Annotated in this window: 58 protein-coding genes (1 of these 58 running past the window's edge); 29 read left to right on the top strand and 29 right to left on the bottom strand. The window is 49.1% G+C overall.

Annotated elements, in window-relative coordinates:
* Positions 1 to 2,332 carry the 3' portion of an ATP-binding protein gene (locus H8L47_RS00290; RefSeq protein ID WP_186951251.1) on the top strand. The gene continues 1,571 nt to the left of window position 1, outside the view, so only the last 2,332 of its 3,903 coding nucleotides appear in the window; its start codon lies off the left edge, out of view; it ends in the stop codon at positions 2,330 to 2,332.
* A gap of 29 nt (positions 2,333 to 2,361) precedes the next feature.
* On the opposite strand, the gene H8L47_RS00285 is transcribed toward H8L47_RS00290, so the two are convergent.
* Complete coding sequence (locus H8L47_RS00285) at positions 2,362 to 3,513, bottom strand: CaiB/BaiF CoA transferase family protein (RefSeq protein ID WP_186951250.1); 1,152 nt, start codon at positions 3,511 to 3,513, stop codon at positions 2,362 to 2,364.
* A gap of 23 nt (positions 3,514 to 3,536) precedes the next feature.
* Positions 3,537 to 4,679 carry an acyl-CoA dehydrogenase family protein gene (locus H8L47_RS00280; RefSeq protein WP_230413530.1) on the bottom strand — a complete coding sequence of 381 codons (1,143 nt, stop codon included), beginning with the start codon at positions 4,677 to 4,679 and terminating at the stop codon, positions 3,537 to 3,539.
* Between the two features lie 141 nt (positions 4,680 to 4,820).
* On the opposite strand from H8L47_RS00280, the gene H8L47_RS00275 reads away from it, so the two are divergent.
* Complete coding sequence (locus tag H8L47_RS00275; protein WP_186951249.1) at positions 4,821 to 5,477, top strand: TetR/AcrR family transcriptional regulator; 657 nt, start codon at positions 4,821 to 4,823, stop codon at positions 5,475 to 5,477.
* A 28-nt stretch (positions 5,478 to 5,505) separates the two neighbouring features.
* Here the strand turns inward: H8L47_RS00275 and H8L47_RS00270 are convergent, their stop codons facing one another.
* From H8L47_RS00270 to H8L47_RS00210, 13 genes are all read right to left on the bottom strand, one after another.
* On the bottom strand, positions 5,506 to 5,868 hold the full coding sequence (locus H8L47_RS00270) for a hypothetical protein (RefSeq protein WP_186951248.1): 363 nt from the start codon (positions 5,866 to 5,868) through the stop codon (positions 5,506 to 5,508).
* 227 nt (positions 5,869 to 6,095) lie between these two features.
* Positions 6,096 to 7,526: an aldehyde dehydrogenase family protein gene (locus H8L47_RS00265; RefSeq protein WP_186951247.1), complete on the bottom strand. Its 1,431-nt coding sequence runs from the start codon at positions 7,524 to 7,526 to the stop codon at positions 6,096 to 6,098.
* Positions 7,527 to 7,551: 25 nt separating this feature from the next.
* Positions 7,552 to 8,844 carry an NAD(P)/FAD-dependent oxidoreductase gene (locus H8L47_RS00260; RefSeq protein WP_186951246.1) on the bottom strand — a complete coding sequence of 431 codons (1,293 nt, stop codon included), beginning with the start codon at positions 8,842 to 8,844 and terminating at the stop codon, positions 7,552 to 7,554.
* 2 nt (positions 8,845 to 8,846) lie between these two features.
* The gene (locus H8L47_RS00255; RefSeq protein WP_186951245.1) at positions 8,847 to 9,131 is read right to left on the bottom strand and encodes a 2Fe-2S iron-sulfur cluster-binding protein; all 285 of its coding nucleotides are present in this window, start codon (positions 9,129 to 9,131) and stop codon (positions 8,847 to 8,849) included.
* On the bottom strand, positions 9,124 to 10,251 hold the full coding sequence (locus H8L47_RS00250) for an NAD(P)/FAD-dependent oxidoreductase (protein ID WP_186951244.1): 1,128 nt from the start codon (positions 10,249 to 10,251) through the stop codon (positions 9,124 to 9,126). Before H8L47_RS00250 ends, H8L47_RS00255 begins: the two co-directional genes overlap by 8 nt.
* Positions 10,252 to 10,292: 41 nt before the next feature.
* Positions 10,293 to 11,189 (bottom strand): dihydrodipicolinate synthase family protein, encoded by an 897-nt coding sequence (locus H8L47_RS00245; RefSeq protein ID WP_186951243.1) that lies wholly within the window; start codon positions 11,187 to 11,189, stop codon positions 10,293 to 10,295.
* A gap of 305 nt (positions 11,190 to 11,494) precedes the next feature.
* Positions 11,495 to 12,097 carry a HupE/UreJ family protein gene (locus H8L47_RS00240; protein WP_186951242.1) on the bottom strand — a complete coding sequence of 201 codons (603 nt, stop codon included), beginning with the start codon at positions 12,095 to 12,097 and terminating at the stop codon, positions 11,495 to 11,497.
* A gap of 26 nt (positions 12,098 to 12,123) precedes the next feature.
* Positions 12,124 to 12,768 carry an urease accessory protein UreG gene (ureG, locus tag H8L47_RS00235; RefSeq protein ID WP_186951241.1) on the bottom strand — a complete coding sequence of 215 codons (645 nt, stop codon included), beginning with the start codon at positions 12,766 to 12,768 and terminating at the stop codon, positions 12,124 to 12,126.
* 35 nt (positions 12,769 to 12,803) lie between these two features.
* Entirely contained in the window at positions 12,804 to 13,484 is a 681-nt protein-coding gene (locus H8L47_RS00230) for an urease accessory protein UreF (protein ID WP_186951240.1), read from the bottom strand.
* A gap of 2 nt (positions 13,485 to 13,486) precedes the next feature.
* Entirely contained in the window at positions 13,487 to 14,005 is a 519-nt protein-coding gene (gene ureE / locus H8L47_RS00225; RefSeq protein ID WP_186951239.1) for an urease accessory protein UreE, read from the bottom strand.
* A gap of 3 nt (positions 14,006 to 14,008) precedes the next feature.
* On the bottom strand, positions 14,009 to 15,706 hold the full coding sequence (gene ureC, locus H8L47_RS00220) for an urease subunit alpha (protein WP_186951238.1): 1,698 nt from the start codon (positions 15,704 to 15,706) through the stop codon (positions 14,009 to 14,011).
* Entirely contained in the window at positions 15,703 to 16,008 is a 306-nt protein-coding gene (locus H8L47_RS00215; RefSeq protein ID WP_186951237.1) for an urease subunit beta, read from the bottom strand. The genes ureC and H8L47_RS00215 overlap by 4 nt, the downstream gene beginning before the upstream one ends.
* Positions 16,009 to 16,017: 9 nt before the next feature.
* Complete coding sequence (locus H8L47_RS00210; protein WP_110253278.1) at positions 16,018 to 16,320, bottom strand: urease subunit gamma; 303 nt, start codon at positions 16,318 to 16,320, stop codon at positions 16,018 to 16,020.
* Between the two features lie 289 nt (positions 16,321 to 16,609).
* On the opposite strand from H8L47_RS00210, the gene H8L47_RS00205 reads away from it, so the two are divergent.
* The 8 genes from H8L47_RS00205 (at position 16,610) to H8L47_RS00170 (ending at position 22,360) form a co-directional block, all read left to right on the top strand.
* Positions 16,610 to 17,224 (top strand): RNA polymerase sigma factor, encoded by a 615-nt coding sequence (locus H8L47_RS00205; RefSeq protein ID WP_329605345.1) that lies wholly within the window; start codon positions 16,610 to 16,612, stop codon positions 17,222 to 17,224.
* An 8-nt stretch (positions 17,225 to 17,232) separates the two neighbouring features.
* Positions 17,233 to 17,727, top strand: coding sequence for a hypothetical protein (locus H8L47_RS00200; protein WP_186951236.1), 495 nt, complete (start codon positions 17,233 to 17,235; stop codon positions 17,725 to 17,727).
* 67 nt (positions 17,728 to 17,794) lie between these two features.
* The gene (locus tag H8L47_RS00195; RefSeq protein ID WP_186951235.1) at positions 17,795 to 18,994 is read left to right on the top strand and encodes a hypothetical protein; all 1,200 of its coding nucleotides are present in this window, start codon (positions 17,795 to 17,797) and stop codon (positions 18,992 to 18,994) included.
* 162 nt (positions 18,995 to 19,156) lie between these two features.
* Positions 19,157 to 19,606 (top strand): hypothetical protein, encoded by a 450-nt coding sequence (locus H8L47_RS00190; protein ID WP_186951234.1) that lies wholly within the window; start codon positions 19,157 to 19,159, stop codon positions 19,604 to 19,606.
* A complete protein-coding gene (locus tag H8L47_RS00185; RefSeq protein WP_186951233.1) occupies positions 19,603 to 19,839 on the top strand; it encodes a hypothetical protein in 237 nt (78 codons plus the stop codon). The genes H8L47_RS00190 and H8L47_RS00185 overlap by 4 nt, the downstream gene beginning before the upstream one ends.
* Before the next feature lie 4 nt (positions 19,840 to 19,843).
* Positions 19,844 to 20,056, top strand: coding sequence for a hypothetical protein (locus tag H8L47_RS00180; RefSeq protein WP_186951232.1), 213 nt, complete (start codon positions 19,844 to 19,846; stop codon positions 20,054 to 20,056).
* A 129-nt stretch (positions 20,057 to 20,185) separates the two neighbouring features.
* The gene (locus tag H8L47_RS00175; RefSeq protein WP_186951231.1) at positions 20,186 to 21,259 is read left to right on the top strand and encodes a threonine ammonia-lyase; all 1,074 of its coding nucleotides are present in this window, start codon (positions 20,186 to 20,188) and stop codon (positions 21,257 to 21,259) included.
* 156 nt (positions 21,260 to 21,415) lie between these two features.
* Positions 21,416 to 22,360 carry a VTT domain-containing protein gene (locus tag H8L47_RS00170; protein WP_186951230.1) on the top strand — a complete coding sequence of 315 codons (945 nt, stop codon included), beginning with the start codon at positions 21,416 to 21,418 and terminating at the stop codon, positions 22,358 to 22,360.
* A gap of 5 nt (positions 22,361 to 22,365) precedes the next feature.
* Here H8L47_RS00170 and H8L47_RS00165 read toward each other — a convergent pair whose 3' ends face one another.
* Positions 22,366 to 23,262: a LysR family transcriptional regulator gene (locus H8L47_RS00165; protein ID WP_186951229.1), complete on the bottom strand. Its 897-nt coding sequence runs from the start codon at positions 23,260 to 23,262 to the stop codon at positions 22,366 to 22,368.
* Between the two features lie 98 nt (positions 23,263 to 23,360).
* Here H8L47_RS00165 and H8L47_RS00160 point away from each other — a divergent pair, with 98 nt between their 5' ends.
* Entirely contained in the window at positions 23,361 to 24,428 is a 1,068-nt protein-coding gene (locus H8L47_RS00160) for an NAD(P)H-binding protein (RefSeq protein WP_186951228.1), read from the top strand.
* On the opposite strand, the gene H8L47_RS00155 is transcribed toward H8L47_RS00160, so the two are convergent.
* From H8L47_RS00155 to urtA, 6 genes are all read right to left on the bottom strand, one after another.
* Positions 24,372 to 25,250: an urease accessory protein UreD gene (locus tag H8L47_RS00155; RefSeq protein ID WP_186951227.1), complete on the bottom strand. Its 879-nt coding sequence runs from the start codon at positions 25,248 to 25,250 to the stop codon at positions 24,372 to 24,374. The genes H8L47_RS00160 and H8L47_RS00155 overlap by 57 nt on opposite strands.
* 28 nt (positions 25,251 to 25,278) lie before the next feature.
* Positions 25,279 to 25,977 carry an urea ABC transporter ATP-binding subunit UrtE gene (gene urtE, locus H8L47_RS00150; RefSeq protein WP_186951226.1) on the bottom strand — a complete coding sequence of 233 codons (699 nt, stop codon included), beginning with the start codon at positions 25,975 to 25,977 and terminating at the stop codon, positions 25,279 to 25,281.
* A gap of 22 nt (positions 25,978 to 25,999) precedes the next feature.
* Positions 26,000 to 26,842, bottom strand: a complete 843-nt coding sequence (gene urtD / locus H8L47_RS00145) for an urea ABC transporter ATP-binding protein UrtD (protein ID WP_222616388.1) — start codon at positions 26,840 to 26,842, stop codon at positions 26,000 to 26,002.
* A gap of 11 nt (positions 26,843 to 26,853) precedes the next feature.
* Complete coding sequence (gene urtC, locus H8L47_RS00140; RefSeq protein ID WP_186951225.1) at positions 26,854 to 27,945, bottom strand: urea ABC transporter permease subunit UrtC; 1,092 nt, start codon at positions 27,943 to 27,945, stop codon at positions 26,854 to 26,856.
* Positions 27,946 to 27,953: 8 nt separating this feature from the next.
* Positions 27,954 to 29,552, bottom strand: a complete 1,599-nt coding sequence (gene urtB, locus H8L47_RS00135; RefSeq protein WP_186951224.1) for an urea ABC transporter permease subunit UrtB — start codon at positions 29,550 to 29,552, stop codon at positions 27,954 to 27,956.
* Positions 29,553 to 29,651: 99 nt separating this feature from the next.
* The gene (gene urtA / locus H8L47_RS00130; RefSeq protein WP_186951223.1) at positions 29,652 to 30,905 is read right to left on the bottom strand and encodes an urea ABC transporter substrate-binding protein; all 1,254 of its coding nucleotides are present in this window, start codon (positions 30,903 to 30,905) and stop codon (positions 29,652 to 29,654) included.
* A gap of 238 nt (positions 30,906 to 31,143) precedes the next feature.
* Here urtA and H8L47_RS00125 point away from each other — a divergent pair, with 238 nt between their 5' ends.
* From H8L47_RS00125 to H8L47_RS00100, 6 genes are all read left to right on the top strand, one after another.
* A complete protein-coding gene (locus tag H8L47_RS00125; protein ID WP_186951222.1) occupies positions 31,144 to 31,338 on the top strand; it encodes a hypothetical protein in 195 nt (64 codons plus the stop codon).
* Positions 31,339 to 31,536: 198 nt separating this feature from the next.
* Positions 31,537 to 32,859: an ATP-binding protein gene (locus tag H8L47_RS00120; RefSeq protein WP_186951221.1), complete on the top strand. Its 1,323-nt coding sequence runs from the start codon at positions 31,537 to 31,539 to the stop codon at positions 32,857 to 32,859.
* 80 nt (positions 32,860 to 32,939) lie between these two features.
* Positions 32,940 to 34,565 carry an EAL domain-containing protein gene (locus H8L47_RS00115; RefSeq protein ID WP_186951220.1) on the top strand — a complete coding sequence of 542 codons (1,626 nt, stop codon included), beginning with the start codon at positions 32,940 to 32,942 and terminating at the stop codon, positions 34,563 to 34,565.
* Positions 34,566 to 34,633: 68 nt separating this feature from the next.
* The gene (locus H8L47_RS00110) at positions 34,634 to 36,190 is read left to right on the top strand and encodes an ATP-binding protein (RefSeq protein WP_230413529.1); all 1,557 of its coding nucleotides are present in this window, start codon (positions 34,634 to 34,636) and stop codon (positions 36,188 to 36,190) included.
* The gene (locus H8L47_RS00105; RefSeq protein WP_186951219.1) at positions 36,187 to 37,500 is read left to right on the top strand and encodes an HD domain-containing phosphohydrolase; all 1,314 of its coding nucleotides are present in this window, start codon (positions 36,187 to 36,189) and stop codon (positions 37,498 to 37,500) included. The genes H8L47_RS00110 and H8L47_RS00105 overlap by 4 nt, the downstream gene beginning before the upstream one ends.
* A complete protein-coding gene (locus tag H8L47_RS00100) occupies positions 37,500 to 38,030 on the top strand; it encodes a response regulator (protein ID WP_186951218.1) in 531 nt (176 codons plus the stop codon). The genes H8L47_RS00105 and H8L47_RS00100 overlap by 1 nt, the downstream gene beginning before the upstream one ends.
* 90 nt (positions 38,031 to 38,120) lie before the next feature.
* Here the strand turns inward: H8L47_RS00100 and H8L47_RS00095 are convergent, their stop codons facing one another.
* From H8L47_RS00095 to H8L47_RS00075, 5 genes are read right to left on the bottom strand one after another with little or no spacing between them, the layout of a single operon-like run.
* On the bottom strand, positions 38,121 to 39,131 hold the full coding sequence (locus tag H8L47_RS00095; protein WP_186951217.1) for an AraC family transcriptional regulator: 1,011 nt from the start codon (positions 39,129 to 39,131) through the stop codon (positions 38,121 to 38,123).
* Positions 39,128 to 39,841: an alpha/beta fold hydrolase gene (locus tag H8L47_RS00090; protein WP_222616354.1), complete on the bottom strand. Its 714-nt coding sequence runs from the start codon at positions 39,839 to 39,841 to the stop codon at positions 39,128 to 39,130. The genes H8L47_RS00095 and H8L47_RS00090 overlap by 4 nt, the downstream gene beginning before the upstream one ends.
* A 6-nt stretch (positions 39,842 to 39,847) precedes the next feature.
* Positions 39,848 to 41,410, bottom strand: coding sequence for an FGGY-family carbohydrate kinase (locus H8L47_RS00085; protein WP_186951216.1), 1,563 nt, complete (start codon positions 41,408 to 41,410; stop codon positions 39,848 to 39,850).
* Between the two features lie 11 nt (positions 41,411 to 41,421).
* A complete protein-coding gene (locus H8L47_RS00080; protein WP_186951215.1) occupies positions 41,422 to 43,044 on the bottom strand; it encodes a glycerol-3-phosphate dehydrogenase/oxidase in 1,623 nt (540 codons plus the stop codon).
* Positions 43,041 to 44,651 (bottom strand): FAD-binding oxidoreductase, encoded by a 1,611-nt coding sequence (locus H8L47_RS00075; protein WP_186951214.1) that lies wholly within the window; start codon positions 44,649 to 44,651, stop codon positions 43,041 to 43,043. Before H8L47_RS00075 ends, H8L47_RS00080 begins: the two co-directional genes overlap by 4 nt.
* Positions 44,652 to 44,763: 112 nt before the next feature.
* On the opposite strand from H8L47_RS00075, the gene H8L47_RS00070 reads away from it, so the two are divergent.
* Entirely contained in the window at positions 44,764 to 45,819 is a 1,056-nt protein-coding gene (locus H8L47_RS00070; RefSeq protein ID WP_186951213.1) for an AraC family transcriptional regulator, read from the top strand.
* Positions 45,820 to 46,033: 214 nt separating this feature from the next.
* Here the strand turns inward: H8L47_RS00070 and H8L47_RS00065 are convergent, their stop codons facing one another.
* Complete coding sequence (locus H8L47_RS00065) at positions 46,034 to 46,306, bottom strand: helix-turn-helix domain-containing protein (RefSeq protein ID WP_186951212.1); 273 nt, start codon at positions 46,304 to 46,306, stop codon at positions 46,034 to 46,036.
* 221 nt (positions 46,307 to 46,527) lie between these two features.
* On the opposite strand from H8L47_RS00065, the gene H8L47_RS00060 reads away from it, so the two are divergent.
* Together H8L47_RS00060 and H8L47_RS00055 are read left to right on the top strand one after the other, a co-directional pair.
* The gene (locus tag H8L47_RS00060) at positions 46,528 to 46,824 is read left to right on the top strand and encodes a hypothetical protein (protein ID WP_186951211.1); all 297 of its coding nucleotides are present in this window, start codon (positions 46,528 to 46,530) and stop codon (positions 46,822 to 46,824) included.
* A gap of 278 nt (positions 46,825 to 47,102) precedes the next feature.
* On the top strand, positions 47,103 to 47,336 hold the full coding sequence (locus H8L47_RS00055; protein ID WP_230413528.1) for a hypothetical protein: 234 nt from the start codon (positions 47,103 to 47,105) through the stop codon (positions 47,334 to 47,336).
* A gap of 130 nt (positions 47,337 to 47,466) precedes the next feature.
* Here H8L47_RS00055 and H8L47_RS00050 read toward each other — a convergent pair whose 3' ends face one another.
* Complete coding sequence (locus tag H8L47_RS00050) at positions 47,467 to 49,212, bottom strand: patatin-like phospholipase family protein (RefSeq protein WP_186951210.1); 1,746 nt, start codon at positions 49,210 to 49,212, stop codon at positions 47,467 to 47,469.
* A 295-nt stretch (positions 49,213 to 49,507) separates the two neighbouring features.
* Between H8L47_RS00050 and H8L47_RS00045 the strand changes: the two genes are divergently transcribed.
* The 9 genes from H8L47_RS00045 (at position 49,508) to H8L47_RS00005 (ending at position 57,473) form a co-directional block, all read left to right on the top strand.
* Positions 49,508 to 50,494 (top strand): lipase family protein, encoded by a 987-nt coding sequence (locus H8L47_RS00045; protein WP_186951209.1) that lies wholly within the window; start codon positions 49,508 to 49,510, stop codon positions 50,492 to 50,494.
* 77 nt (positions 50,495 to 50,571) lie between these two features.
* The gene (locus tag H8L47_RS00040) at positions 50,572 to 51,048 is read left to right on the top strand and encodes a phage tail protein (protein ID WP_186951208.1); all 477 of its coding nucleotides are present in this window, start codon (positions 50,572 to 50,574) and stop codon (positions 51,046 to 51,048) included.
* A gap of 9 nt (positions 51,049 to 51,057) precedes the next feature.
* Positions 51,058 to 51,516, top strand: coding sequence for a phage virion morphogenesis protein (locus tag H8L47_RS00035; protein ID WP_186951207.1), 459 nt, complete (start codon positions 51,058 to 51,060; stop codon positions 51,514 to 51,516).
* Between the two features lie 217 nt (positions 51,517 to 51,733).
* Positions 51,734 to 52,633, top strand: a complete 900-nt coding sequence (locus tag H8L47_RS00030; protein WP_186951206.1) for an SIR2 family protein — start codon at positions 51,734 to 51,736, stop codon at positions 52,631 to 52,633.
* Complete coding sequence (locus H8L47_RS00025; RefSeq protein WP_186951205.1) at positions 52,606 to 54,177, top strand: nSTAND3 domain-containing NTPase; 1,572 nt, start codon at positions 52,606 to 52,608, stop codon at positions 54,175 to 54,177. The genes H8L47_RS00030 and H8L47_RS00025 overlap by 28 nt, the downstream gene beginning before the upstream one ends.
* 332 nt (positions 54,178 to 54,509) lie before the next feature.
* Positions 54,510 to 54,818 carry a hypothetical protein gene (locus H8L47_RS00020; RefSeq protein WP_186951204.1) on the top strand — a complete coding sequence of 103 codons (309 nt, stop codon included), beginning with the start codon at positions 54,510 to 54,512 and terminating at the stop codon, positions 54,816 to 54,818.
* Positions 54,819 to 54,927: 109 nt separating this feature from the next.
* Positions 54,928 to 55,452: a hypothetical protein gene (locus H8L47_RS00015; RefSeq protein WP_186951203.1), complete on the top strand. Its 525-nt coding sequence runs from the start codon at positions 54,928 to 54,930 to the stop codon at positions 55,450 to 55,452.
* 153 nt (positions 55,453 to 55,605) lie between these two features.
* The gene (locus H8L47_RS00010) at positions 55,606 to 56,010 is read left to right on the top strand and encodes a phage baseplate assembly protein V (protein ID WP_186951202.1); all 405 of its coding nucleotides are present in this window, start codon (positions 55,606 to 55,608) and stop codon (positions 56,008 to 56,010) included.
* Positions 56,011 to 57,146: 1,136 nt separating this feature from the next.
* Entirely contained in the window at positions 57,147 to 57,473 is a 327-nt protein-coding gene (locus tag H8L47_RS00005; RefSeq protein ID WP_186951201.1) for a hypothetical protein, read from the top strand.
* The last annotated feature ends 198 nt before the right edge of the window (positions 57,474 to 57,671 follow it).

Raw genomic sequence — 57,671 nt, 5'->3', positions numbered from 1 at the left:
AGGCCAGCAAATTACCTCCAACCTGGAACCTGAGGCGGTTTTTGAAGCTATTCACTTTCATCTCAAAGATTTATTGGATGCGACGACTTTCATCATCTACTTGCTGTCACCAGATGGACAAATGCTGACTCAGGCATTTGGTATAGAAGAAAACCTGCCACACCCCTATCACGAAGTGGCGCTGACAGATGAACGTGCCTCCAGTGCACGCTGTGTACGAGAAAGGAGGGAAATCAAGCTGGAATTGCGGCCAGATAATGATTTCCCTGTCGTACCAGATACGCTGGAAACACTAAGTCTGCTATTTGCCCCCCTCAGCATAGGTGAGCGCATCCTTGGCGTAATGAGCATACAGACGCCGCGTGAATATGCCTATGGCGAAAGGGAATGCCTGATCTTTCGCACGCTGTGCTCTTATGGCGCGATTGCACTCGACAATGCCAATGCGTATCGCGAACTGCGCTTGACCCAGCAGCAGCTGGAATCTGCCAGCATGACCGAGAGACAGGCGCGCAAGAAAGCAGAAGATGCGACAAGGCTTAAGAGTGAATTCCTGGCAAATATGAGCCATGAAATCCGCACCCCCATGAATGCCGTCATAGGCCTGGCTCATCTTGCCCTGCAAACCAGGCTGACACCCAAACAGTATGACTATGTCAGCAAGATCCATCATGCTGGCGAATCGCTGTTGGGCATCATCAATGACATACTGGATTTTTCCAAGATAGAAGCGGGCATGCTGGATGTGGAGAAAATTTCATTTTCCATCAAGGACGTGCTCAATAGCGTATCCACCCTGACCAGCCAGAAAGCCATAGAAAAACAAATAATCTATATCGTACAAATTGCTGAGGAAGTGCCAGCACGTTTGCGTGGCGACCCGCTACGGCTTGGGCAGGTATTAACCAACTTGGTCAACAATGCCGTCAAATTTACCCCTGGCGGTGGTGAAATAGAACTCAGTGTCAGCAGGCCTCCTACCACATCCGCAACGACTGACCTGACATTCTCGGTGCGGGATACTGGCATAGGCATGTCTGCCAAGCAGCAACAAAACCTGTTCCAGCCTTTTACACAGGCAGATGGTTCAACTACCCGCAAGTATGGGGGTACAGGTCTGGGCTTATCCATCTCGCGTCGCCTGGTGGAATTGATGGGTGGTCAAATTGAAGTCAGCAGTCAAGAAAATCAGGGTTCGACATTTTCATTTACCCTGCCACTTGAAATAGATTTCACTTTACACGGTGAATCAGAAGCGCTCCTGGAATCACGCAATGCACACAGACACAGAGCCAGTATCTCGGCACAAAACCATGCTGGCCGCCGTGTCTTGCTGGCAGAAGACAATCCCGTCAATCAGCAAATCGCCATCGAGTTGCTGAGCATGATAGGCATTACCGCTGATGTTGCCGACAATGGTGAAGAAGCCGTACGCCTGATCATGGCAAACGAGCCTGGCTATTACGCCATGATATTCATGGACTTACAAATGCCTATCATGGATGGCCATGAAGCCGCAGCAAAAATCAGGCAGGATGCTCGTCTGGATGACACACCCATCATCGCCCTGACTGCGCATGCCGTTGGCGATATCCGTGAGCGTTGCATGCGCGAAGGCATGCAGGACTATCTGACCAAACCCATACAACCAGACGCCTTATTCACCATAGTCTCGCACTGGATGGATACGGAACATGAATTGCCGGTACCCGGCAGCCTGATCACCAGTACTGTGTTTGATGACGAGGATGCTGGATTTCCGCAATTCAATGAGCTTGATACCAGCTTGGGCTTGCATTACATGGGCGGGCGTCACGAGTTTTATATTAATATGCTGCACAGGTTTGAGCAAAGTCAGGCAGATACCCTGCATGAATTAAACAGGCTCATACAAGTTGGAGAATACGGTAATGCAGAACGACTAAGCCACACCCTCAAGGGTTTGGCCGGTAGCATAGGTGCCTCGAAACTGCAAAAAATAGCTGCCGAACTGGAATACAAGCTCAGCAAGGAAGAAGCCAGGGAATTCATCCTGGAAACCCTGGGGCCACTTACGCTATCACTCAACGCAGTGCTGGATGAATTAAAAACAGTATTGCCAGGGATTTTACCCCAGCATGAAGAAGTTATTGTCGATGAAGCCGAGGCAAAAAACATTGTGGCTGAATTGCGCATCTTGCTGGCTGCCTCAGACGCAGATGCACAGAGCTTGTTTGAAGAAAATGAAACCGCAATTGCCACTCAGTTCAACTCGGATGCCATGATACAACTCAGACATTTCATGCATCAATTTGAATTTGAAGCTGCGGCAAAATTAATAGAACAGCAATAGCCATCAGCAATTCGCCAGCACGCGCGATTTCAAATCACCTGATTTTCTTTTAAATGGGTGATACGCTCTTCGCTCATTCCCCAGTCATGCAAAATTTCTGCACTATGCTGGCCTGACACTGCCGGCGGTCGGCTGATTTCTGCCGCTGTTCTGCTGAATCTCGGTGCAGGTGCTGGCTGCAATATGCCTTCAATATCAGTAAAATTGGCTCTGGCCTGATTATGCGGATGCTCAGGCGCTTCTGCCATATCCAGTACCGGGGCGAAACAGATATCTGTTCCTTCCATCAAGTCACACCATTGCTGGCGGGTTTTAGTCTTGAACAGCGCCGTACATTTTATCTTCAGTTCTGGCCATTTCCGGCTATCCATTTGCGCATTGAATGCAGGATCACTGATACCAGCAATTTTCAGCAGCAAAGCATAAAACTGTGGCTCTATCGCCCCTATGGAAATGAATTTCCCGTCAGCACAGGCGTAGGTGTCATAAAAATGCGCGCCGCCATCCAGCATATTTGCTCCACGCTGGTCTGACCATGCACCAAAGGCACGAAAGCCATAAATCATCGCCCCCAATAAAGCGGAGCCATCGACCATGGCAGCGTCCACCACCTGACCCTTGCCAGAACTGCGCGCCTCCAGTGCAGCACAAACCACACCAAAAGCCAGCATCATGGCACCGCCACCAAAATCACCGACCAGATTCAAGGGCGGAGCCGGTGGCGTATCTGCACGTCCCATGGCATGCAACATGCCGCTGAGTGCAATGTAATTCAGGTCATGCCCTGCTGCCTGGGCAAGCGGGCCATCCTGGCCCCAGCCAGTTATCCGCCCATACACCAGACGTGGATTGCGTTGCTGGCAAATTTCAGGCCCCAGGCCTAGCCTTTCCATGACACCGGGGCGGAAACCTTCCAGCAAGATATCGGCACTTGCTACCAGATCCAGCAACACCGCTTTGGCTTCTTCATGTTTCAGGTCCAGCGCCAGCGAGCGGCGCCCTCTGGCCATGACATCATATTTGGTGCCAAGTATGGGAAAAGGGTTATTCGCGCCTGGAGCCAGCTTGCGGTCTATGCGTATCACTTCCGCCCCCATGTCAGCCAGCATCATGGCCGCAAAGGGACAAGGCCCCAGTCCTACCATTTCTATGACACGTATGCCCTGTAAAGGTCCAGCCATGTTCTATTCCCGTCTTTTTTTGTTTATAGATTACGTGAAATGATTTCTTTCATGATTTCATTGGCACCACCATAGATGCGCTGTACCCGCGCATCGACATACATTTGCGCTATCGGGTATTCCAGCATGTAGCCGTAACCGCCAAATAATTGCAGGCACTGGTCGATGACCTTGCACTGCAAATCAGATATCCAGTATTTGGCCATTGATGCCAGCTCGGTATCCATGCGCCCTTCCATCATGTCAACGATACAGCGGTCAATGAAGGTACGGGCTATGGTTGCCTCGGTCTTGATCTCTGCCAATACAAAACGAGTATTCTGCATTTCTATCAGGGCCTGACCAAAGGCTTTGCGCTCACGGGTATGGGTGATCGTCAGATCCAGTGCGCGCTCTATGGCGGCAACGCCAGACACGCCCAGTATCGTGCGTTCATAAGGCAATTCTGTCATCAGTTGGGTAAAACCCTTGCCTTCAACGCCACCGAGTACCCTGTCCAGCGGCACGCGCACATCATCAAAGAAAAGTTCGCAAGTATCCTGGCCTTTTTGACCTATCTTTTCCAGTATACGCCCTACCCGATAGCCTGGGCAGTCTTTGGTTTCTACCATGATCAGCGATGTACCTTTAGCTCCAGCTTCAGGGTCAGTCTTGGTCACGACCACCACCAGATCGGCCATATAGCCGTTCGATATAAAAGTCTTGGAACCATTGATGACATAACTGTCACCCTCACGTCTCGCGGTCGTTCGTATGCCTTTGAGGTCAGACCCTGCACCGGGTTCAGACATGGCGATAGCGGCGATCATTTCGCCTGAGGCCAGCTTGGGCAAATACTTTTTCTTTTGCTCCTCCGTACCCTGGTTCAAAATATAATGGGCAACTATCGCATGCACATGTATGCCAAAGGCCATGTCACCGGCATAAGTCAGCTCTTCAAAAACGACGGATTGATGGGCAAAGCTGCCACCAGAGCCGCCGTATTCTTCAGGTATGTCAGCCAACAAGAGACCCATGGCACCACCCTTGTCCCAGATATCGCGGTCTACATGTTGTTGTTTTTTCCAGCGCTCCTGGTGTGGAGTGACTTCGGCATCGACAAAACGGCGTACTGCGTCTCGAAAAGTTTCCAGCTCTGGCGTCATCCAGCTTGGTTTGATTTTCATACTGTGTCTCCATTGTTATGGTCTCAGGCATTTGTGCCTGATTTTTTCTCGCTTGATTGATAGCGGCTATATTTAAGGTTACCATCAAGATCAATCAGAAAAGCACCCAACACATTTTTTAGAAGACTATCCCCAATAGCAATGCCTAAAGAAATTATCACAGACACGACAGGCCAAGCATTGCCAGGCGCAGAAACCACAAAAAAACGCGGTCGCCCGGTGCTGGATGACTCTGAGAGCATACGCCAGGATTTGATCAGAAAATCAGCACAACTATTCAGGAAAAAGGGATACGACAACACCACCGTGCGCGATATCGCTGCCGCCGTGGGGATACAGTCTGGCAGCTGGTTTTATCACTTCAAGACCAAGCAAGACATCCTGGTCGCCGTGATGGAGCAAGGCATGCAAAAATCATTGGAAGAAATAGAGAAACTGACCTTGGCAGATTTGCCGCCACGCCTTGCTTTTCAACATCTGGTCAAAGTGCATCTGAATACCTTGCTGGCGCCCGAACATGATTTTATTGCTGTCTTGCTGTATGAATGGCGTGCGTTGGACAAACCGGCCCGCGCACGCATCATTGCACTCAAGGACAGGTATGAAGCAGCATGGGAGCAAGTCATCATTGCCCTGCATGCTTCAGGAGACTGGGCCATGCCAACCCGTATCGACAAATTGCTGATGTTTGGTACGCTGAACTGGACTGCGCAATGGTATAGGCGCGGTTCCGGGATCAGTATTGATGAACTTGCGGAGCAAGCCATACAATTTATTTTACGTACCAAACCTCAATAGCTAGTCAGGTAGCTATACAAGCGATTACTCAAGTAGTTTTGCGAGAAAACAAGGCTACCAGACCGACCACCAGCAAGATGGGGAGGAACAAAGGCAGCAATGCCAGTGCCAGAGAACCTACTACCACAGCAAAAATCACACATAACAATACCGCCACACTGGCCAGCACCATGCCTGTCAGGCTAAGGGCAAAAACCACTGCCACAACTGCGATCCCGCAACCAAGCACGATGCCAAAGAAGCCGCCTATACCATCCATATCTTCATTATCGATCTGCACGTCCATGCCATGGAAGGATGACATGACTATCATGACAAAGACAAGGATGGATAAGAGAATGATGGCCATGCGCTTATTTGATGTGATGTTTGTTGTGGTTTCGGATTTCATGATGGGCTCCCTGTAGCTCAATTGTGAATTTGATGATTTCTTGTGTTCTGTGATTCGATGTAAGCATCTTATAAAAGAACGCCAGAGGCTTCCACAGGCCTGCGACAGAATGCACAAATCAGGGCCTGAACAGTGATATCAACGGAGGAATGGGTCAAAAACAGGCACAAAAAAACAAAAAAGCAGCCATCAGCTGCTTTTTTGCTTGCTAGAGAGCGAATAAAAGATCAGCAACCGGTATAACTGGTCTTCATCGTAGTAAAGAATTCCACAGCAGCACTACCCTGTTCGCGGGCACCATAACTGGACGACTTGCTGCCGCCAAATGGAACATGATAGTCAACTCCCGCCGTAGGCAGGTTGACCATGACCATGCCTGCACGGGCATGTCGCTTGAAGTGAGTCGCATATTTCAATGACGTTGTACAAATCCCTGCTGTCAGGCCAAATTCAGTATCATTTGCCAGTTGCAGCGCATGCTCATAGTTTTTGGCGGGGATTACGGACGCTACCGGGCCAAAGATCTCCTCCCGGGTATGTTGCATGGCAGGATCGCAATCAACGAACAGGGCCGGATTGAGGAAATAACCATCGGTATCACGCGACAGGCGTTCGCCACCAAAGGCCAGCTTGGCACCTTCATCTTTGGCGATCTGAATGTAACGCAAATCCTGATCGAGTTGAGACTTGTCGACAACCGGGCCTATATCTATACCAGCCTGCAAGGCATGTCCTACTTTCAGGCTCTTCAGTTTATCTATCATCGCGGCCACAAATGCCGGGTAAATTTTCTCTTCAACGATAAGACGGGAAGAAGCCGTGCAGCGCTGGCCAGTAGAAAAAAAAGAACCCTGAATTGCTGCATTGACTGCCACATCGAGGTCAGCATCTGCCAATATCACAAGCGGGTTTTTGCCACCCATTTCCAGTTGCACCTTGGCGCGACGTGCAGCGCAAGCTGCCAGGACCCGGCTACCGGTGCTTACGGAACCTGTAAAGCTGATAGCATCCACCCTGTTGTCCTTACTCAAGGCTTCACCGACAATACGGCCAGGGCCTGACAAGAGATTGAAGACGCCTGCAGGCAAACCAGAACGGCTGATAATCTCTGCCATAGCCCAGGAACAACCTGGCACCAGTTCTGCAGGTTTCAAAATCACGGTATTGCCATAAGCCAGCGCAGGTGCAGCTTTCCAGGCTGGAATGGCAATAGGGAAATTCCAGGGGGCGATAATGCCGACCACGCCTACCGGTTCGCGAGTAACATCAACGTCTACACTCGGACGTACCGAGGCCAGTTTGTCACCGCGTATGCGCAAGGCTTCCTGGGCAAAGAATTTGAAAATGGCAGCAGCTCGGCCTACTTCACCTATGGCCTCTGGCAGGGTCTTGCCTTCTTCTCGTGCCAGCAAACTGCCAAGTTCGGTTTTGCGTTCATTGATTTCTGTGCCTATCTTGTCAAGCGCATCTGCCCTTTGCTGCACACCAGAATTGCGCCAGCCTTCTGCCGCATCGCGCGCAGCAGCAATCGCCAGTTCTACCTGTTCAATACCTGCACTGGCGTACTCGCCTACTACCTCACCCAGGTCAGAAGGGCTGTGAGTGACAGTTAGGTTTGCGCCATCATGCCAGCTACCATTGATATACAGTTGTTTCATCTTTATTCTTCCTTATTGTTCAGTCTTATTTTTCAGCATCACACGCAACACCATTCAGAGCAGCGAGCGTTGATGTTTTCGTCGGGAAAACCGGTTGTCTCAAGCCTGGTGCATCCCAGCCAAACATGAATTGGCAGGCAGCGCCACAAATACGCCCCTGACAGGCGCCCATACCTGCCCTGGTCATCAGCTTTGCTGTACGCCAGTCACTATGTTCGCGCAATTGTCTGGCGCTGACATCCTCGCAGCGGCACACCAATGTGTCTGACTTGCATAACTTGCGTAAGCTGTCATCTGTGGCAAAGCTCTTCTTGAGTAAATCCGCGAAATGCCTAGCACTGGTGCGACGCGCAATATCATCCTGTTCAGCTACCTGTCCAATCGCAGCCAAACCGGCAATGTGCCCTTCTGCCAAAGCCTTGTCAACACCGCCTATGCCACAAGCCTCTCCTGCCACCCAGACATCGGCGCGGGTACTGGCCTGATTGGCATCGACAACGATGCTGCCATCCTTGATTTCACATCCCAACAGAGTGCCGATTTCCAAATTGGGTAACAGACCATAGCCGCAAGCAAGCAAATCACAGCTCAAGTCAATTTTCTTATCCCCATGTTGTACGCTGATGCCAAGAAGGCGCTGCTCACCATGTGCCTTTACCACTCTGGCATCATGACGGTAATGTACAAACTTAAGCTGCCAGAACAGTTTGAGCGCCTGCAACAACTTGCCGCGGTGTGACTTGAGCAAGGCCCAGAAAAATTGACGTAGATTTTTGCTGCTTTTTGTTTCTATGATACTGACGACCTGGCCACCAGCACGTATGACTGTCTCTGCCACTGCCAGCAGCAAAGGCCCGCTACCGGCAACCGCGACACGCTTACCCTCTACTGGCAAACCGCCCTTGATCAAGGCCTGCAAGCCACCAGCACCAGTAACGCCGGGTAAAGTCCAGCCTGGGAAAGGCAAGAGCAACTCGCGGGCACCGCTACAGATAATCAACTTATTCCAGCTTAATTTTTGTGCGCCATCTGCTGTCTCCAGCAAAAACTCCTTGTCAGAAATAGCAGCAACAATGCGTACACCATAAACCGTGCGCACATTCAGGCAATTTGCCAGTGTTTGCCAAAGTTCATGTGCCCGCCGGTCGCGCCATGTTCCTGGACCACCACGCCAGATTTGCCCGCCAGGCGCGGGATTTTCATCGATCACAGTGACGGTGGATGACAATTCAGCTGCGGCCAGTGCCGCTGCCAGGCCCGCAGGACCGGCACCTATGATAAGAATTTCCGTCGAAAACGGTGAAATCGCCGACACCATCGTCACACTCCCAGACCAGTGGTTTCGGTATTGATCACCATGCCTGAGCGACAGTATTCCTGGCAAGCCAGTTTATGCGGGTGACCATTAATGCGCACCCTACATTCCTGGCATACGCCCATGCCACAAACGGCAAAACGCGGCTGGCCAGAAACCGACTGGCGTGTCTGCATATTGTTATACCGCATCAGTGCCGCAGCCACACTCATCTCTGTTGTTGCCTCAAACGGAGAGCCGTTAATCCAGATTTTTGCGATTATTTCTTTGCCCGGGTAGTGTTCACGCATATTTCAACTCCTGCACAGGAAAAAAACGTTCAGGCGAATAATGCTGATAATCTATTTTTCCTGCCCGCCCGGCAATATGGTCAGCCAGCATTTTTGCTGTCGCCATGGCTGTCGTCACACCCAGCCCTTCATGCCCCGCTGCCAGCCACACACCAGCCAACCCCGGATGAGGCCCAATAATAGGACGACCGTCGGGCGATGCCGGACGCATGCCCGCCCAGGCGCGTATGATTTGCATATCGGCCAGGCAAGGTAATAACTTCATGGCGGACTGCAAGACTGCACCCAGCGCCTTGGGGTCCATGTTGTTATCTGTTTGTTGATCCTGCCTGCAAGAACCGATCAGCCACTGCCCATTAATGCGTGGTTGCACATTGGCAGCCACTGCCAGTGCATCGGCAGAGACAGCGGCCTGACCATAATCCATGCTGACGATTTGATGGGAAAGACGACCAGGATAGCGGTCAGTAATCGCCAAATGGCCTTTGCGACCAAACACGGCAATTTCAGGTAAGAGCTTGGTTACTTCGAGACCAGCAGCGACGATGATGATATCGGCATTTAGCTTGCTACCATCAGCAAAAACCAAGCGCTGGTCACCAAGCTGCGCAACACGTTTACCCAGGATCAGATTACCACCGCGTTTGACCAAGAGCTGGGTCATGAAATGCGCGAGTTTGGGGGGATACACCACACTGTCGCCAAATACCCTGACACCACCAGCAAGGCCGGGGCGCAAAGCAGGCTCCAGTTTTTGCACTTGCTCGCCAGTCAAGGCTTCGGCACGCCATAGCCGGGCATTCAGGCCTTGTGCCCTGTGGTGCGCCTCCACCAACTGATCTTCGTTCTCTGCCACCCACAAGGTGCCGCATTGACTGACTTCACCTATGCCTGGAAATTCAGTAAAAAAGTCTTTCCACATGCGCAAAGAAAGTAGACACAAGTCCAGCTCCTGCTCGCTTTCATCCAGAGCAACCAGATGCCCCATACCTACAGCGGTAACCCCACAGCCGGGGGAAGCCGCATCAATCAAATTGACCTGATAACCCTCTTCCTGCATTTTCAAGGCGCAGGTGGTGCCGACTATGCCAGCACCAATGACACACACTGTCGTCTTCATAGGCATGCTTCCTGCGCCATCACATTCACTAAAACAAACGATCAGTTAAACGTTGGCAAAACCGGGCGATTGGCGAGAGAGGCGCTGACCACTTGCTCTACACGGCTACGCAGTTCGCCTTCCAGTGGCAGACGCGGTGCACGCACACGGTCATTGGAATCGATGGCCAGTGTTTCTACCAGTTTGATGTTTTGCACCAGATAAGTGGAGACATCCAGGTCCAGCAAAGGGCGGAACCAACGATAGATATCCAGCGCCTCGTTATAACGGCCAGCCTTGATGAGGCGGTAAATAGCCACAGTCTCATGCGGGAAAGCCACCACCAAGCCAGCTACCCAGCCAGTTGCACCAGCAGTCAGTGCTTCAAAAGCCAGGTTATCTACGCCAGTGAACAAGTCATAACGGCTACCCAGGCGATTGATAATTTCTGTAGTGCGACGGATGTCATCAGAGGATTCTTTTACCGCTACAAAACGTGGGTCATCAGCCAGTTCTTCCAACATGTCCGTTGTCACATCAACGCGATAAGCCAGACGGTTGGAATAAATCATGACAGGCAAATCACCCGCAGCGGCGATGCTGCGCAGGGTTGCTACTGTTTCACGATGATTGCTGTGATAGATAGTGCTAGGCACAACCATCAAGCCGTCAGCGCCAGCTTTGGCAGCTTTTTCTGCCAAAGCACAGGCGTCCCGTGTTGCTGCCTCGGCGACAGTCAGGATGGCAGGCTTGTTGCCAGTTACTTCTTTCGTCAATTTCAGCACATCGATACGCTCGGCATGCGATAGCAAAGGGCCTTCGCCCAAGGAGCCGCAAGCGATCAGACCATCACAACCGGCATCCATCAAATAACGGAAGCAGCGGTCCATTTCCTTGAAGTCCAGCGTATCGTCCTGGTTGAATTTTGTCGTAACTGCGGGAATGACGCCTTGCCACATGATATTTACCTTGTCTCCGGAGCGAACCGGTCAATTTTTGAAAATCAATCAAAGAACCTGATGCTGACAAATCGCGAAGAAATCGATCACAGTAAATATAAGCCTTTTGCAAACTTATTTCACGCGCTGCCAGATTGAACATGACAAAGTGTAAGCCCGCAAAGCGGCCAAGTCTTGATGTTTGTATGCATTTTGAAAGACGAAATCGGCACAGTCGATTATTACTGTGCAACAAGGCGCAGCAGACTAGGAGAAATAGACTCTCCTAGCCTGGCTAATGAGATTTTATCAACTACGAACAGGGATCATGCGAGTGAGGAAAGGAAAAAAGCACCCACCACAGTGATCATCATTCCGGCAAAGCGCGGCAACTTGCTAGTCAGCATCTCTTGAGCAGTATTGCTGGCAAACCAGCCTGCAGCATGGATCAGGGCTGTCGCCAGTACGAAGCCGGCACCATACAATACGGCAGATTCATAGACTGGCATCTCCTGACAGTGTGCATATCCATGCGTCATCGCAAACACGGACACCAAAGCCACACCAGCACCAACAGACAACTTGACCGCAAAGCTGATCAACAGTCCAAGCACAAGCACAGATGCTGCTATGCCATGCTCCACGCCTGGCAACACGACACCCAGCAGATACAGCGCGCCACCAGCAAGCATCGCCAGTGGAAAGCTGGCCGGTATAAACCAGGCATGTGTATGCTTTTGTTGTGCCGACCAGATACCTATCGCCAGCATTGCCAGCAAATGATCCAGCCCAGTGAATGGATGAAGAAAACCATCCTGCAAGGCATTCATGGAATGCAGCACACTGTCATGCGCCAAAGCTGGCAATGAAATCAAGGCGCCGCCGAGGGCAGCGACCACACACAGGCAGCGCAGTTTATTTAGTTTCATATTGATCTCCAGATTTCAGATTGAAATTAGTTTTTGACTTCGTCCAGCATGCCTTGTTTGCGGATGAAGCTGACGACTGCCTCCAGCCCGTCGCCTGTACGCAAATTGGTAAATACAAAGGGGCGTTCGCCACGCATGCGCTTGGCGTCTTGTGCCATGATGTCGAGATTGGCACCCACGTGCGGTGCCAGGTCGGTTTTATTGATGATCAACAAATCAGAGCGTGTAATACCAGGCCCACCCTTGCGCGGGATTTTTTCGCCTCCAGCCACATCAATGACGTAGATAGTCAGGTCAGACAGTTCCGGGCTAAAGGTCGCAGCCAAGTTGTCGCCACCGGATTCCACCAGTATCAAATCAAGGTCAGGAAAATCTGCGCTCATGCGGGCTATCGCTTCCAGATTGATGGATGCATCTTCACGTATCGCGGTGTGCGGACAACCACCTGTTTCCACCCCCATCAAACGCTCGGCAGGCAAGGCATCGGCACGCAACAGGATTTCCATGTCTTCCTTGGTGTAGATGTCATTGGTGATGACTGCCATTTCGTAATGGTCACGCATGCTTTTGCACAGCATTTCGCACAGTGCGGTTTTGCCAGAACCGACCGGGCCGCCTATGCCTACACGCAAGGGATTTGGTTCTGGCGAGTTTGAATTTTGTGTGTTCATCTATTCGTTTCCTGTTCGTTTCCTGTTTTCAATTTTTATGATCTGTACAGACGGCTGTACTGCACCTCATGTTGCATGGACAGCAAAGACAGGCCTGGGGACCAGTTCGATAATTGATCATCTTCCAGTTCTTGCGCCAGCCGGGCTGCTTTTTCCAGTTCGGGACGCAGCGACAGCAATAAGCGTTGTCCAGACACCTGGCCCAGGGGGATGGATTTCACGCCTACCAGTACCTGATTCTCTGCCCATGAAAACAGCATGCCCAGCAAGACTGATTCCGGCGGCACCTGCAAGGCAACTGCAGCAGCAGCCATGGCCGTGGGCAAAGGCAATTCATGTTGTGCCAGTAAAATTGCCAATAACTGAACATCAGCAATCTTCAAGTCGTTCACCAGTTTGCCCAGCGAATAACCCATCTGTATGCTCTCTGCCCGAAATTCTGCGGTATCCCTGGCGGCGATGAACAAACTGGTCCAGTGCGATACGGCGACCAGATCCCTGCTCTCGAAAGCCTGCAACAAGCGCCATAGTACTGGTGCCTCAAAACGCGCCACCACCTCATGCAGGCAATTGACAATCCATTCCCGGGCTGTGGTTTCGTTGCGCACCAGGCCTTTTTCTATCGCCGCTTCCATCCCTTGCGAATAGCTATAGGCACCGATGGGCAAAGATGGGCTAGCCAATTGCAGGAGATGGAGTAAGGCTGCAGACTGCATGCTCAAGCCTTGCTGTCTGAAGGACGATGTATGCGCTGGCGCAAAGGTATTGGTGCCAGTGGATTATGCGGATGTCCATCATCACCGCCATGATGATGTCCACCACCATAAGCGCCTGATTCCGGCTCGAAACTGGCCTGTTCTTCAGTAACGACTGCACCCAGCCCCTGCAGCATTTCCTTCAGCACCGGGTCTTTGCGTATGCGTAGAAAACCCTCGCCGACCTGTGCCTGAGTATGCCGGTTACCCAGATGGAAGGCACAGCGCAGTAAATTAAAGGCAGTTTCGCATTCCACTTTATACGTCGGTTCAGCCGCAGCAACGACTTCAATCACACGACCATCATTACCCAGCATCAGGTCACCATGGCGCATGACAGTACCTCGCACGGTAAACACGGCCACATCTTCACCACTGGCCAGGGTGGCACGCAAGCGGCTTTTTTCACGCAATTCATACGGCAAGACCAGTTGCCCGACGATGCTGTCGGCAGTCTCGATTTTTGTTTGTAGTGTCAGCATTGTTTAAAATAAAAAATAGCGTTGGGCCATAGGCAGAATTTTTGCCGGTTCGCACACCAGCAATTCACCATTGGCACGGACTTCATAGGTTTCGGAATCAACTTCCATTTTTGGCGTGAGGCCATTGTGTATCATGTCCTTTTTGCGGATATGGCGCGTGTTCTTGACGGCAATCAGGGTCTTGTTTAGCTTCAGTTGATCCGCCAGACCGGCATCCAGCCCAGCCTGCGAGACAAAGGTGAAAGACTTTTTCAGCCCGCCACCAAAGGCACCAAACATCATGCGGTAATGCACAGGTTGTGGCGTTGGTATCGATGCATTCGGGTCACCCATCTGGGCAGCGGCGATCATGCCGCCCTTGATGATCATCGACGGTTTTACGCCGAAGAAAGCAGGCTTCCACAAGACGATATCGGCAATCTTACCTACTTCCAGCGAGCCGACTGCATGGGCAATGCCATGGGTCAACGCCGGGTTGATGGTGTATTTGGCGATATAGCGTTTGACACGGAAGTTGTCGTTACGCGCATTGTCTTCCGCCAGCGAACCGCGCTGTTGCTTCATCTTGTCTGCAGTTTGCCAGGTGCGCATGATGACTTCACCCACACGACCCATGGCCTGGGAATCAGAAGACATCATCGAGATAGCACCAATGTCATGCAAAATATCTTCAGCAGCAATGGTTTCGCGCCGTATGCGTGATTCGGCAAAGGCGATGTCTTCAGCAATAGCCGGGTCAAGATGGTGACAGACCATGAGCATATCGAGATGCTCATCCAGGGTATTGACGGTGTAGGGACGGGTAGGATTGGTGGAAGACGGCAATACATTCGCCTCGCCCACCGCCGCAATAATATCCGGCGCATGGCCACCGCCCGCACCTTCGGTATGGAAGGTATGGATAGTCCTGTCCTTGAATGCCGCCAGGGTGTGCTCCAGGAAACCGCCTTCGTTGAGCGTATCGCTATGGATAGCAACTTGCACATCCATCTGGTCTGCCACGGTCAGGCAGTTGTCGATGGCTTGCGGCGTCGTACCCCAGTCTTCATGCAGCTTCAGGCCGATGGCACCAGCCCTGACCTGTTCTTCCAGTGGCAACGGCAGGCTGACATTGCCCTTGCCCATAAAGCCCAGGTTCATGGGGAATGCATCTGCCGCCATTAGCATGGAATGCAAATGCCATGGGCCAGGCGTACAAGTCGTTGCTGCCGTCCCGGTGGCCGGGCCAGTACCGCCACCCAACATGGTGGTGACGCCGCTCATCAACGCTTCTTCTATCTGCTGCGGACAGATGAAATGGATGTGTGAGTCGATGCCACCAGCGGTCACGATCTTGCCTTCACCGGCGATGATCTCGGTCGCACCACCAATTGCCATATCAACGCCCGACTGTATGTCAGGATTACCAGCCTTGCCTATACAGGCAATCAAGCCATTTTTAATCCCAATGTCGGCCTTGACGATGCCCCAGTGATCAATGATGACGGCATTGGTGATGACGGTATCCATGACTTCTGCATGTGGTCTTTGCGACTGGCCCATGCCATCGCGTATCACCTTGCCACCGCCAAACTTTACCTCTTCACCATAAATGGCAAAGTCTTTCTCGATTTCTATGAATAGATTGGTATCTGCCAGTCGGATGCGGTCACCCGTAGTCGGCCCAAACATTTCAGCATAGGCATGGCGTGAAATTTTCATAGCGCCCCCATGACTTTACCGCTAAAGCCATAGACTTTCCGGTCACCCGCCAGGGCCACCAGTTCTATGCTGCGTTGCTGCCCCGGCTCAAAACGGATGGCAGTGCCAGCAGCAATGTTGAGCCGCATACCATACGCCTGTTGGCGGTCAAATTGCAAGGACGGATTAGTTTCATAAAAATGAAAATGTGAGCCCACCTGTATCGGCCTGTCACCGCTATTGGCTACAGTAATGCTGACCACTGCACGACCGACGTTCAGTTCTAAGTCCCCATCCTCTATCAGGGTTTCGCCTGGTATCATGGTCTTCTCCTAAGGAATGGGGTGATGAACGGTTACCAGCTTGCTGCCATCCGGGAATGTCGCTTCGACCTGGATATCAGGAATCATTTCCGGCACGCCTTCCATCACATCGGCACGGCTGAGTATTTGCGTACCTTCCGACATCAGTTCGGCCACCGTCCTGCCATCACGCGCACCTTCCATGATGGCGGCAGTGATCAGGGCGACTGCCTCAGGGTAGTTCAGCTTCAGGCCACGCGCCTTGCGCCGCTCCGCCAGCAAGGCAGCGGTAAAAATCAGCAACTTATCTTTTTCTCTGGGTGTCAGATCCATATCTTCTTTCGCTTATTGTCTGTGCTATCACCAAACTTATTATTTATCGCCATTTCCAGAATAACAAGCAAGTCCACACAGGTGACAGGCCATCATTCTAAAAACATTATAAAAAGCAACACAGCAAGTTTTGAACCAAGGGTAAATAGGCTGGATTACCGGAATGCGCACCAAACAAATGCGCAGTCTCACCAAACTGGTGCATTTCATATGAATGCAGATAGCGCGAAAATAATTGGAACTTTCAAAGCCTCTCAAGGTAATACCTTAAAACAACCAACAAATAAACGTGGATAACCAAGAGACAGATTCCAGCTTGCTGACACAAATGCGCGACGGTGATGTCGCTGCATTTCAACGTCTGTACCAGCGCCATCAGGGGCCTATCTATCGCTATGCCCTGATGCGATGTGGCCAGAGTGCGCTGGCAGCTGATGTTGTGCAAGATGTTTTCATGGGTTTGCTGAGCAAGTCTTACCGTTATGACGCAGGCCTGGGCAGCTTGAAGAATTTTTTGTTTGGCGTAGCCAGAAATTTATTACTGAAACAGGATCAGGCAGAACGCCGTCATCAGCCATTGCCTGCTTTTGGTAAAGAATTTGGTGAAGAAGATGGAGAAGAAGTCTTGATGAGTGAAACAACAGAACCAGCGGACGCCATCTTCCACCAGCAGATGACTGAACATGTGCGGCAAGCAGTCGCGGTACTGCGCCCACATTATCGTGACGTAATTATTTTGTATGAATTGCAGGAACTGTCGTACGCGGAGATAGCAGTGATTTGCGACATAGATATAGGGACAGTGCGATCACGCTTGTCACGGGCGCGGGCTGCGATACTGCAATACAGCGAAAGACTGGGCTGGCGACCCGACGCAGCAGCAAAAACCAGAACACAAAGATGAAAGACCTTATGAATACCCTACAGGACGCCAGCAATACAGATGCCGTGCTGGACCAGCAGTTCAACCTCTTGCGTAAAGATTTGCAGGAACTGAATACGCCAGCTTCTACCGAGCAGGCTTTATTGCTAGCCTTCGCCAAACAACAGGTCAAGAACAAGAAACAGGCGCGCAACAAAGGTTTGCGCCCGTGGCTGGCAGGTTTGCTGACGCTGAGCGGCAGTTTTGGCCTGGTCATGCTAACGGTATTGTTTCCAGCATCGCAGCATCAACTGGCACCAGACAGCATCACAGTTTCAAACACAGAGCTGCCGCCCTTCGTCGCCCTGGTACCGCTGGAGCGTCTACATGAAGGAACACCTCACATGATGGAAACTGAAGTGCCAGCTGCCTGGTTGGCCAGCCTGGGCATGCCAGTCTCACCAGAAATAGCCGGTGACATGGTGCAGGCGCAAATGCTGGTCGCTGCCGATGGTGAGCCATTAGCCATGCGACTCCTGAAGTAAGCAATAAGCTCATCAATAACATACGCAGCATCGAACAACGAAAATGACACACAAAAAAGGACGCATCATGAAAACCAAGCTGCCACTCTTTATATTGTTAAGCTCTGCCTGGGCCATGGCACATGCCAATACAGACAGTGACACTGCAAACCCAGAAGAAGAAAAACCTTTGCGTCGTCACGTTGAAATCATACAGGTGCCTGCGATTCCACCGCTACCGCCAATTCGATTGATGCCCGCAGTGCCACCTACGCTGGCACTGGCAGACATACCCGATACAAAAAACGTCAGCAGAATAGTCTCCGACGCCATGAGCCAGGCATTTGTCAGCATGCAAGGCATGTATAGTATCCGGCCAATTAAAAATGCGCCGTACAGCGCAGAAATCGTCACAGAGAAAACCCAGACCCTGGCCGATGGCAACCAGATCAGCAACAAAACTACTAGCCTCAGTTACCGCGATGCTGCTGGCCGCACCCGCCAGGAAATGCGAGACAGCAAGGGCAATGTCCAGCACGTCGTCATCACGGACCCGGTTGAAAACCTGCGCTATATCCTCATGCCAGAAAAAAAGACAGCAACCAAAATGCACATGGGTAAAGACCTGGATGAAAAAATGACCAGTGCCAGAGAGAAGCTTGATGCCGCCAAAGAAAAACTGGACAAGCTAAAACAGGAGGGTAAAACAGTCAGCGTAGAAACCCAGCGCAACGGTGACGAAGTCATCGTCAAACGTATAGAACGCAAAACCGGTGGTGACAAAGCTGAAGGCAGCAAAGACGTGCGCGAAGAAGTCCAGGTCAGGGTCATCCGTGCTGGCAATGCCAGCGACATGCCAGTCCTGCATACCAGCCTGAGCTCAACATCAGGCAATTTCACCAGTCTCATGGCCCTTAGCCCCATGTCCATGGCATTCGTGGACAACCGCTGGACTGCAAAGGGCAACACCAAAGACCTGGGTAGCCGTGACATTGACGGCGTACGCGCAGAAGGAAAAATGCGCTCCTACCAAATCCCTGCGGGCGAAGTCGGCAATAAAAATCCGATTACTGTCATCTCAGAAAACTGGTATTCACCAGAACTGCAAATGACCGTCTACGCAAAACAAACGGACCCACGTACAGGTGAATGGAATTACAAGCTGAATAATTTGAAACGCACAGAACCAGCGGCGACTTTATTTGCGGTACCTGAGGCTTATACTGTGAAAGAAATACCTGCGACGCCAAGAATCGTTGTTGATAGACGTGAAGAGAAGAAACCTTGAATCGCAACATTGCATCTTGAAACTGATCCTTAGTTAACAAAAGAATAATCAGATAAGATCGAAACGACTCCAGTTTAGAAATCACTTTAGGAGCGATTTAATTTATCATCCAATTTTTAACAACTAATTTTACATCAACGAATGCTATCGACAGATATTCACTTGAACATTTCTCAGCGCATTCGCTCTGGCGTAAGGCCATCTGTAGTTTGGCGTAATCTCATCGCAAGTTCGGCTGAGCCTGACAAAATGCAATTTGCTCGGGATCTCGCTCAGTCCTTTTCGAACCAAAAGCGCTGGTTGTTACTTAGTTCGGTTTTTGAATGGAAAGAATATAAAAAATCGGATGTTTGGGACCATTTTTTTGATTTTCAACTTATTCTACAGTTGTTGGAACATGGAGAAACTCTTCCTTGGACGTTGGACGAGTGTAAGCAAGAGCTTGAAAATATGAAACCTTCTCGTGACATATTGATCGCGGCTGAAAAACGGGAAGCAGATGAGGCAATGACGTTTGAAGCTCTAAAGGAAAAAATTTCTGGATTCCCTGGTGAAATTTTATGTATTCAACCTTGTGGGATGGCGATTCTACTGGTTGGTTCATACGCATGATAGTAGCAATACTAAATGAATCTACGCCTGTCGAACGGTTCCTCGTAAAAGTGTCTATGGGTGGTGATATTAGACTATTTAACGGTCAAGTGCCGCCTTGGCCAGAAGCCGTGCATGCTGCTCTCGTAGGTACACAACTAGCAGAATACTTTGATGCAGAGTTTTACTTTCCTGGTCCAGACAAGACAGACGATACGTGTCCAACCTGGCTCGAAAAGAAATTAGAAATTTAAGCCAATGCTCATCATTCATCGCCATATTGTTTTCGAAGAGCGCTTGCCATACACAGCAAGATCGGTTACAGTTTTTCTCATGCACGCAATCACCCTTCCCCTGCTGAACACGAACTTATGCGCAATTAATGCCGCATCTGCTGTCGTGCGCGCGATTGCAATGCCTGCTGCTTCCATCTGCGACATTTCCATTATTCGAATTATTCCGGGTCGTTAAGCTACGGCGCATGCCGGTGCCTGGCGGCCCTTCAGCTCATCCTATTCTGATGTCCTGAGCGCTATTACTGTAACTATCACGCTCACGCCTTCTCTGATTTTTTCTGCTGATTTTTATTCTGGAGTTTTTATGTCCCATGTCGTTACAGACAGACCTTTGCACGCCCATGCCTCTTCACCATCTACTTTATTGAGCACAGATTTTCCTTATCCCTCGCTGGCAGATATCCGCAAGACAGCAGCCAGGCTGTCACAGCAGGTTTTGCATACCCCTGTCTGGCACTGGCAAACCGGGTCTGCGCTGGACAAGCTGGAACCAGATACCGAGGTCTGGCTGAAGCTGGAGCTGTTTCAAAAAACCGGTACTTTCAAATTGCGCGGGGCCTTGAACTGTATATCTGCGCTGGATGCAGATGCGCGAGAGCGTGGTGTGGTTGCCGTCAGTGCAGGCAATCATGCAATGGCGGTTGCCTATGCTGCCAAGCTGGCGGGTGTATCTTGCAAAGTGGTGCTGCCACGTCATGCCAGCCCTACCCGCATCAAAGCTTGCCGACAGGATGGCGCGGAAGTGATACTGGAAGCGGACATGCATAAGGCATTCGCACTGGGGCATCGCATCGTTGAAGAAGAGCAGCGCACCATGATCCATCCTTATGATGGCCCGTTGACTGCACTGGGTACAGCAACAGTGGGTTTGGAGTTGATGCAGCAAGTGGTGCAACTGGATGCCGTGATCGTGCCTATCGGTGGTGGTGGTTTATGTGGCGGCATTGCTTCTGCAGTCAAACAATTGGCACCACATTGTGCCGTGTATGGAGTTGAACCCTATGGTGCAGATGCCATGTACCGCAGCTTTCAGTCTGGTCAGCCAGAAAAGTTAAAGGTAGTTGATAGCATAGCCGACAGCCTGTGCGCGCCATATGCCATGGATTACAGTTTCAGGGTATGTCAGCGTTTTGTGGATGAGGTTGTCAGGGTCAGTGATGATGAAATCTGTACTGCGATGTCGGATTTATATCATGACGTCAAGCTGGTGGCTGAACCTGCTGCAGCAGTTGCCACGGCAGGTTTGTTTGGACCTTTGCGCCAAAGGCTCGCAGGCAAAAGGGTGGCTGTGATGGTCTGTGGTTCGAATGTCGACCCGGCCAGGTATGCAGAATTGCTTGCCAGGGCTGGATCATCAGCGCATGGGCTGGCCGCTTGAACTGAGCTGAAGTGTTTTCTGCTTGGTTTGCAACACGCATTACATGCAAAGTCTGGCAATGCCCTACAATAGGGTTTCATTCAGGTATAAGGATATGCGGGATTTATTTGACCGTTCACCATGCCTGCTCAAGCATGATTACTAATGGAATTGCATATGCAACAAGGTTGGCTGACAGATTTTTTTCGTCAAAACGATAGTTTGATGGTGTTTGTCAACGTCTTGCTGCAGCAACTGGGCTTGCCTGTGCCAGCAGTACCGACCATGATGTTCAACGCCAGTCAGGCTACACAGTCCGGGCAATTGCTGGTTTTGCTGATGGCAGCGGTGGGGGCCTCCCTGATTGCCGACCTGATCTGGTACCAGGCCGGCAAGAAGTTTGGCTATAGCGTGTTGAAGTTTTTATGCAAGATGTCGATCAACCCCGGGTCTTGCGTTAACCAGACGGAAGCACGCTTTCATCGCTGGGGAGTATGGTCACTGGTGGTGGGTAAATTTATCCCGGGGTTTTCTACCGTGGCTCCACCAGTAGCTGGTGCTTTAGGTATGCCGCGTACGTCTTTCATGCTGGCTTCCGCCGCTGGTGCAGCTTTATGGGCAGGACTGGCCTTGCTGGCTGGCTTTGCCTTGCAGGCGCAAATTGAAGCTGGTTTGGTCTTTTTGTCGGCGCAGGGTATACGTATCGCTGCAATCTTCATTGCTCTGGTATTGAGCTGGCTGGCCTGGAAATTCTGGCAAAAGAAACGTTTTGAAAAACTCGCGTCCATCCCACATTTCAGTGCGACTGAAATGTCAGATACGCTGAAGACCAGCGCCCTGCCCCATATCATCGATTTGCGCAGTCCGGCGCTGATTGCAGAAACCGGCACCATACCCCATGCCATGGTCAGCGAGGTCAAGCAGGTTGGTAATGCTGCCCAACATTGGCCACAGCACGAAATGATTATCACCATCTGCGCCTGCCCTGGCGATGCAGGTGCAGTACATGCTGCGCATACCCTGAGACAGTTGGGGTTTAAAGATGTCAGGCCATTTTCAGGTGGTTTTGATGCATGGCAGGAATTGTCTGCCCAACATCCACACTTGCTGGTCAAGGCCTGAGCAGTTCATGCCTTTTGCAATAATGCTTGTAATCCCTTGACCAGATGATCAAAGGTAGTCCGGTAACGCTGGCTGGAGCGCAAGTCTTCATGCATGACTACCCATACTGGAAAGTCAATTTGGAACTCATGTGCCAGCACACGTTGCAGGTGGGTATGCTGCTGCGCCAAGCCAACCTGGCAAATACCGATGCCATAGCCTTTGCGTATGGCAGAAAATTGCACCAAGTCGCTATCTGCACGTAAGGAAAAATCAGCGCGCTGCACCTGCGGATAACGTTTTTGTAAAGCCCGTATATAGGGAAATTCACGGTCATAGCCGATCACGCTATGGTTTTTTAGCGCCATCAAATCAACTGGAATACCGTGGCGCGACAGATAATCAGTATGGGCAAAGTAGCCCAGGCTGATCGTACCAGCACGACGGGCGATCAATGCATCTTGCAAGGGTTCGGTCATGCGCACGGCAATGTCCGCATCACGCTTGAGCAAATCCTGAGTATGGTTGGATATCTGCAATTCTATGCTCAGTTCTGGATGAGTCTGCCGCAAGCCTGCCAGCAAGCCTGGCAATATCTCTACCCCCATGACTTCTGATGCGGTAACACGCACCGTGCCTCTTACCTCATTTGCTTCTGACGACACACTGCGCAGCAAGGCGCTTTCAGTTGCCCGCAAGCTTTCTGCATAAGGTTTCATGGCCAGCGCGGCGATGGTGGGTGACAGGCCGGACTGGTTACGTACAAACAAACTGGTGCCCAAGGCTTGCTCAAGAGCCTCAATGTGCCGCCCGACTGTCGGCTGGGTCAAACCCAAGGCACGGGCAGCGCCTGATAGCGACCCTTCTTCCAGCACCACAAGGGCAGTACGGTAGTAGTCCCAGTGGATATTTTTGTCATCCATACAGAAATGTATATCACCTATGCAGTTTTAGAGAATTGTATATAGCTTAGCAAAGATACACAATGACTACATCAACTACCCTTTAAAGGAGAATCAACATGAATCAGCAAGCAAAAAACAATACCCAGACCAATAAAGAAGCCAATAAACAAGCCCTGATATTGGGCGCAACTGGCGGCATAGGCGGTGAAGTCGCACGTTTGCTGATGCAACGCGGCTGGCAAGTGACTACCCTGCACCGCAATCCTGATCAAGTGAAGGATAAAACGGCAGCGCATATCTGGATGAAAGGTGATGTCATGGTGCAGGATGATGTGGTGCAGGCTGCTGCCGGAAAATCTGTCATCGTCCACGCAGTCAATCCACCTGGATACCGCGACTGGGAAAAGCTGGTGCTGCCTATGATAGAAAACACGATCGCCGCAGCCCAAGCCAGTGGCGCACGCATCCTGCTGCCAGGCACTGTTTATAATTTTGGCCCGGATGCTTTCCCGCTGATTGCAGAAAACGCTACACAGTTCCCTATCACCAAAAAAGGGAAAATCCGGGTAGAGATGGAACACCGTCTGCGTCTGGCTGCCAGCAAAGGCGTCAAATCTCTCATCGTCAGGGCTGGTGATTTCTTTGGTCCCAAGGCAGCCAACAACTGGTTTTCACAAGGGCTGGTCACACCGGGCAAACCTGTGAGTGTCGTGCGCTACCCTGGCAGTGCTGGCACTGGTCATCAATGGGCATACTTGCCTGACGTGGCGGAAACCATGGTTCGTTTGCTGGAGCGTGAAAAAGAACTGGATAATTTCGCCCGCTTCCATATGGAAGGCCACTGGGATCATGACGGCAAGCAAATGGTCGCTGCAATTGGCCGCGTGACTGCCCAGCCTGCATTGAAGGCAAGCTGGTTCCCGTGGCCTGTGTTCACTCTGCTGTCACCTTTCAAGCAAACTTTGAAGGAAATGCTGGAAATGCGTTACCTGTGGCGCACTGAAGTCAAGATGTCGAACCAGGCTTTGGTAGACTTTTTGGGTGAAGAACCACGTACACCTCTGGATGTGGCTGTTCGTTCCAGCCTGGCAGGCCTGGGCTGCATCAAACGTAACGCAAGCTACGAATCAGGTGTTCCAGATGCGCGGAATTTTGGCATCACACCCAATCACGACAGGGCGTAAATGCTGCCACACCAACTGCATCCAAAGCCGGGCAACTTCACTGGAGTTGCCCAGGTAGCGCGCAACAATGACGGACTTCATTTGCGTGACGCCACATAGGGCGTCCGCCTCACGCTCAGACAACAAGGCAGATGTTTGCTCACGCAAAGCCTGCAATTGTTCGCCAGACAGCATGGCACCAGAAGCCAGCACCATCGCCGACACTGATTTGCCATTCAAACCCAGTGGGCTTTGCATGGCAGAGCTGCCACCTTGCAAACTGCCCTGTTCATGCCAGATCATCTTATCTTCACGATAGATGCTGCAATGCTGTTTGATCCGGCCACTGTTATAGGTTTCGCCAGAGGCAGTGCGGCCAAAGCAAAAAATATCAGCCGCAATCAATCTAGCATCTGCGTCAAGGTGTATGGTCTGGTGCAAATCGACACAGGCATCGTCAAAAAAAATGGTTTCTTGCGGCAGCCATTCCAGCCTGGCACCTGCATCAAGTTTCAGATTGATATGTTGTGCGGATATGTAGCCATTACTGCGATACCATTTTGCCGCACCTGGTGTGGTTACCAGCGCATGGGTATCAGCCGCCAGCTTCACATCTATTTGCAACTGGTCGCCACCGACTACCCCGCCTGGAGGATGGATGATGATGGCATGGCAAACCTCATCCCCTTCAGGATACAAAGGTTTTTGCACACGCAAGGGGCCATTGTGCTTACGTTCCGTCAGACGCGTGACATCGCCATCCTTGCTAAAGCCCAGTTGCAGTCTGGCTTGCCAGTGTGATTTTGTGATACTCGAAGGTAGTGCCGGACTGCAGACATCCATATTCAGCTAGCGAGAGGTAAAGACTGCACTATACCGCCAGATGCCGCTTGACGTCATCACCGTCCATCAATTCCTGGCCGCCATAGGCCACCACTTCACCGCGCGACAGCACGACAAAATGATCTGCCAGTTCACGGGCGAAATCGAAATACTGCTCACACAGCAAGATGCCTATGTCGCCCCGCTCACGCAGCAGGCGGATGACGCGACCTATATCCTTGATGATGGATGGCTGTATGCCTTCAGTAGGTTCATCGAGGATGATGAGTTTGGGCTCGGCCAGCAGGGCGCGGGCAATGGCGAGCTGTTGCTGCTGGCCGCCAGATAAATCACCACCTCGCCTGTGCAGCATTTCTTTCAATACGGGGAAAAGCTGATATACCTCGTCCTTGATTTTTCCTGCCTTGCGTGCAGGCAGGCTGGCCATACCCATGAGCAGATTTTCTTCGACGGAGAGGCGCGCAAAAATCTCACGGCCTTGCGGCACATAGGCTATTCCTGCCCTGGCTCTGTCATGCGGCGAGAGTTTGTTGATGTCGCGGCCTTCGAAAGTGACAGTACCTTCAGTGACAGGCAATACGCCCATCAGGCATTTCAGCAAGCTGGTTTTACCAACGCCATTACGGCCCAGCAAGGCCATGCATTCACCTTTTTTCAGTGACAGTGAAATGCCACGCAAGGTGTGGCTGGAACCGTAATGCTGGTGTAAATGTTTGACTTCAAGCATGCTCAACCCTCATTCGTATCCCTTAGCGTCCAAGATAGACTTCAATGACGCGATCATCTGCCTGCACTTGCGCCATCGTGCCTTCTGCAAGTACAGATCCTTCATGCAATACCGTGACTTTGCCCTGCTGGGCAATTTCAGTGACGAAACCCATATCATGCTCGACCACCATGATGGAATGCTTGCCACGCAATTCATTGAGCAATTCAGCAGTGCGTGCAGTCTCTGCATCCGACATGCCAGCCACAGGCTCATCGAGCAAGATCAGTTGTGGTTCCTGTATCAGCAGCATGCCAATTTCCAGCCACTGCTTTTGGCCATGTGATAGTAAACCTGCCTGCCTTTGCTCTTGCTCATCCAAGCGTATCAATTGCAGGATGGCGGCTATCTTGTCTTTTTGTTCGCTGTTCAAACGGGCAAACAGGGTGGTCTTGACGCGCTTGTCCATTTTCATGGCCAGTTCAAGATTCTCAAATACGCTGTGCTGCTCGAACACTGTTGGTCGCTGGAATTTGCGGCCAATGCCGGCATGAGCGATATCCACTTCGCTCATGCGTGTCAGGTCCATGGTCTGGCCAAAAAATGCGGTGCCGGATGTGGGTCGGGTTTTGCCGGTGATCACATCCATCATCGTGGTTTTACCTGCACCATTTGGGCCGATAATGCAGCGCAGTTCACCAACAGAGATATCCAGGTTCAGATTATTGATGGCTTTGAAACCATCAAATGAAACCACAATATCTTCCAGGTAAAGAATAGCGCCATGGGTGGTATCCACGCCTTCCGGTTTGATACGTCCGTAAGATACACCCTGGTCCCCTGTAGCGCCCTCGTACTGCTGCCCTGGCCGCAAGACGCCACTCATCATATAAGAAGTCATGCTTGCTCCCGCTGTTTTTTGAATTTGCTCACCAAACCCAAGACACCCTGTTGCATGAACAAGGTCACCAGGATGAACAGCAGGCCCAAGGCATACAGCCACAAATCCGGGAAAGCCGCAGTGAACCAACTCTTCAAACCATTGACAGTAAATGCACCGATGATAGGACCCAGCAAAGTACCGCGCCCGCCTACTGCTGCCCAGATCACCATTTCTATGGAATTGGCTGGCGACATTTCAGACGGGTTGATAATACCTACCTGAGGTACATACAAGGCACCGGCAATGCCACAAAGTATGGCGGACAGTGTCCAGACAAACAGCTTGAACCACAAGGGGTTGTAACCGATGAACATCAGCCGCGATTCTGAATCTCGCACAGCCTGGAGAACGCGCCCCAACTTGGAAGTGACTATCCAGCGACACAGGAACAAAGCCGACAGCAAAATCACCAAGGTGATCAGGTACAGCGCGGCCTTGGTACCAGGAGCAGTGATCGTAAAACCTAGAATACGCTTGAAGTCGGTAAAGCCATTATTACCACCAAAGCCCGTGTTATTGCGGAAGAACAGCAGCATGAAGGCAAACGTCATGGCCTGGGTGATGATGGAAAAATACACACCTTTGATGCGGGAACGGAAGGCAAAGAAACCAAAAATAAAAGCCAGCACCCCAGGCACCAATACAACCAACGCCATGCAATACCAGAAGCTGTCGGTCATAGACCAATACCAGGGATAGGTTTTCCAATCAAGGAAGACCATGAAGTCAGGCAGGTTGCTTTGATAGACACCATCACGGCCAATAGCACGCATCAGATACATGCCATGTGCATAGGCTCCCAGCGCAAAGAATACCCCATGACCCAAAGATAAAATGCCGGTGTACCCCCAGACCAGATCAAGTGCCAGTGCTGCCAGGGCATAGCACATGAACTTGCCAACCAGGGCAATCGTGTAGCTGGAAATGTGCAGGGCATGTCCGGCAGGAAAACTCAGGTTAAGAATTGGTAACAGTACAGCAATCACTGCGCACACCAGTATGCCTGTCCATGCATGTCTGGAAAACATATCTTTGATTGTCGTCATACTTGAACTCATTCCACACTCCTGCCTTTGAGCGCAAACAAGCCTTGCGGTCTGCGTTGTATGAAAATGATGATGAATACTAGGATGACGATCTTGGCCATGACGGCACCTGCCACCGGTTCCAGGAATTTGTTTACTTCGCCCAGGCCAAAAGCCGCAATCACGGTGCCAGCCAACTGCCCTACCCCGCCCAGCACCACTACCATGAAAGAATCAACGATATAGTTTTGCCCCAGGTCAGGGCCGACATTACCTAATTGTGACAAGGCCACGCCACCGAGACCTGCAATGCCAGAACCTAGGCCAAAAGTCAGCATGTCTATCTTGCCGGTTGCGACACCTACGCAATCGGCCATGCGGCGATTCTGTGTCACGGCACGTACGAACAAGCCCAGGCGTGTCTTGTTCAATATGAGCCAAACTGCCAGTACGACAAACAGGGCAAAGAAGATAATGATAATGCGGTTATAAGACAACACCAGCGAACCCAACACAGTGATACCGCCCGACATCCAGGAAGGATTGGCGACCTCGACATTTTGCGCACCAAAAATCGAACGCACTGCCTGCATCAGTATCAAGCTGATGCCCCAGGTACATAACAGGGTTTCCAGCGGGCGACCATATAACCAGCGGATCACCGTTCTTTCCAGTAAAATACCAACCGCGGCAGAGACCAGAAAAGCGGCAGGCAGAGCCAGCAACAAATAGGCATCCACAGCACCAGGCATGAATTTGCGGAACAGCATCTGGCAAACATAGGTGGTGTAAGCACCTATCATCAGCAATTCGCCATGCGCCATATTGATAATACCCATCAGGCCAAAGGTGATTGCCAGACCGAGTGCAGCCAGCAACAGCACACTGCCCAGCGATACTCCGTAAAACAGATTGCCGACAAATTCCATGCGCGCCAGACGCCCATCGATGGCATTCAGAGTATTGGCTGCCTCCAAACGTATGCTGGCATCAGCTTCGTTGTAACTACCATCAGGATTTTGTGCCAGCATTTTTTGCAGCACAGGTTTTAAATTGGGGTTGGGACTATCCAGCAAAGCCTTGACTGCGGCCTTGCGCACTACCGGGTCACTGGCTTGCAAATTGGCGGTGGCAATCAGCATTTGCAGACGGGATTTGATTTCGCTGTCGTTTTCTTTCAGATAGGCTCTGTTCAGCAAGGGCAATTGCTCTGGCGTTGCTTCTTTTTCGAGCGCAGTTGCTGCGATGAGACGAGTATTCTTGTCCGGTGAAAATAATCTCAGGCCTGACAGTGCACTATCCAGTGCGGCACGCAGGCGGTTATTGATGGTGATTGCTTCTGCATCGTCCGGCAGCTTTTGCATTTTTCCAGTGCTGAGGTCCCTGGCCTGCTCACCATCGACAAGATAGACAGCAACATCCTTGGCAAACAAAGTTTCATTTTTCAGTGCGGTCAATACTTCCACCGCCTCTTCATTACCCTGGGCCGCGATGGAGTTGACGGCGGTAATACGCGCATCAGGATCATCACCCGCCAAAGCCTGCAAGAGCTTGCCATCGATAGCCGCTTGCGCTGTCAGGCTGAACACGAACAAGACTATGCTCACGCAAATTTTACGAAATATCATAGGCAACCAGGTCAGGAATGGGAAATCCGGAACAGCACTCAGGACGTCGTCATAGAAGTCCTGAGTGTCTGCATCACTGCTTAAATATAACTTCTTGAATTACAGCTTCTGCTTGCCTTCATTGCCAGGGATGTAAGGGCTCCAAGGTTGCGCACGGATAGGTGTCTTGGTTTTGTAGACTACGCTAAACTGACCGTCAGCCTTGATCTCACCAATCATGACTGGCTTGTGCAAGTGGTGATTGGTTTTATCCATCGTCAATTCAAAACCGGATGGTGACTTGAAAGTCTGCCCGCCCATGGCGGCAATGACTTTGTCAGTATCTGTGGATTTGGCTTTTTCAACGGCCTGCTTCCACATATACATACCTACATAAGTCGCTTCCATTGGATCGTTAGTCACAACTGTTGCGGCATTAGGCAGTTTTTTGGCGGCTGCATAATCTTTCCATTTTTTGATGAATTCAGTATTCACCGGATTTTTTACAGACTGGAAGTAATTCCATGCAGCCAGATGGCCGACCAGCGGTTTAGTATCGACACCGCGCAATTCTTCTTCACCGACAGAGAATGCAACGACAGGCACATCCGTTGCCTTCAAGCCAGCATTGCCGAGCTCTTTATAGAACGGGACGTTGGAATCGCCATTGATAGTGGAGATGACCGCTGTTTTGCCGCCCGCGGCAAATTTCTTTATATTGGCAACGATGGTCTGGTAATCGGAGTGGCCAAATGGGGTATACACTTCATCAATGTCCGTATCCTTGACACCTTTGCTATGCAAGAAGGCGCGCAGGATTTTATTGGTGGTACGTGGATACACATAGTCAGTTCCCAGCAAGACAAAGCGCTTGGCACCGCCCCCCTCTTTCGACATCAGGTATTCAGTGGCTGGGATAGCTTGCTGGTTAGGCGCAGCGCCTGTGTAGAAAACGTTTTTCTCCAACTCTTCACCTTCATACTGTACCGGGTAGAACAGCAGGCTATTGAGTTCCTTGAAGACTGGCAATACGGATTTGCGCGATACCGATGTCCAGCAACCAAACACGACGGATACTTTGTCTTGAGATACCAGTTGGCGGGCTTTCTCTGCAAAAAGCGGCCAGTTGGAGGCCGGATCAACGATCACCGCTTCCAGTTTTTTGCCCATGACACCGCCCTTGGCATTGATTTCATCTATCGTCATCAAGGCCACATCTTTGAGCGATGTCTCCGAGATTGCCATAGTGCCAGACAGGGAATGCAGAATGCCGACCTTGATGGTATCGGCGGCCTGTGCCTGCGTAAGCCAGCCAGAAGCGGCCAAAGTCATTGCGGCGACAGCAGTTGCTTTCAAAACAGTACGACGTGACATGTTTTCTCCTGATAGTGGTGAGGTCATTGAACTGAAAAACCGAACTTCCACCAAGGCAGATAGCAGATAACGTGCCAACTGTAAAAAACAAAAAAAGAATCCTCAATTTCACTAACTAAATAGTTGCAATTTTGGTGTGGATAGATGCACGCAACATCGTCAATGACTTCAATGAGATAAATTTACCAACTATTCCAGTGCATGCAACAGACAAACACATCAGGAAAAATTGACAAAAATGATGCAAAACGATCCTATAAATGTACCAACTTCACTTTTCAGTGCATCTTCGCGCTTAAATTGTGCGAAAAAATCAAATCATCACCTGCTGCATGGCTTTGCTTGCCGTCTGAATAAAAAACAAGGTCCGATTTCAAAACATATCAAAAAGCAACAATTTATCAAAAAAATAATTTATTTGGATATCACCTAAGCCGATGTTTTATTGGGTTTAATTTATGAATCCCTAGCAAAAAATGCGCAATTTTCAGACTATTCGCCATATGCAGAGCTAAAACATATAAAGCCTTTTTGAAAAAAATAGCACTTTATATACTTGTTGCTCTAATATGTAGTCATAAGGGAATTTAAAAAAAACAATATTTCTATTGATTTTTTCCTAATGGTGGTCATGGTGAATCAATTTGATGAATTCAGTGTTGTGCCAGCAGTCACCACTACTCCTCTGCCTGCTTCAGCCATCGGCATCTCCACGGATGCCAGACTGCAATACCTGTTCGACAATACTCCCGCAATCATCTACAGCAGTGTACCCACGGGTGATTTCAAAATGACTTTCGTGAGTAACAATGCCTTGCATGTACTTGGCTACCATCCTGACGAAATGGTTGCTGACCCCAATTTCTGGTTTGAGCATATACACCCCAGTGATGTACCCGAGATTTTCTCCAGCATTGCCAAATTGTTTACCGAGGGTGAAAGAGCCTACGAATATCGCTTCATGAGCCGTAGCGGCCAGTATGTTTGGATGCATGACATGCTCAGGTTGATACGCGACAAGGATGGCAATCCTGTTGAAGTTGTGGGTTCATTGACCGACATCACCAAACGCAAGGAGATGGAAGCAGCCCTGTTCAAGAAAGGTGAAGAACAACATCTTTTAATCAAAAAGCTTCAAGAAGCCCACGAACAGTTATTGCAATCAGAAAAAATGGCTTCGGTTGGCCAACTGGCCGCTGGTATTGCGCACGAAATTAATAACCCCATAGGTTTTATCAATTCAAATATCGGCAGTTTGCAAAACTATGTAGAAAAATTATTTGAAGTCATTAATCAGTATGAAGATTTGATACAGCACCAGTCCCCACCAGCTGCGGTCAGCAAAATGGATGAGTTAAAAGAAAAGGCGGATCTGGAATTTTTAAAGGAAGACATACAGGATCTGGTGCGCGAATCCATGGATGGGCTCAAACGCGTGAAAGAGATCGTGCAGTCTTTGAAGGATTTTTCCCACGTCGGTGAAACAGACTGGCAGGAAGCCGATTTGCACCAGGGAATAGACAGCACCCTCAACATCGTCAAAAATGAAATTAAGTACAAAGCCAACGTCGTTAAAGAATATGGTCAGGTACCACTGGTGAAATGTATTATTTCCCAGGTCAATCAGGTAGTCATGAACTTGTTGGTGAATGCCTCACATGCCATCAAAGAAAACGGCATGATCAAAATCAGTACAGGGTGCGAGAAAGACATGGCATGGATCAGGGTATTAGATACTGGCTCCGGCATCCCACAAGAAAATCTGAATCGCATCTTCGAACCCTTTTTTACCACTAAACCCATAGGTAGTGGCACTGGCCTGGGTTTATCACTTTCCTACGGCATCATCAAAAAACATGGCGGACGCATAGACGTACAAAGTGTCGTAGGAAAAGGGACTTGCTTCACCGTCTGGTTACCTTTGTATCAGACAAAAGCATCGACTGAGTCATGATACTGCTCTCCATTAGTCAGTCTGCAGCATCGCATACAGCTTATTGAAGACCATATTGAAGAACAGACAGGGCTATCGCCATGAATACGGTAGAACAAGACAGTATCGATATAGAAGCTGAGCTTAATTTCGCCATTGATACCAGTGCATTGCATTTGCACTATCAACCTACGGTCGATTTGCAGACAGGGCTTGTGGTTGGAGCAGAAGCATTGCTACGCTGGCAGCATCCCATCCATGGCAGGATCCCGCCTGCAGTACTGATCCCGGTTGCCGAAAAATCTGATCTCATCGTGCGCCTGGGCGAATGGATAATCAAGCAGGTGTGTAAAGATATCGCACATTGGAATATGGCAGGACTGACTCCGCCCTGTATTGCCATTAATATCTCTCCCATACAATTGCAAAGCAATGACTTTAACAATCGACTATCTGGAATACTGGAAAGTATGACTGTCACTCCAGATAAAGTATCACTGGAAATAACGGAACAAATACTGATGTACCGTAGTGATAGCATAGACAAAGCATTCAGCGATTTCAAAAAACAAGGGTTTATTCTGGCCCTGGATGATTTTGGCACCGGCTATTCTGCCCTGAGCTATCTGAAGCATTACCCGTTTGACTATGTCAAGATCGATCAATCTTTTGTTCAGGAGTTACCGCACAATCTTGATGACGCATCCATTACCAGGGCAGTAATATCCATGGCGCACAGTCTGGGTATCAAAGTCATTGCTGAAGGAGTCGAGACTGAAGCCCAATGCAAATTCCTGAGCGATAATATGTGTGACCAGATACAAGGGCATTTCTTCGCCAAGCCCCTGAGCTCAGAGCACATGCAACTTTTCCTGCAAGAGAAACCCTTTCTGGACAAGCATCTGCTACGTTTGGGTAAACCTGACCGTACCCTGCTCCTTGTCGATGATGAACCTAATATACTGAGTGCCCTCAAGCGCCTGTTACGCAGAGATGAATACCGCATTCTAACCGCAGGCAGTGGTCATGAAGGTTTGGAAATTCTGGAAAAAAACCGGGTCGATGTCATTATTTCTGATCAAAGAATGCCCATCATGACAGGCGTTGATTTTTTACGCGGTGCCAAACAAAAATATCCCGATACTATCCGTATCATTCTTTCCGGCTATACCGAACTTCAATACATCACTGACGCTATCAACGAAGGTGCAATCTTTAAATTTCTGACCAAACCCTGGGATGACGAGCAAATACGTGCAAATATACGGGAAGCGTTTCATTACAAGGAAATGGAAGATGAAAATCGGCGGTTGACCTTACAAGTTCAAACAACCAACCAGGAATTGATCAGGACCAACAAACTACTGGCTGAAATGCTGGAACAAAAACAAAAGCAAATCAGTCGCGATGAACTCAGCTTGAGCATAGTACGCGAAGTTTTGCAATATGTACCCTTGCCCATTATTGCAGTCGATGATGAAGATATGGTGGTGTTTATCAATAGCTCGGCAGAAAAAATCATCCCGCCATCGAGGCTGGAGCTTGGATGTCAGATCGATGACATGATACCCGATGCAGGTCCGGGAATACGCGAATTTTCTGAAGGGCTATGGTTTCCCGTCAAGGTGCATGGGCAGCTCTACAATGCGCAATGGAAAAACCTGGGGGCGGCGCAAAAATCAACTGGGAAAATTGTCATGCTCATTGATGACCGTCAACGCCACTAAAATTCAGTAAAATTCAGGATATTCAATATACAAGGCTTATTACAATACTTCGGAGTCCGGGTAAAATAATGAATAAAGAGTATTCCCTGTCAGAGAAGAATGATTTGCCTGCACCTGTGGCAGTAGCCGCTGATGCTCAAATGCATGTTTCCCACACAGAGCAAAAGAAGATAGAAACTGACCCTCCTTTGCTCAACAAAATGGGAATAGAGCTCGCCCAGTTCCTGGACAGCAGCCCCGTGCCAACTTTTGTCATTGACTCTGATCATGTCATTACCCATTGGAACAAGGCTTGCGAATTTGTACTTGGTTATTCCGCAGCCAGCATGGTAGCAACCCGCAATCAATGGAAGCCTTTTTACCGCGATAGTCGTCCTGTGCTAGCGGACCTGGTTTTGTCAGGGCATGACGATATTGTAGTTCACAAGTTTTACCACAATAAATTTTCTCAATCTCAATTGATACGTGGAGCTTACGAAGCCATAGATTTTTTTCCCGACTTGCATGAACATGGCTTATGGCTGCACTTTACAGCTGCCCCGCTCTACAATAACGAAGGGGAAATTGTAGGCGCCATAGAGACCCTGGAAGACATTACCGAACGTTGTGACGCAGAAAATGCCCTGCGCCAGGCGCATAGCAATTTGGAAAACCTGGTCAAGAAACGCACCTTACAACTGGCAGAAACAAATAACAAGCTCGAAGCTGATATCAAACAAAGAGAATCAGTAGAAAACGAGCTGGTGCGCAGGAATACTGAACTCACTGAACTCAATGCCAAGTTATCCATGGCACAAGAGCAGTTACTGCAATCAGAAAAACTGGCCTCGATAGGCCAGCTTGCTGCAGGTGTGGCACATGAAATCAATAATCCCATAGGCTACATTTTTTCCAATTTTGCGACTCTTGAAAATTATATTAAAGACTTGTTTTCCATCATCCAGGTCTATGAGGCATCTGAGCAGCAAATCGGCTCTGCAACTATCAAGAATGAACTTACGGCCATCAAGGAAGAAAAGGAATTGTCTTTTCTCAAGGAAGATATTCCTGAGCTGGTTCAGCAATCGCGTGAAGGCATAGAGAGAGTACGCAAAATAGTGCAGGACCTGAAAGACTTTTCCCGGATCGATTCACAGCAGGAATGGCATTGGGCCAATCTCCATCAGGGCATAGATTCCACCCTCAATATCGTCAACAATGAAATCAAGTACAAGGCAGATGTCATCAAGGAATACGGTAAGATTCCTGATATTGAATGCTTGGCCTCGCAAATCAACCAGGTCATCATGAATCTGGTGGTCAATGCCTCTCACGCCATCATTGCCGAGCGCGGTAAAATCACAGTACGCACAAGTTGTGATGATACCCACGTGTTTATTGAAGTTGCAGATAACGGCAGTGGTATCCCAAAAGAGATTATCAACCGGATTTTCGATCCTTTCTTCACGACCAAATCAATAGGCAAAGGCACAGGCTTGGGACTTTCACTATCTTATGGCATCATACAAAAACACCACGGCAAAATCACAGTAAATAGTGAAGTTGGTAAAGGAACCAGTTTCCTCATCAGCTTACCCGTCAAGCACATAAAGCAATCCCAAGAGGATGGCGGTGACAATCAATGAGCACAGAGTCAGTACCAGAAGTGATGCCTGTATTGCTCTTCGTTGACGACGAGCCGAACATCCTTTCATCTCTGCGCAGACTCTTTAGGCAACACTCTTACAAAATACTCATCGCAAATGGTGGCCAGGAAGGCCTGGAGATACTGGAAAAAGAGACCATTGACCTGGTTATTTCCGACATGCGCATGCCAGTCATGGACGGCGCAATATTTTTGACGCATGTGAAAGCCAGATGGCCAGATACCATACGTCTGTTATTGACAGGCTATGCCGACATACAATCGACGATTGATGCCATCAACCGAGGAGAAATCTACCGCTATATTACCAAACCCTGGAACGACAATGACATTTTACTGGTTGTCAAACAGGCGCTGGAGCGAAAATCACTGGAGATAGAGAAAAAACGACTGGAAGAATTGACCCAGCGTCAGAACGAAGAACTTAAATCTCTGAATGCCAGCCTCGAAATCAAGGTGAATGAACGCACCGCAGACCTGAAAAAAGCCCATGCGTCCCTGTTACATGCCAACGATAAATTAAAAAGCAATTTCCTGACATCGATCAAGGTTTTTTCCAATGTCGTCGAAATGCGCGGGGATAAACTGGTGGGGCATTCACGGCGTGTCGCCGATTTGTCCAGGAAAATCGCAAAAAAACTTAATCTGGATACACGCGAGGCGCAAGAAATCTTTGTCGCGGCTTTGTTGGCCGACATAGGTAAAATAGGTTTCTCAGATGAATTATTAGCAACGCCAGTCAATCAAATGAATGGTGAGCAATTGGGGCATTTTCATAAACATACCCTGCGCGCAGAACAATTATTGATGCCGCTGCAAGATTTACAAGGCGCGGCAAAAATCATACGTGCGCAGCATGAACGCTTTGATGGCAGAGGCTTCCCTGATGGCCTGGTCGGTGAAAATATTCCCATAGGAGCACGCATATTGTCACTGGCAAGCGATTATGACAATCTGCAAAACGGTAGCTTGGTTCAAAAACGCGTGTACATGGAAGATGCACAGGCTTTGATCATACGTGGCGCTGGCAACCGTTATGATGAAAAGGTCGTTGCTGCTTTTAAGCAAATCATCAGTAATCAGGCCGAAGAAATTGACGATAAAGAAATTGCCATAACCCACTTGCAACCTGGCATGATACTTTCAACTGACCTTATTTCCAAAGAAGGTATGCTGCTTCTGCCTGCCGACTATGTTCTGGATCAGCACGTCATCGACAAATTGGCATTGTTCGAGAACCCCGCTGGTACTAAATTAATCATACGTGTACACAGTAACAGGAGAAAATAATGTATAAAATATTATTGCTCGACGACGAACAAAATGTTTTGCTTGCGCTGCAAAGAAGCTTGAAAAGCGTCGCAAAAGAGATGGAAATGACGATGGAATTGTTTAATTCCCCTCAGGAAGCGATAAAACGCCTCAGCAATACAGCTTTTGACTTTATCATCTCTGATTACCATATGCCGGGCATGAACGGCATACAGTTCTTGTCCATTGCCAAAGAAATGCAGCCCCATGCAATACGCCTCATGCTCAGCGCCTCTGCCGAATTCAAGACCATACTGGGTGCCATCAATGATGCAGAAGTGTTTCGCTACATAGCAAAACCCTGGAATCAGGACGAATTACTGGAAACCATACAACTGGCAGCAACACGTCGCCAGCAAATCATGGAAGACCAAACACTGGCAGACGAATTGCGCCTGCAACGTGGCGTGATAACCCCGCAGGAACATGAGTTGAAGAGACTGGAAGAAACCGAGCCAGGAATTACCAAGGTAAAATGGGGGCCGGATGGCTCGGTATTACTGGATTAATTCAAGCTTCATTTCATCGCAGAGATGACATAGGCTATTTGAGCATCCCTTTGGATTTTCCTCCTTTGAATTTTCTGTACATCTGCAGATTTACAGGGCTTTAACCGGGATACACAACAAACAAGAAAACATTCCTGTCTGTGGGTCCAAAGCAGAATTCGGCAAAAACTGCTCAAAACAGGGCCTGTCATCACATTGCATGCCACTGGCTGGCAAGTATTCGCGCATCAACTCCATCCATGCATCATTCACAGCCGTCATAGGCCCATTGAATGTGGCAACTGCATAAGCACCACCTGGCAGTGTTTTGATATTTGCCTGGGTACCTGCCACGAAATTCTCTGAGATAGTGACACAGGCATCATAGCGACATTTGTTAGCAGTCGTAACGCCAGGGTCATCATGGCCTATGCCATAGCAGATTTGATCCTGCAAGCCATGAACTTGCATCCATGGCGCCACTTTACTACGCCAGAACTCTGTGACACCAGCTCCATAAGGACCTATATAACGTTGATAAGCGACTCGTACTACAGGTAATTGAACAATATTTACTTCCATAAGATACTTTCGAAGTGGTTGATGAGAGCCACCATCTTCGCAAATACCGCTCACGTTTACCTGATCAGGATTGCTGAGTATCTGATTCAGATTGCTGTCTTGCTTTGCCCGCTTTTCGTAAGCAGCACGCACCAGCGTCAGCCTGCGCTCATCACGACTGGTACGCCATTGACTTGGAGTAGAGTCAAAACGGATCTTGAATGCGCGGGCGAATGCTTCGCCAGAAGCAAAGCCGCATGCCAGTGCAATATCCAGTATTGATGCCTGCAGATCACAGGACAAACGCCAGGCCGCAGTTTCCAGGCGTCGCCGACGGAGGTAATCACCCAGCGTTTCTCCCATCCACGCCGCAAACATTCTATGGAAATGAAAGCGCGAAAAATGCGCTATTTCGGCCAGTTGTTCTAGTTCCAGGTAAGCATCCAGATGCTGGTCTATATGATCAAGAACACGGTTCAGGCGTCTGGCGTATTCGGCCTGATGAACATGGGCGTTAACCCTGGAATTGGTTTGAGATAGTGATGCAGGGAATGCGTTCATGCTTTGGTTTCTGACGTAAACCGTAGAATATCGTTGACGACTTCATCTGCTTTCGTCTGCAATAAAAAATGGGGAGCATCATATTTGCATGTTTCCATTTCATGCAATTTCCTTTTGATGTCTGCGTGGGCAGATGCTGGCACCAGCCTGTCCCTTGTAGCTTGCAGATAAAGTACCGGCACTTGGATGGCTTTGAGTTTTTCTGTGACATCGCAACTCAGTACTGCATACAGGCGCGCCTTCAAACTGATGGGACTGACCTGTACCAACGCGTCTGCCAGCTGCGTGCGCAATTCTTTGCTGGAAAAGCGCCCCAACAGCAAATAGCTGAGTACACTCAAAGGTGCCAGCCTGGTTGGTAAAAAAGGCAACGCATATCTGGAAACTGCCAGCCAAGGATAAGGATTTCGTGCAAACGTCGCGCACAATATCAAGGCTTTCAGGCGTACTGGCTGAGTCGCAGCGATGGAAATAGCGATAGGACCTGAGAACGATTCACCCAACAAGACATAGTCTTCATCCATCGGCAACTGACTCTTGACCAGTGCTTCCAAGTCTGCATAGCCCATTGTCTGATCTACAGGGTACGTCATTACAAGTAACTTGCATTTGCCATTCAATGCCTGATGCAAAGGTTCATAGAGTGTGCCTGTACCATCCATGCCAGGCAAGAGAATGAGTGTCGTCATGCTGGTAATGATAGCAGGCATGCAGCATCAATGCATTTTGGGATACCCAGTAATTTGCTGTATCTCTTTATACAAAGGCTGTAAACGGGCATACATTTTTTTGTAGATGCGGTGATACAGCTCGTTGTATATCTGGTGATGATGTGCAATCGGTTCAAAAGTTTTGCCTATGCGTGTCATCTCTTTGATGGCGACATCAAAGCTGGGATGCAAGCCCAGCCCAACAGCCGCATCAATAGCAGCCCCCAAGCCCGACGTTTCATAAATATGCGGGCGTGATGTCTGCAAACCAAAAATATCTGCCGTCAATTGCATGGCGGCGTCACTTTGTGAGCCACCACCCGATATACGTAATTCAGTAATCGCTACACCGCTACGTTTTTCTATGCGCTCTTTACCTTCACGCAAGGCGTAAGCCAGACCCTCCAGTATTGCGCGGTACATATGTGCGCGCGTATGCACATCACCAAAACCGATGATGGCGCCTTTGGCTTCTGCACCAGGCACCTTGATACCGGGCGTCCAGTAAGGTTGCAGCATCAGCCCCATGGAACCTGGCGGTACAGCATTCACCAGTTCATCAAACAGTGCCTCAGGCAAGACCCCCTGCTCTGCCGCCTGCAGTTTTTCATGATGACCAAATTGTTCCTTAAACCAGTTCACCATCCAGTAACCGCGGAAAATCTGTACCTCGGTACTATATGAATCAGGTATCGCAGCAGGATAAGGCGGTATGAATGGCGTCACTTCCACATATTTTTTACTGGTGGTATTGATGGTGGCAGTAGTGCCATAGCTGAGGCAACCGATGTTAGGCTGCTGGCAGCCTGCCCCTATCACTTCGCAAGCCTTATCTGCAGCTGCCGCAAGTAACGGAGTGCCTGCCAGTATGCCCGTCGCTGCTTCTGCCGCCAGATTGATATGTCCCATCACTGTGCCAGGCGGCACCAGTTCTGGCAAGGATTCTGCCTTTACCGCCAACGCCTGCCATTTCCAGTCCAGATTGCCTGCCCATTTCAAACCCTTGTAATCAAATGGCAGATAACCAACTTGCGAACCTATGGAATCAATGAAATTGCCGCACAGCCGATAATTCAGATAGCCAGACAACATCAGGTATTTGTCCGTCTTGTCCCAAATTTCTGGTTGATGCGCTTTGATCCAGTTGGCTTCGGCCTCACCTCGAAAGAAATTGATAGTGCTGGCAACGCCTGCCAATTTGAAGGCCGTCATCCACAAGGGATTGACGGGTGGGACAATATCGGTGCGCCTTTGATCCAGCCAGGTAATTGCCGGGCGCAAGGGCAAGCCCTGCTTGTCCAGATTGATCATGGTGCCGCGCTGCGTAGTCACTGCTACACCGTGTACCGTAGCAGGTGAAATCCCCTGTTCATTCCATAAACGGCGACACGCTGTGCACACCGCTTGCCAATAATTTTCAGGATGATGCTCCGCCCAACCAGGATAATCTGAGAAATAAGCTTCCAGATGCACCTGGGATTTGGCGACGATATTGCCACGCAAATCAAACAGGATAGCCCTGACGCTTTGGGTGCCGTTGTCTATGGAGAGGATATATTGTTTGGACATGATTTTTGATTTTATATAGGCTGCCGCTGATTTCGCCAATCAGGAATGTTTTCCCTGTCTGGCAAAGAATAATACCTGTTCCACAATCGCAGATAAGCTGCTTGTTCGTACTCCCATCGCTCATCATCCCATTTTAGTTCAGGCTGGCAGATAGCACGAATGCGAGGTAGCAATGCCAGGCCACCATTGCGAAGTAATAACCCCAGTCTGGTTCTGCGTAACATCAAGTCTTCCAGATGCTCAACCTCTTCAAATAGTGCCGCCCAGCGCAATTCTACCCACATGGTCAGCGTTCCTGGTATGTAATCCAGTTCACCATCTTGGGCTATCTGGACAATTTCAGCAGCAGACTCACCATAGTGGCCTTGTAGTCGCGACTTCTGCGTATGACTTAGTTGCTTTACATTCGATAAATCTGAAGGGCGGGTAAACAAGCTATCAGCTTCATGATCAGCCTGATGATCAGGAAATAAATGATTGATGTGCTTAAATGCATCTTGCGCTATGAGTCTGAAAGTCGTCAACTTACCGCCTGTGACTGTCAGCAAACCTTTATCCAGCCAGATGGCATGATCACGCCCTTCCTTGGATGGATCAGCCTTGCCTGTATCAATTACAGGTCGTATGCCTGCATAGCTGGCAATGATGTCGTCCAGCTTGAGTTGCAATTGCGGGAATTGGAAATCCATGGCCTCCATCAGGTAAGCAACTTCGTACGCAGTGATAGCGGTCTCTTGCTGCATGTCAGCACCATGATCTACATCTGTGGTGCCCACAAGGCTGACGCCCTCCCAAGGGTAAACAAAGACAGGTCGCCCATCACGGGGGTGCATGAGGCTTACAGCCTGCGCCACTGGCAAGCGCCAGGCAGGCAATAGCAAATGGCTGCCACGCAAGGGACGCAATCTCGCACTTGCCCCTTGTTGCTGGCGTAGCGCATCAGCCCAGGCACCGGTTGCACTGATGATGACTTTCGCATTAACTTGATACTCTTGCTTGCTCAAAGCATCTTGCAAGACCACGCCACTGGCCAGCTCATTTTCATACGTGACACTTTTTACCGCAAGATAATTCAAGGCGGTCGCACCAGCAGCACGCGCTTCCTGCAAAACCCTGAGCACCAAACGGGCATCATCAGTCTTGGCATCCTGATAGCAAGAACCGCCTTTCAAATCAGCCGCAGCTATATGAGGTGCCAGCATGTGAAAGTCCTGCGCCGAAAAATAATGCTTGCCGCGCAAACCAGCCAGAAAATCATAGATGACTAAGCCGATAGCAAACATCCAGCGCCCGGGCTTGCGGCCCTGATAGTCGGCAAATGCAAAACTCTGCGGTTCTACCAAGCCTGCCGCAGCGCGCATCAATTGCTGCCTTTCGCGTACCGAATCCCGCGTCAGGAGAAATTTACCCTCTTTAATATAGCGCAAACCACCATGCACAAGTTTGGATGAACGACTCGATGTTCCCCATGCAAAATCTTTTTGCTCGACCAGCAAAGCGTTTAAACCGCGTCGTGCAGCTTCCAGCAATATGCCTGCACCGGTAATCCCGCCTCCAATGACGATGATGTCCCAGTTTTGCTCATGATTGGCTAATTCATTGAGCGAGTCGGCACGTGATCTGTTTTTTTTCATCGCGTTACAACTTCTACAGGCAACAACTTGCCCGGATTCATGATGCCTTGCGGGTCGAAATGCTTGAACAGATGACGCATGCCGGATATTCCCAAACTGCCTTTTTCTGACTCCAGGTAAGCTGCATGGTCACTCCCCACTCCATGCTGGTGGCTGATGGTGCCGCCATTAGCGACGATGGCAGCAGACACTGCGGACTTAAGCCTACGCCAACGCGCATGGTCTTGCTCATAATCACCAGTCAGGCGATACACAAAAGTCGAATACACACTGGCACCTTGACCATACAAATGGGACAAATGCGTATAAGCGTGCACCTGTTCATTTTCTGTTGCCATGGCATCCCGCCCGGCTTGCTCCATATTCAGCATCATGGTCTTGACCCTGGGCCAGTCGCAGGCTGTCTCTACGGTATCTATGGCATAACCTTGCCGCCAGGCGCTATTGCGCAGATACACATTCCTGAACCGCCCCTGCTTCCATTTCTCGCCCATGGTCTTACCTACATGAACACCGCTATGTTGACCTGCAATTTTCAATGCAGATCTGATTGCATGGCTCACCTGGGACTTTTCGCCACTGGCACCAATGAGCAATACGCACTTAGCTTCATCACAAGCACGCAAGCGTAGATAGGATTCCAGTAAGCCTATCAGCTTCTTGTGTCCTGCCAGCGTCAGGCTAGTCAAGGTTTCGGTTGCATTTGACAAGCGCAACATAGATAGACCTGGCTTGGTTTGGACGATAGTTCTGACCGCGGTTTGCGCCGCATCCCAATCAGGGAAAAACACGGCATGAAATTCCTCAAGTGCCGGCAAAGGTGTAATACGCACCGTCACTTCCGTCAGTATGCCCAAGCGCCCTTCCGAACCCAACAGCATTTCCCGCAAGTCCAGCCCGGCAGCGGAGGCGGGAAAAGTCTTTATATCGAATCGCCCAGCGGGAGTCTCTACTCTCGCCCCTGCCAGCAATTGCTCTATCCTGCCATACCGCAATGACTGCTGGCCTGAAGAGCGCGTAACCACCCAGCCGCCCAGCGTCGAATATTCGAAAGATTGCGGGAAATGCCCCAACGTATAGCCGTGTGCACGCAATTGTGCTTCCAGGTCTGGGCCAAAGACACCAGCACCAAAAGTCGCCAGTTGCGACTCCTTGTCCAGGTTTATCAGTTGCGACATGCGTGACATATCGACTGACAAAACCGGTTGCACACTCTCAGTAACAGCCAGATGCCCAACCACGCTGGTGCCGCCACCATAAGGTATCAGAGCGATGTTGTGCAATGTGGCGAAATCCAGCAAGCTGCGCACATCTTCAGCACTTTCAGGATAAGCCACACCATCAGGGAAATGGCTGATCTTGCCAAAGCGCATTTTGAGCCAGTCTGGCAGACTCTGCCCCAGGCTGTGCCTCACACGTCCCAAAGCGTCTGTGTCTATCAAAGGATGAGATGGCAAGCGGCTGGCTGGCACCTGCTGACAGACCTGATCCAGCCCGGCATCAGTTTGTGGTATGCCCTGTCCTATTCGTTCCTGCAAAAAACTCATGGCATCTGCATTGATCGCATAAGTAATACTGTCATCGCCCCAACCATTCCAACGTCGCATTTTTTCTATCCCTGAATTTAACCCGAGCTTGATATACTCACAAATTGACTTGTAGCTTAATCAAGTGTCACCTCCAGGTATTGCGCTTTCATGACAAGGTTCTTGTTTTAATATGCCAAATTCACATACAGGTTCAGTCGCAGGCAACCGTGCCGCCGGACGGGTTGCTGCCGCCTACCTGCAACCCTTGCTTGAACTGGCGAATGAATGTGGTTTGGATTTGCGTACATTAGCAACCATGGCAGGCATGGCTGAAGATGCGCTGAGCACGTTGCAAGAAAGCATAGCAGCTGCAGACTATATACGTTTGCTAGATGCCGGCGCAGAGTTGAGCAAAGACCCGCATTTTGGCTTGCATGTAGGCGAAAGAGTAAAGCTCGGCACCTACAATGTGTATGGCATGATACTCATGAGCTGCAAGGATTTTGAGCAGGCCTTCCAGCAAACCATGCGTTATGAGGGGCTGGCACATGATCTGGGGCGCTCGGCACTGGTAGTCGATGATGTAGCGACAGAATACCAGTGGCATAGCCATTATCCGCAAGCCAGCAGGCATCTGGTAGAAAGCGTGTTCGCTGGCATACGCGTATTTGGCAACTGGTTTGCTGGCACTATCTTGCCTGACGCTCCGGTTCATTTCAGGCATGCGTCACCAGAAGATTTGGGAGAACATCAGCGTCTGTTTGGTGCTGAAGTATATTTTGATGCAACTATCAACTGCGCCCGCTTCCCTACTTCCTTACTGAGTTGGCCTGTGCCCAATGCCGATGTCAGCATGTACCCGGTTTTGCAGCGCCACGCCGAACAACTACTCAAACAAAAGCAGCAGGCCCAGCAAGATGGCGGCATCGTTGCGCAGGTCAGGGCTGCTATCAGCAATAATATGGCGCAAGACCAGGCTAGATTACCCCTGATAGCACAAGAATTATTACTGAGTCAGCGCACCTTGCAGCGCAAATTGAGCGAGGCTGGCATCAGCTTCCAGCAAATTCTGGATCAAACCAGAAAGGACACTGCCATCGATTACCTGCAGAAGACCGGTTTCAGCCTGGCGGACATCGCCTTCCTGCTTGGCTATCAGGAACAAAGTGCTTTCAATCATGCCTTCAAGGAATGGACAGGCGCAAGTCCAGGTGCATACCGGGAAAAACATTTCTCACGCAAATGAAAAAATGCGGGGGCCATTTACACGGCTCCCGCATTTTATAAATTCCGGACGGTGGCTTGTCCGCTTAAATGCGAACCAAGCACACCTCACTACCGTCATACATATCGGTTGTATGTACAGCAGCTAGGCATAATATAACTCAAAATTATGACGGCTGCATGAATTGCTATTTGATATACATCAAACCCGCAATATAAGCTTTATGCGCTTGCGCTCATGCAGGCGCATCAGCCGCAGCTTCAGTGACTGGGGTGCTTTCAAAGCGAAACAAATCTTGCACCGAACAATTAAACAGCTCAGCAAAGGCTTCTATGAATTCGACCTTCCAGTGTTCTGCCTTGTTATCGACGATACGTAATAATTGAGAATGCGAGACAGTTACCCGTCTTGCGATCAGCAGGCGGTGCAAGGCAGAAACCGAACGGATCTTATGCTCAACCATCAACTCACGGATTCTGAGCTCGGCTTTTATTTTGTGTCCGGACATGGGGAAAATTATTGTTACTGGGTTTGTAGTAAGCGTGATTGAACTTCAATCAACGGCTGCGATGATACAGGATATAAGCATTTTTTGCGGTCACCGCATAAAAACAACATGAAACATTCTATTTTCTCCACGCCATGCTGGATTTTTTCTGAAAGCTGTGGCAAGATCAATTCATCGAATTTGGCAAGACTTTTTAAACATTTTTTATTTAGGAACAATACGTGAAATCCACCTGGCTCCCACAACTGCAACAAGACATGTGCTTAACAGCACAGGACTTGCTGTCAGCATTGGCGGCCAAGGCAGTGGCGGGATTGAATTATCTTGATGCAATAACAACTCTGAAGGCAGCGTCTGGCACAACATCCAAACGCCATGATAGCAATAGCATTATTCGCACAGTCGCCAAGCATGTGAGTACCCGTAACGAGCAGTCCAATCCAGTTAATTTTACGTTTAACCCTAAACAAATCAACCGCATCCGAAGGTCGGCCCTTCAGGTAGCAGGAGCAAATTAATAATAGCTCCTCCCCGCCTCAAGCTGAAAAGCCCGGATGCCCTAAAAAGCTCCGGGCTTTTTGTTTAATCATCTGCTGCTTTTGTAAAAAAGCACAGACCCAGCAGTAAAACCCGCGCAAGCGGTCGTGGCCAGCAACAAGGTCACGGAAACACAAGTAAGTCACGACACAAGCTAAATTTGATCAAGTTTATTCAAGTGCATCTTAGTCAAAAGAAGAAGCAAAAGCCAAGGGGAAGTCCCCAAGCTATTTTTTAATATCAAGGAAGGGAGGTAAACATGTTTGCTGTATTCTGGATAGAAATCCACAAGCAAATAAAGATGTCTCATTGCAGAGAATTTGATACCGGCAACATGATTGCCGCCCTCAAATTTGCTGACAATCTGAGACAAAGACAAGCCGCAGGAGAATATATACGCCACATCAGCATGTCGTCAGAAAACACCAATTCTGTCGGCGTTCCAAGTGCGGCTATAGACTATCACTGGGCTGAACACAAGATTGCTGCATGATATCGCACAACACATCAAGGCAATCATCCATATGATCCTCAATATGCAAAGACCTGAGCAAGCTCAGGTCTTTTCATTTATAGCGTGTGCTCAGAATTAATTGTCTGTGCAGCGATACAATTTTTGCCTGCTATTTACTGCAATTGATCCACGATGCCAGCGGGTGTGAAGAAGTTGGTTCTTGCACTGAATAGTGCGGCACTTTCACTACATCACCTTGATCCTGGACTGCTTTGGGTGCGAGTAAATTACTGATATTTTGAGACAACTTCTCCCGGTGATTATCGTTCAGCCACGTCACCAGCTTGTTGCCGGAATCACTGTCCATCGTCATCAAAACGCGGGCTGCCTCAAAAAGAGAATTTTGAATCGGTATCTCTTCGCAACGTCCTGGGCCATTCACGGCCAGCTTGTAATTGGTTTGGATCGAATTGACAAATCTATCCAGTTTGATGAGCTGGTTATCGCGATGAGATTCATCACGATACTCATCTGTACTGCTCTGCTGCAAAAATGCATTGCGCTTACGTGGGCTGCCTTTTTTTGTCAGTTCCAGCAAGCGATCCAAACCTATATGCCACACCGCACAGTTAGCATGATTAATCGAGCGACCCACAGTCAGGGCAGGAACCTCATCTTCAGCAAAATGACGCCCGCGTGCCATCAATTTTCCAGCCCCGGAGTATGCATAATTCTTCAAAGGTATATTGACGTTGGGATTAAATCTGTAAGACTGGTCACTTGCCAAAGGCACGCCAAGAACATCCAACTGCCCTTCCCTGCGTTGTTCAAGCAAGGAATCAAAGGCCCGATAGATGGAAGGGCTGATGACATAATCAATCATACTGCTTCGCGTATCTGCCAGTGATCCGCTCAAATCGCCCCTGTCACTGACATGCGCGTCAACCAAGATCAACAAGCATGACAAATCCTGGGTACCCACCAAAATTTCCGAGTAAGCACGAATCAAGGCGTCCACACCCAAATTATCTGATGAACCGGCATCATACAAATGCAAAAACTTGGGACTGGGATGATGATAAAGCTGGCTATCCGCGTTAAAGTTCTTCAAGGCCAGCGGCACAAACAAACCTGGGTAGGCAGCAGAAGCCGCAACTGCATCTGCGACACGCAGTTGTTTCAAATCCGAACCAATTTCCTTAAACGCTGCGTCAGTGAAAGTAAAGCCCTGCAAACTTGCTTCAGAAGAATTCAATCCTCTGGTCGTCAAGGTATCCGCCCCGATAAAGCGATGCGCATGTGAACTATTAATATACAAAGAGGGCCTGCCTGGCTTGCGGTCGCCCAAATCGCCATAGACTGCACCTTTGTATATCCCGGCATCAAATACATCTGCCAGTATCCTGGTCGCATTCTTGCCAGAAGTCAGGGTCGGCACAAAATTAATAGGATTAGCCGAACGGTAGACCCAGGAAGATAAATAATCCTTGCGAAGCTGGGCCGACATTACATCAAAATCGGCCTTGCTTTCAAGTGGTTTCAGGCTTACCGCGGCGGCAGTCAAAGAACCACCGGACACAGAGGACAACGCAGTGACTTCATCAAACAGCCCAAAATTACGCAACTGCGCAATCACTCCCAAGCCAAAATTTGCTGCCCGCAAACCTCCCCCGGAGATCGCCACGCCAACAAACATGGGATGACGACAGGGATCATTCTCAGCCACAGCGGCGCTTGCACAGCCCAAGCTGGAAGGATAATTCGCTCGTGGCACACTGGTATCTGCGCTAGTCGCCTTCAAGTTTATATGAGGATTTCTTTCGTCAAGCTGCAAAGTAGCACAGCCTGACAAAAACATCGTTGCCCAGATCGAAGAGCCAATGACGGCATTTTTTATCGGGGAAATATTCAACATCCAGACTCCATGATTCACTAAAAATTTGAGTTCGCTGCCTGGCATCTCCGCAGGAAATTCAACAACAAGCTTAATAGACTATTAATTATTGCAGAGGTTCCACACTATCTCACAGTGTTGCTGCTGGCGTGCGGCTTGCCTGCAAAACCGCAAAAACACCTGAATACAAATATTGAAATAAGTTTGTCTTTTTAATCATTGTCGACTAAATTGTCAAATTGAAATTTCAATGAAATAGCAATACACCCGAGAACTTACGAAGCCACTCAGCCCCAATTTTTAGGAGAAAGTCAGCATGAGCACGACCATAGGCAATCCATCCTCCCCTAATCCCGGCCTGGCCATGACACTTGCGGCAACCGCATATTGCACAGATCCTGTCACGACACTCAATAACCTGAACAATGGCTGGACTGCCGTCTGGGTGGCCACGACCGATATCAATGGCAATATCGCCTTCATCGCCTACAACGGCAGCTCGCAATATGTCGTGGCCATACGCGGATCACTACTCAACTTCAGTTGGCAAGCCTTTGACAACTGGTTTGTTCAAGATTTGAACGTCTACAAACAGACTGCCTGGATATATCCTGCCAGCGATGCACAACCCATGATCTCGCAAGGCTCATCTGACGGCCTCAACGACCTAAGCCAACTCGTTAGCGCAACCGGGCAAACGATCTATCAATACCTGGCAGCAAATGCAATCGGCAACGACATCTCTATCGGCGTCGTCGGCCATAGCCTGGGCGGCAACCTCGCCACCGTATTTGCGCCCTGGCTACTGTATCAATTACAGCAAAACAAACTCACGCCCCCTGCGCTCTTCCCCGTGTTGACGTTCGCAGCGCCAACTGCTGGCAACCAGGCTTTTGCAGAAGCCTACGATAAAAGTTTTCCGGCATCGTGGCGCTACTATAACGAGATCGATCTCGTCCCCATGGCATCGGACTCCCTACGCTCCGCCGAACAGCTCTACTCTCCAGCACCAGAGGCCAGCAGCATAGAAACCACTTACGGCAAAGTGACCGTCACACTCCAGAAAGCGATTGGACTCATTGCAGATTCCATTGACATATCTGAACTCCATTATGGTTCATATTATGCGCAAACAAATCAATCCAATGGCAGCATCGCGTTGAACACATCAAAGACCTTGAATCCAGTAGATACCAGCAAGCCGCTCATCGAACAATGGTTTGACCAAGTCGCCTCGCAACATGTCCAAAGCACATATCTGTCTTTCTTTGGACTATCACCAGTGACATGTGCTTCTACCTAGATGCAGACAAGCCGCCCACAAAAAACTTGAGTATAAAAAAATGCGCAAGCACTTGATGACCAAGAGCTTGCGCAATTTTGAAGGCTGATTCAACCATAACAAACAAGCTGAAAGCCGTTCTTTCCCACTCAGATACTTCATTGAAGTGCAGGAACAAGAAATACAGCCTGCACACCACCCGCACCGCCTCACGCTCGTTTGAATACGCCTACGTCCTCAACATCATCGTCACCGACTACAGCGGTGAAGAAGACGCCCTCATCGTCCCCTTGTTAGATTGGCTTGCAACCCACCAGGCAGACCTCCTCGGCAACGACGACAAGGCCAAAGGCATACGCTTCATGGTTGACTTCAACAACCACAACAGCGTCGACATCAGCCTGGAGATAGACCTTACAGAGCGCGTCATCGTCAAACAAACCGGCACCCGGCTAGACATCACCCACGCAGGCGAAGTCACCCCCACCCCAGACTACGCCGCCCCCTGGTGGCAACTCTACAACGGCACCAACCTGCTCGCAGAGTGGCAGGTGCAGCCCATCCCACCCCTATAGCGCAACACCATGCAAGACGACCTCACCGCGCTAGAAACATGGGCCAGCACCCTCCTGGCCAGGCTGGACCCCGCCGCCCGCCGCAAATTAACCAGCCAAATAGCCCAAGACCTGCGCCGCCAGCAACAAACCCGCATCCAGGCACAACAAAACCCAGACGGCACCCCCTACGCACCCCGCAAGCAACGCAAAAACATCAGGGGCAAACAAGGCCGCATCAAAAAGCAAAAAGCCAGCATGTTCAACAAGCTGCGCACAAACACCCACCTCAAGGCAAAGGCAGACGGCAACGGGCTGGAAGTGGGCTTCTATGGCCGCGTAGCCCGTATTGCGCGGGTGCATCAATATGGGCTACGGGATAGGGTTGTGACGGGTGGGTCTGAAGTGGGGTATGAAGAGAGGAGATTATTAAAAACGGATATGATTAATTTCAAACGAACGACGTTCGCACGACTCACAGAGAGATAACTATCGAAAATCAGAGATAGCCATATTTGTTCTCACATTTGATGTTTTCGAGCAATATCTAACTTCAGTATTCACTATTCATCCAATACTATATGTCAGTATTCAATCGATGTAAATTTGCTAAATAAAGTTAAAATCTTAGAATATAGATGAAACTTCCTTTTAGCATTGTATTATTAGCATCTTACAGCCTAACTATTTTAAGAAAGCTCGCATTATGAATATCTTAGATGCAATCAAACATGCTATTGACGGGAACGCTGTCCTGTTTCTCGGTTCTGGATTTTCATATGGAGCGAAAAATCTATTAAATTCATCACCAAAAACTGGTCGAGAGTTCGCAAGTGATCTCTATAAACTGGCCGAGGTTCCAAGCAAAGATGAAAATTTAATGATCGCATCCCAAATTTACTATCGGAAATTTGGTGCAGCAGCACTTTCAACATTATGCCGTGAGACATTCACAATAAAACAAGCCGCACCACACCATATCACCATTGCCTCACTAAAATGGCAAAGAATTTACACAACAAACTACGATGATTTAGCCGAACGAAGTTCCATTGAAAATGGAAAATCTCTTACACCTGTTACATTAGAGGACTCACCAGAGAGATACTTATCTAGTTCAAAAGTTTGTGTTCACATCAACGGTTTTATCAACCGGCTAACCACGTCAGATCTTACCTCGCATTTCAAACTCACTCTGGCTAGCTATTTTAGTGACCATTTTTCTGGGTCTTTATGGAGAAGAATCTTCGATCAAGACTTAAGTTCGGCGAGGGCAGTCATATTTGTCGGCTACTCAATGTATGATCTCGACATACAAAGATTTGTATATGCCGCTGACATTAAAGACAAGACTGTTTTTATTTGTTCGCCAACATTGCAGGAAAATGATTCCGACAGCTTTATACTCCCAGAGTTTGGCACACTGTTTCCAATCGGAGTGCAAAAGTTCGCTGACGAAATCACAGAAATATTGGGCAAGTATAAACCGTCACCGCAACCACCTTTGCATCAATTCAGGAAATCAAAGTTACTGCATCTATCGCAGTTCCAACTAATGCTGACATTGAAAAACTATTTTTGTTTGGGAATATACAAACAAATTTAATCGGGTACAACTCTTCAATCGCTGAAAATGGTTTTTATCTAGTTGACAGGACTCAACTCAATCACGCCGAAGACGCATTAATTTCAGGGCATGACGTCATATTGACTTCGGACGTAGGGAATGGAAAGTCCATTGCAGCTGAGCAATTGTCGTTGCGCATGACCGCTCTTGGTTGGCGTGTTTTCCGCGTGACAGCTGACACAAAAGAAGTTAGAAAAGAGGCTATACAATTACTAGACGCAGGTGGAAACATCGCTCTTGTTATTGATAATTACATTCCCTTTTTAGATCTGATAGATCATTTTTCTGTCCGTCGACAAGGGAAAAATTTCAAATTTATCCTCACATGCCGTTCGTATGTTCACGATGCATTTGCAGATCGCCTTGAAAAAAGATTATATTCAACAAACATAACAGAAATCGACGTAAATAGATTGGGCGAAGACGACAATCAAAAGCTAATTCGAATGATTGATTCATTCGGTCTTTGGTCAGATTTTTCTGCGCATTCGCATCAACAAAAACAGAATTTTCTAACTAATGAATGCAATAATCAGTTACACCAAGTTCTCCTTCGCCTATATGCAGCTCCACAAATGTCTGAAAGGATTAATAGGTTATTTGAAGATATCACACCACAAGTAAGACGATTAGTGGTTGCAGCAATGATTTTGAACCTAAGTGGCCTTCTTGTATTGAAAGAGACCTTGGATGATTTGCTAAATAATTCACCGCTGATGCATCTCACCAACACTGACAAAGAGAGCGTGAAATTTATTTGGAGCGACGTTGCAGGTCAAATTAAATTAAAGTCATCGGCCCTTGCAGAGCATTACCTAAAAAATCTAGCGAACTCTGGAGAGGTCGTGGGCATCATCATTGAGATGTTTGATAGTGCTCATGAGATTTATGAATCCCGTATATACAAGAGACCAACCTCAGAACAATTTATGCGGAGCATTATGAGTTTTTCGACTCTCCAGAAAATGATACCTGAGAACGGATTTCGTCCGGCAACAATTCGATTTTATGAAGCGATTCAGACAAAAACATTCGTCAGAAAAAATCCACATTTTTGGCTGCAATATGCCATTGCTCGCCTTTCCTTTGAGGACAGTCTTACAGAAATTGAGACATACTTTCAATCCGCATATAAACATGCTGAGGAAATAAACTACGATCCTTTTCAAATTGACAACCACTATGCACGCCTACTACTAATTCGTGCAATAAAAGAGCCATTTAGCGTAACTACTTTTTCAAACTATTCTAAAGCTAAGAGCATCGTAATGAATCAAGTTGCGTTGGGTGCTACAAGAAAGCATTATCCCTATCGTGTCGCAACATTGGTGCTCGATCTCGTTAAGATTCACGGCGAAAAATTCGATCAAAAACAAATAAAAGACTTCGCCTTGTTTTGTGGGGACATCTTAACAAGAATAGAAAAGTCCAATCAGTCAATTCGCGAACATAAACATACGATTTTTTGCAAAAAAGCCATGTCGGATACCTTGAGGGAATTGGAGTCCTACACCCCAAAATAGCAATAAAAGATTTTTCTTTAGTACTCGCAAATCAAAACGGTTATTTGGTTTAGTTGCCTGCGTTTCAATTAGAACTATTAATTTGTCGCAAACCACCCATATCTAAGCTATCCTAGCCGCTGGTGCTCAACACACCCCTCCACTAGCGGCCAACCACCCGCGCCCGTAAGTCGTGGTTTTTTTACGTCTATAGGTTTACCTATGGCCGGGTAGCGCGTAACGATACAAGACCCGCAAGGGGAAAGTTGCGGGCCGTCTAGTGGCGGTGTTGAAGTACCTGGCCACCCTCTCAACAGGGGTGAAATTCAACGAAAAACCACTAGGAGGCCATCATGGCTGCTCATACCCCTATTGCGTCTGCAATAGCTGCATCATCACAACCCTCTTTTGCCTTTTCCAAACTGCAAGACCTGCGCGCCAGCTTTGAACGCCTGCGCGGCCTGCAAATCGACGCCCTCAAAGCCATGGGCTTTGACACCCTGCTCGACGACCTCGCCAGCATCTGCGACGCCTTAACCGAGCTAGACCGCATCAACGCCGACATGGGCGTCACCGACAGCGCCCTCACCATGCTGCTGCATCGAAGCTGTAGACGTCGACAGGTGCGCCCTGCTGGGCTATCCATCGCCAGCGCAACTTAGGCACTGATGCAATACGCCAGCCAGACACAGACAAAAACCTGTGTCTGGTGTTGATATTGATACAATGTGGCATTGAGCCAAGAAAATTGGCAGCCACATCAGGATAAACATGACCTCAACCGTCGTTTTCGACATCACACAAGCCGGATATAAATCCTATACTTTTCCAGCGTTCGGGCTAATCTTTGTTGCCATTGGTGCAGTGATACTGTTTTTTCACTTCATCAACAAGCGCAAAACCCCACCCGGATCAAAAACCAAACTTTCTGGGAAAAGACCTTGGTTTTTTTATTTCTATTTTGGGTTTTCCTGTATATGGACTATTACCTCATTCCACAGCACTTACTCTGATTACAAGGACTTGCGCACCGCCTACGAACATGGTCAATGCAAACTCGCAGAAGGACGGGTCGAAAATTTCAAGATAGCGCCTAAAGAAAAAAGAAAATCGGACGAATCGTTTGATGTCGGAGACGCGCATTTCTATTACGCAAATCACAATGTCTCCGCAGGCTTTAACACTTCTTCTATTGTCGGCGGCCCCATGAAAGAAGGCCTGTATGTACGGATACATCATTGCGGCAACGATATCGCAAGGCTTGAAATTGTCGATGATGTGAAACCAAAGAATTAGCCCGCGTAGGTACGACGCCCCGCGTATTCGTACGCATGTTGCATCAAAATATCTCACACCCCTCGCGCACGCGTAAACGCCATTGAGTTACTAAACCCCATAGCAACCCCTCCCCGCGTGACTGGCTAGCCCGGTCACGTCACCATAGACGGCATGGAATTCACCCTTGCCGACCTCTCCCGCCGCCTGCAAAATCTCGTCCGCTTTGGCACCATCGCCGAAGTGAAGCACGGTCGCGTACCGCAAGTGCGCCTGCAAATTGGCGATATCAAAACCGGCTTCTTGCCCATGGCAACGGCGCGGGCAGGCAAAACAAAGACATGGAACCCGCCCACTGTTGGCGAGCAATGCGTTTTGCTTTCGCCTTCTGGTGAATTTGCGTGCGGCGTGGTCTTGCCAGGCATTGCCAGCAATCACAACCCCGCACGAGACACCAACCCAGACAACACCCGCACCGAGTACCCAGACGGCGCGACGGCTGATTACAACCACGCAGAGCATCACTACATCATCGCTTTGCCAGCAAAAAGCAGTAACGGGAATTGCAGGTATTGGTGATACAAGTAAGTTACTGAGCAGGAAGTCACGAAACAGGTTTATCGAAGGCTTGTTGAAGAGGTAAAGCCTACCTGGTAAACCTGGGAGTTGCGGAAGTAGTTTCCGCAACTCGTGCCATTTTTCATATTTGGCGTGGTCGTTTCTACAAGATAAAATCGTAGCGCAAATAAAAAAGCCCTTGATTATCAAGGGCTTTTTCGTATTCGTTGGCGGAAGCTGTGAGATTCGAACTCACGAAGGCTATAACACCTCGCCAGTTTTCAAGTTCTCCCCATAAATCCATCAAATCAAGCATGTATCTAAAAATCGTTTCCGTCCGCCCCCTCCTCCATAAAACCCGTTTTCCCTATGAGGCAATAGGCCAGAAATACCCCTTTGCGGAAATGATTTACAAGCATAAGACAGGCACTAGATCTGCTGCCCAGCATTGCACTCATTGGGACATATTCAAGCAAGCACAAATGATCGTTCTAAAATAAAGTACCCCTCGGGAAAAGAGTAATTTAAGTAAGATTAATTTTTGATTGCCTGAAAACCGTTGATACATAAGGCTTTCAAGAGAATAGCAAACTGTAAGAATTATGTAATGAAGAAGTAAGCTAATTACCTATCTAAAGAGTGTGTTTTCACTTTTTAAATATCCTTTAATATCAAGCACTTAGATTTTTCTTACCTTTTGAATTACAGAATCTTACATAAAGTTGTAAGATAATATTCCTATACAAATCAAATACTTAGACCATCTTTTTCTTTCGACTTACTTAAATTACTCTTTTCCCTAGCCCCGCTCAAAATCCCACCTTCAACGCGAATTCAAAACCGCGACTTCCACTACGCGCATTTCCTGAAATTTTGCGTCAAAATGCGTCATCATTTGAGGCGATCCAGGTGACCGCAAACGTAAGCCGGGCTTGGTCCTAACTGGTGACGCACATTTGAGTCAAAAGCGACCTATTTAGCGGGCAGGCGTGGTGGGGGGATGTCTGCGCGCCGGGGGATGAAACGGGTTTTCATGGCGGAAAATTGCTTGGGTGCAAGTGCGGGTATGGGTTGTCATCAATGCATTGACATATCGACAGGCTTGCATGTGCATGTGAATGGCGCATAATACTGATTATTTATACAGTACATGCATCATGAAAGTACATCTACTTGAAATGCGACGGGCAGGCATTGCTCTGCGCCATAAGCAGATATTTGACAGGTTCAATCACGGCAACCTGGGAGAGCTGACGATCTCAGAATCCACCGACCAGGGATTGCACCGCCTAGTACATCTGGCCCGATTCACTCGTGGTGCCTATGAAGAGACATTGTTTGAACCACGCCTGCTATGGATGAATGAAGGCCGGTTCATGCTCACTGGATTTCAAAGGCGTAAGACAGAAGACGGTATTGTAGAATATGCACAATCATGGCTATGCCTTACTGAGGATGCACCGGATTTACCGGAAGGAAGATAGCAAACGCTTCAAGCTGCAGATGGATTGCGGCTCCAGCCACTTCACTCATGCTTTACATTCTTATATATTGAAATGACCGACGAAGAAAAATATCTTTCTGGGATGAATTTGGAAGGTCTTTCACCGCAAGCTATACAAATATATATTGCGCTCGCTCAATCCAACAGTGGCGACCCGATCACCCAGTCATGCTTGGAT

Origin of the sequence: Undibacterium umbellatum (genome assembly GCF_014284125.1) — a bacterium.
GTDB classification, from domain to species: Bacteria; Pseudomonadota; Gammaproteobacteria; order Burkholderiales; family Burkholderiaceae_D; genus Undibacterium; species Undibacterium umbellatum.
Note: the sequence above shows the minus strand (reverse complement) of the source record. Positions and strands in the feature narration are given on the sequence as shown.

Bases quoted from the DNA above. Each gene is read 5' to 3' on its own strand.
- H8L47_RS00065 (WP_186951212.1), bottom strand. From the start codon at position 46,306: ATGTCCGGACACAAAATAAAAGCCGAGCTCAGAATCCGTGAGTTGATG.
- H8L47_RS00030 (WP_186951206.1), top strand. From the start codon at position 51,734: ATGAATATCTTAGATGCAATCAAACATGCTATTGACGGGAACGCTGTC.
- H8L47_RS00005 (WP_186951201.1), top strand. From the start codon at position 57,147: ATGAAAGTACATCTACTTGAAATGCGACGGGCAGGCATTGCTCTGCGC.
- H8L47_RS00020 (WP_186951204.1), top strand. From the start codon at position 54,510: ATGGCTGCTCATACCCCTATTGCGTCTGCAATAGCTGCATCATCACAA.
- urtE (WP_186951226.1), bottom strand. From the start codon at position 25,977: ATGCTTGAAGTCAAACATTTACACCAGCATTACGGTTCCAGCCACACC.
- H8L47_RS00055 (WP_230413528.1), top strand. From the start codon at position 47,103: ATGTTTGCTGTATTCTGGATAGAAATCCACAAGCAAATAAAGATGTCT.
- H8L47_RS00080 (WP_186951215.1), bottom strand. From the start codon at position 43,044: ATGAAAAAAAACAGATCACGTGCCGACTCGCTCAATGAATTAGCCAAT.
- H8L47_RS00170 (WP_186951230.1), top strand. From the start codon at position 21,416: ATGCAACAAGGTTGGCTGACAGATTTTTTTCGTCAAAACGATAGTTTG.
- H8L47_RS00120 (WP_186951221.1), top strand. From the start codon at position 31,537: ATGGTGAATCAATTTGATGAATTCAGTGTTGTGCCAGCAGTCACCACT.
- H8L47_RS00165 (WP_186951229.1), bottom strand. From the start codon at position 23,262: ATGGATGACAAAAATATCCACTGGGACTACTACCGTACTGCCCTTGTG.
- H8L47_RS00265 (WP_186951247.1), bottom strand. From the start codon at position 7,526: ATGAAACAACTGTATATCAATGGTAGCTGGCATGATGGCGCAAACCTA.
- H8L47_RS00085 (WP_186951216.1), bottom strand. From the start codon at position 41,410: ATGTCCAAACAATATATCCTCTCCATAGACAACGGCACCCAAAGCGTC.
- H8L47_RS00270 (WP_186951248.1), bottom strand. From the start codon at position 5,868: ATGAAATCCGAAACCACAACAAACATCACATCAAATAAGCGCATGGCC.
- H8L47_RS00110 (WP_230413529.1), top strand. From the start codon at position 34,634: ATGAATAAAGAGTATTCCCTGTCAGAGAAGAATGATTTGCCTGCACCT.
- H8L47_RS00075 (WP_186951214.1), bottom strand. From the start codon at position 44,651: ATGCGACGTTGGAATGGTTGGGGCGATGACAGTATTACTTATGCGATC.
- urtB (WP_186951224.1), bottom strand. From the start codon at position 29,552: ATGATATTTCGTAAAATTTGCGTGAGCATAGTCTTGTTCGTGTTCAGC.
- urtC (WP_186951225.1), bottom strand. From the start codon at position 27,945: ATGACGACAATCAAAGATATGTTTTCCAGACATGCATGGACAGGCATA.
- H8L47_RS00230 (WP_186951240.1), bottom strand. From the start codon at position 13,484: ATGCAGTCTGCAGCCTTACTCCATCTCCTGCAATTGGCTAGCCCATCT.
- H8L47_RS00015 (WP_186951203.1), top strand. From the start codon at position 54,928: ATGACCTCAACCGTCGTTTTCGACATCACACAAGCCGGATATAAATCC.
- H8L47_RS00010 (WP_186951202.1), top strand. From the start codon at position 55,606: ATGGAATTCACCCTTGCCGACCTCTCCCGCCGCCTGCAAAATCTCGTC.
- H8L47_RS00210 (WP_110253278.1), bottom strand. From the start codon at position 16,320: ATGGATCTGACACCCAGAGAAAAAGATAAGTTGCTGATTTTTACCGCT.
- urtD (WP_222616388.1), bottom strand. From the start codon at position 26,842: ATGAGTGGCGTCTTGCGGCCAGGGCAGCAGTACGAGGGCGCTACAGGG.
- H8L47_RS00035 (WP_186951207.1), top strand. From the start codon at position 51,058: ATGCAAGACGACCTCACCGCGCTAGAAACATGGGCCAGCACCCTCCTG.
- ureG (WP_186951241.1), bottom strand. From the start codon at position 12,768: ATGAACACACAAAATTCAAACTCGCCAGAACCAAATCCCTTGCGTGTA.
- H8L47_RS00105 (WP_186951219.1), top strand. From the start codon at position 36,187: ATGAGCACAGAGTCAGTACCAGAAGTGATGCCTGTATTGCTCTTCGTT.
- urtA (WP_186951223.1), bottom strand. From the start codon at position 30,905: ATGTCACGTCGTACTGTTTTGAAAGCAACTGCTGTCGCCGCAATGACT.
- H8L47_RS00095 (WP_186951217.1), bottom strand. From the start codon at position 39,131: ATGAACGCATTCCCTGCATCACTATCTCAAACCAATTCCAGGGTTAAC.
- H8L47_RS00180 (WP_186951232.1), top strand. From the start codon at position 19,844: ATGCTCATCATTCATCGCCATATTGTTTTCGAAGAGCGCTTGCCATAC.
- H8L47_RS00045 (WP_186951209.1), top strand. From the start codon at position 49,508: ATGAGCACGACCATAGGCAATCCATCCTCCCCTAATCCCGGCCTGGCC.
- H8L47_RS00155 (WP_186951227.1), bottom strand. From the start codon at position 25,250: ATGGATGTCTGCAGTCCGGCACTACCTTCGAGTATCACAAAATCACAC.
- H8L47_RS00240 (WP_186951242.1), bottom strand. From the start codon at position 12,097: ATGAAACTAAATAAACTGCGCTGCCTGTGTGTGGTCGCTGCCCTCGGC.
- ureE (WP_186951239.1), bottom strand. From the start codon at position 14,005: ATGCTGACACTACAAACAAAAATCGAGACTGCCGACAGCATCGTCGGG.
- H8L47_RS00250 (WP_186951244.1), bottom strand. From the start codon at position 10,251: ATGAAGACGACAGTGTGTGTCATTGGTGCTGGCATAGTCGGCACCACC.
- H8L47_RS00280 (WP_230413530.1), bottom strand. From the start codon at position 4,679: ATGAAAATCAAACCAAGCTGGATGACGCCAGAGCTGGAAACTTTTCGA.
- H8L47_RS00285 (WP_186951250.1), bottom strand. From the start codon at position 3,513: ATGGCTGGACCTTTACAGGGCATACGTGTCATAGAAATGGTAGGACTG.
- H8L47_RS00215 (WP_186951237.1), bottom strand. From the start codon at position 16,008: ATGATACCAGGCGAAACCCTGATAGAGGATGGGGACTTAGAACTGAAC.
- ureC (WP_186951238.1), bottom strand. From the start codon at position 15,706: ATGAAAATTTCACGCCATGCCTATGCTGAAATGTTTGGGCCGACTACG.
- H8L47_RS00175 (WP_186951231.1), top strand. From the start codon at position 20,186: ATGTCCCATGTCGTTACAGACAGACCTTTGCACGCCCATGCCTCTTCA.
- H8L47_RS00100 (WP_186951218.1), top strand. From the start codon at position 37,500: ATGTATAAAATATTATTGCTCGACGACGAACAAAATGTTTTGCTTGCG.
- H8L47_RS00260 (WP_186951246.1), bottom strand. From the start codon at position 8,844: ATGGTGTCGGCGATTTCACCGTTTTCGACGGAAATTCTTATCATAGGT.
- H8L47_RS00070 (WP_186951213.1), top strand. From the start codon at position 44,764: ATGCCAAATTCACATACAGGTTCAGTCGCAGGCAACCGTGCCGCCGGA.
- H8L47_RS00255 (WP_186951245.1), bottom strand. From the start codon at position 9,131: ATGCGTGAACACTACCCGGGCAAAGAAATAATCGCAAAAATCTGGATT.
- H8L47_RS00050 (WP_186951210.1), bottom strand. From the start codon at position 49,212: ATGTTGAATATTTCCCCGATAAAAAATGCCGTCATTGGCTCTTCGATC.
- H8L47_RS00160 (WP_186951228.1), top strand. From the start codon at position 23,361: ATGAATCAGCAAGCAAAAAACAATACCCAGACCAATAAAGAAGCCAAT.
- H8L47_RS00125 (WP_186951222.1), top strand. From the start codon at position 31,144: ATGATGCAAAACGATCCTATAAATGTACCAACTTCACTTTTCAGTGCA.
- H8L47_RS00185 (WP_186951233.1), top strand. From the start codon at position 19,603: ATGATAGTAGCAATACTAAATGAATCTACGCCTGTCGAACGGTTCCTC.
- H8L47_RS00195 (WP_186951235.1), top strand. From the start codon at position 17,795: ATGAAAACCAAGCTGCCACTCTTTATATTGTTAAGCTCTGCCTGGGCC.
- H8L47_RS00245 (WP_186951243.1), bottom strand. From the start codon at position 11,189: ATGTGGCAAGGCGTCATTCCCGCAGTTACGACAAAATTCAACCAGGAC.
- H8L47_RS00275 (WP_186951249.1), top strand. From the start codon at position 4,821: ATGCCTAAAGAAATTATCACAGACACGACAGGCCAAGCATTGCCAGGC.
- H8L47_RS00090 (WP_222616354.1), bottom strand. From the start codon at position 39,841: ATGCCTGCTATCATTACCAGCATGACGACACTCATTCTCTTGCCTGGC.
- H8L47_RS00200 (WP_186951236.1), top strand. From the start codon at position 17,233: ATGAATACCCTACAGGACGCCAGCAATACAGATGCCGTGCTGGACCAG.
- H8L47_RS00115 (WP_186951220.1), top strand. From the start codon at position 32,940: ATGAATACGGTAGAACAAGACAGTATCGATATAGAAGCTGAGCTTAAT.